This window comes from Gemmatimonadaceae bacterium (assembly GCA_016720905.1).
Lineage (GTDB): Bacteria > Gemmatimonadota > Gemmatimonadetes > Gemmatimonadales > Gemmatimonadaceae > Gemmatimonas.
Window position 1 is genome coordinate 115,344 of sequence record JADKJT010000001.1, and the last position, 57,671, is coordinate 173,014.

Below are 57,671 nucleotides of genomic sequence, written 5' to 3' on the forward strand. Positions count from 1 at the left end.
CCGCGTTCACATTATTGATGCGGTAGATCTCTTCCATCCAGTTCGTCGTCTGCGAGCACGGGGCATTCACACCCGAGCCGGCGACGCAGAACCGCTGCCCCGTTTCATTGAGCTGTAGATGGTGATTGATCGAGGCACCGTAATCGAAGCTGCTCAGGTCGCTAACGCCGTACTCGGACCGGAAATTGAATTTCACGCCGTCGCGCGAAGCCCCACGCTTCGTTTTGATTACGATGACGCCATTCGCGGCCGACGATCCGTAGAGTGATGCGCCGGCAGCGCCCTTCACCACTTCCACCGACTCGATGTCGAGCCCACCGATTTCGTTGAGGCTCTGGTTGCGCAGAATGACACCATCAACGATTAAGAGCGGTCCGGTGGAACGGCCGCTGGCGTTGATCGACGTCGGGCCTCTCAGCATGATGGTCTGATCGCTTCCGGGTTGACCGCTCGTGGCACCAACGCGCATGCCGGCAATCTTGCCCTGCAGCGCCGTCACCGGGTTGAGCGCCGGCACCGGAATGTCTTCCGCCGTCAAACGCCCCACCGAGAACGGCACCTTGGCGCGTTCCGTCCCTTCGATGGATCCGGTCACGACCACTTCGCTCAGACGGTTGATGTCTTTCTTGAGCGAGAAGTCCTGCGTCTGGTTTCCCGCTGTGATGCGAATCGCAATCGCACCCGGCACGTAGCCGACCGCCCGAACCCGCAGATTCACCGCCTGACCAAGCACCCGAGCCGCCGGGATGTTGATCGTGTACACGCCCTGATTGTTCGTCGGAACCGAAATCGTCAGTTCGTTGATGTACACGTTGGCGAACTCAAGCGCCTGCCCGGACTCACTCAGCACCTTACCGGTGATGACTGCGTTCTGGGCTTGCGCGCTGCCCGCCGAAGCGGTGAGCATGGCGCCAACCAACGCGGCGACTGCTCGAGCACGATGCGAAAAGGTCATGAACATCTGTCTCCCTTGGTGGTGAAGAAGGGGGTAACGCACTACACCCGCAACGCGGACGCAATTGTCCGCGTCGGGACAAGCCCGTCGGAGGGTACGGCCAGAAACTCTATGGGAAGCGAGCGAACCTTTTCACGGTGGTCGGGTTCTTACTGGAGGCGCTGACCCAGCGCGGCACAGCGAACCATCGACTCCGGAAGGGCGCCCCGCACTGCGGTGGGGATGAAACGGCGGGTACGGTACAACAAATACTGACGCGCACTGCCTGAGGGCGGCAGTAATCGTTTACCGTGCAACTTGGCTATGGTACGGACCGACCGGCGCAATCGCAAGAGGGACTGGGCGATTTCACCGGGACCGATTGATTGCCGGCGCCGCCCACCGCGTCGATTTGCGGGACCAGCGCCACTATTGACAACAGATCAATCCGAATTGCGTCACTATGGATGAGCTCGCCTTGGGTTCCGTGTTCCGGAAAACACGGCGGCAGCGCACGCCCTTACGGCACTCGCGTTCTCACCAGGGGTTTCGGCGTCCAGTTCAACCCCACCCCGAACGTATCTTCAGTCCCCAGCAGGTCGGAGCCGCTGAACGATCCCGCCACCCGCACGGCGAACTCTCGATTCACCTGAAGGTTCACACCCAGGTCGAAATTCAGGCTCACCTCCGATCGGTTGCCGCCGCGACTGCCGCAGCTGCTGCACAGATCCAGCGAGGCGCGCGGATGCACATAAGGCGTCAGCGACATTCCCTGATCCAGCTCGAATGAATGGCCGATGCTGACTCCCACCGGGACCCGGATCAGCGTGACGCCACTGCCAAACGCCGCGCCCGCACCCACCGTCATCAGCAGATCCAGCGGCTGTTCTCCCGTCGCCCGCACCAGTTCGCGACCCAGCGATTCACCCACCAGCAACAGCAGCGCCTCACTCCCCTTGCGATCGGCCAGCCCCAGATCGAGTTGCAGATGCTGCTGGGGTCCCCACCCCTCGCGCCACTGAAAGACCACCGTCGTCCCCGCGCCACCGCTCAGAGCCGCCGTGTAATCACGCGTTGAAGCCGTTGGCAACTGCAGCGATGGATAGTTGAATGCCTGCGCATGGGCCGTCGCGACAAAACCCAGCGCCGCCAGCGCGCCACACAGGCGCAGGGAAGCGCGCGACGGCCCGCGGTTGGACACGATAGTGAACATCAAAGCACTCCTGAAGGGACGGAAAGGCGGCGGGCGCCAGGTGGCGAAACGTGTGGCAACATCTCTTCGACACACCACGTGGGACGAAGCGAAACACGAGGGATATCGGCATTCTACGTGCACGCTGGCGAACAGTTCCATCCCCGCACGATGTAACGCACATTTCGTCATGCGTCACGTCGCCGTAACCTATCGCGCGCTCCGCGCGGCCGTGGCTGCGTTCGGAGTGATATGCGTCGCCACGCTGGCCGGCGCCGCGCCGCTCGTGGCGCAATCCCCGCGCCTCCGGGCACCCACCGATTCGCTGGTGCGGGAAGCCCTCGACAAGGCGGCCAACGGTGACACCAGCACCGCGCTGGATCTGTTGGAACGCGCGACCGACCAGTCGCCTCGGGATGTGAACGCATTGTACTGGCGGGGACTCATGCTGTCGCGCACCACCGCGCTGTCGATGGTGGACTCGCCCCGCCGGTTCCTCGCCGGCCGCCTGCTGGACCGCGCCAACGACATCGATCCGCGCAATCCGCGCTACCTCATTGAAATCGGGCGCATTCGCCTCAAGACGCCTATGCGGCGCATTGAAGCCGAGCGGTTGTTCCGCAAGGCGCTGTCGATAGCCGAATCGAATGGGGATCCGGTACAACTGGCCGATGTCGCCTACGAGTTGGGCACCATCAAGGAACGGCGCTATCTCACCGGTCGCGACCGGTGGATCTACACCACCACCAACGTCATCTTCGATCCGATCGCCGCACGGGCGCGTCTGCATTACACCCGCGAATTCCTGCAGAGTCTCTCACAGCCGATCGAGAATTCCGGCCAGGTGGATCGGCAGGACGCCGAGGAATACTTCCGGCGCGCGCTGACGTCGCTGCCCACGCACGCGCCCAGTGCGGTGTCGTTGATGGGCCTCCTGTACGATCAGCATCGCTACGATGAAATGCGCCACATCGCGGCGGCATTCACCGCGATAGACAGCGCCCCGCCGCGCGTGCTCTTCGCCGGTGGCCTCGCCGCCTACAAACTCGGTCAACTGACGCAAGCGGACACGCTGTTCGGGCGCGCGCTCGCGCGATTCACCCCTTCCGAACGGGCCGAACTCACGCACCTCGGTCGCATTACCCGCAAGGGAGACTCCGTACGCATCGACGGACTCAATGCCGAGGATCGCGCGCGCACGGACAGCGCCTTCTGGGAAGCGGCCGATCCCATGCTCTCCACCCCGGAGAACGAGGCGCGCCTGGAGTTTCTCGCGCGCATGGCCTTCGCCGATCTGCGCTTCACCGACGCCGACACGCGCCAGGTAGGATGGCGGACCGATCGCGGATTGATCATCGCGCGCTACGGCGAACCTCCGGTCGTGGCGACCTTTGCGCCAACCTCCGACGCGGATGCCAAGGACGCCGTCGGGCGCGTGATCACGGTCTGGTACTATCCGCGCACGGAAGTCGAATTTGTCTTCACAGGTCCGCCGGCCATGAACGTGGCCATCTTCGCCGGCAATCATCGCGGGTTCGCCGAGGAGCAGCGACAGGAAGCACCGTTCCTGCTGGACAATCTGGCAATGGCGATGGCCGTCGATACCGTTCCCATTCAGGTGGCGCGATTTCGCGGCGAGACGCCGGCCAAGGCGCAGTTGATGATCGCAGCGAGCATTCCTACCGAGAGGTTGTACGCCGCCGCCGAGATTGACCGCGGCGCGCTGGAGTCATCGGTGCGCATCGGACCATTGGCCGCGCTCAAAGTCGCGCGCCTCGATACCACGGCCGTTTCGTTGCCCACCTCGAAACGTCTGTCGAGACTGTGGGTCGACACCGTCGCTGCCGGCGCGAATCTCCGCCTGCGGGTGGAAGTGCGTGACGCCGCGCTGACCGGCGCCATGGGTCGCGCGCAGGCGGACCTGACGATGTTCTCGGCAGATACCACCAAACTGTCCAGCAGTGACATGGTGTTCGCCAATCGCCTGCCCTCGCCGGGTTCGACCGTTGGCCGGTGGACCACCATCGGACTCGTGCCACGTGGTGACCTCAACCTCGTTCAGCGCGATACATTCTCGGTGTACTGGGAAAACTATGGACTGCGCCCCGATGCGGATGGACGCGTCAAGTACGAAGTCCGCATGATCGTCACGCTGGAACAGATTGACCGCGGTCCCAGTGGCGTTCGGCGATTCTTTGGTGGCATTTCGGACGTGGTGGGACTGAGCACTGAGGGTGACGAGCAACTTGGGTTGCGGTTTGAACGGAACGAGGCGTTGGGCGCGCGCGATCGCGTCCCCGAACTGGTCACGCTGGGCATGGGCAGTGCGCCCGCCGGTCGCTATCACCTGGAATTGATCATCACCGACCGCACGTCCAAACAGGTCACACGAACGCAACGGCAGTTTCACATTCGAGGTCAGTAGCCATGCGCACAGCGGAATGCCCATCGGATCAACGTCACGGTGTCGCGGTACACGCGCTGCGTGTGATCGGCGCGTTGTGTTTCGCCGTGCCGCTCATGGCGCAGTCCCCCGCGCCCCGTCCGGGGGCCATGGGGGTGACGCCGCCTGGTACCACGCGTCGACCCGATGGCGGCACGCTCGCTCGCACCAGTGCCTTTGGTGCCCTGAGCGGCACGGTCCTCGCCATGGGGTACTACTTCCTGAGTGAGAAGGGCACGCGCTCCAGCGGCTGCCAGCCGCTGGACTGTGCGTTGCCATTCCTTGCCGGCAGCGGGGCCATCGCGGGCCTGTTCATCGGTCGTGAGTTGGACGCGCAACGGCGCGCCTTTGCCCCTCGTGCCGGCGAGGTCATCGAGTTCGGATTTGGCGAGGGCAAACTGCTGGCGCCGCCCTCATTCATCGACGTGCGCGATTCGTTGATTGCCGTGGTCAGTGACAGCGGTGTGCAATTGTTGTCCGCCACGCCGGCACCCAAGGCGCTGCGCCGCCGAGCCAATGGACTGAGTGCGCTCCGCCAGGTGGCCATCGTACCGGCGCGCGGCTCGCTGGTGCTGGGCACCGGCACCGCCCTCTGGGAAGCCAGTCTGCTGGCCGGCCCCGCCACGCGACTGGCCGACGGACCCGTCGACGCACTGGCCGCCAACGGTGACGTGGTGGTCAGCGCCAGCGGCAAGCGACTGCGCGTGCGATTCGGCAGCGGCGACATGGCTCGTGGCGACAGCCTTGAACTTCCGCTGCCGATTTCGTCGGTGGCCTACGATTCCATTTCGCGCGCGTGGTGGGTCGCCACCGATTCGCAGTTGGTGCAGGTAACGACGAATGACCAGAAGCTCGCGCTCACGGCGGTTCGACTGACGTTGCCGGCCTCGGCGCGCGCTATCGCGACCAGTGCCGAGTGGATTGCCGTGGCCATGGGCGATGAAGGCGTGATGGGTTGGCGTCGCGATTCACTGGCCAGCGCGCTCGTGCCGTCGGTGCGCGTGACGCAGGAGCCGCGCTTCGCCTACGACCTCGCATTTCTGGGCCCGACGTTGTTCGTCGCTGGCGGCGTGGACGGATTGTTTCAGCTCTCGCTGTCGCCGGTTCCGCGCGTGGTGGGCTCGTCGCGACAGTTGCAATTCGCCACCACCGTCCGGGCGGGCAACGGCGTGCTCTGGGTTGGCGATCGGAACCGGGTGAGTGTGGTGCGGGTCACGCCGTAAACGCGTGAGGGCAGAGGTTGGAGAGACTTGAGGGGTGAGCAACGGAAGGGTTGAGCGCTAGAGGGGTGAGCCAGCGAGGGCAGGACTGAGTTCTACCCTCGCCGGCTGGCCCCTCTAGCGCTCAACGCTTCCGTTGCTCACCCCTCAAGTCTCTCACCGCTCAACCCGCTCACCCCTCCAAAGCAAAACCGCCCGCCCGGATCATCCGGGCGGGCGGTTCACATACCTCCATCCTGTCACCTCGGGCCTATCGACCGCGCACCGACTTGGGCAGCGTGGCCTCAAGCACCGTATTCGGCCCCATCCGCCCTTCGGTGGAGTACTTGGACTGAAGGTTCACGCGCACCAGTCCGAAGTTGTACCACGGCGGCGTGCTGTTCGCCTTGGGAATCGTGTCCGTCGAAACGCGCGAGGCCATAGCGTAGATCACCCGCGGCGTATCGAACACGGCGTTTGGCGCCGGATTGGTCTTGTCCACCTCGTAGAGCGAGATGGTCCGGTCCGGATACGGTGCGGTGCGACGACCCACATACACCGTGTCATTGAACCGACCGGTGGTATCGAACTTGACCGCGTAGGCGTTGTAGTAGTAGCCCACCGGCGGACGGAAGTAGTTCGAGTCGTTGGCAATCATGATCTTGCCACGCACTTCCACCCGTCCGCGCGGCACAATGGTCATGGTCGCCACGCCGGCCGTGCTGCTGGTGGCAATCGTATACTCCTGATTGGCCGCCGGCGCGCCCGCTGACACCGGTATCGCGCGTCCAAAGGTGCCGAAACGGAGGCCCGCCACCCGAGCGGCGCTCGCCTGACTGCGCCGCGCCCACAGCGGACGCACTTCGCCGGGCGACGCCCCCGGCGTGGCCGCCGTTTCGATACTGACCACCACCACGTTCAGCGAGTCAGTGGCCGCAATTCCCGTCGCCGCATCACGCGCCGTGGCCACACGGAGCGCATAGTTCGATCCACCAAGCTTGAATCCGCTCACACCAACTCGCGGAGACACCGTCGGCGTAAACTGCGGATCTCCCGCCGCGTTGATCGTGGAATCCAGGCGCGTGATGGTGAGGTTCATGTTCGTCACACGGACAAACTTCGTGGCCGAATCGTTGGCCAACCACACGGTGTACGTGCCGCTGGACAACGAGTCGAGTCCGGCCAGTGTGACAATCACCGAGTCGGTATTGGGCGTCGCCGAGGCCACAATGGCCACCGGGAACGTGACGGTACCGCGCGGCAGGTTGGTGGCGGTCTTGGCGAAGTTCGTGCCAAAGCCCAGGGCGCCGACCGGCTCCGCCTTGGTGGAGCGATTGTCGTCGCATGCTGACGTGACAACCAAGGCAGCGCTCAAGGCGCTACAGATGATAAGACGCATGGATAACATCGGTTAGTTGCCCCCCGAAACGCCGCCCGGGATGTAGCGGAATCCCAGAGTCAGCATGGTGTTCAGCGCCGTCTTCTTGGCCGCCGGCGGAACCGGGAAATCTTCCGGGAATGGTGTCTTGAGTTCCGCACGACCAGCCGCCGGATTCAGGAAGTTCCGGTCGTACTTCTGGAACTGCAGGGCGCGGGCGTCAAACTGCACACCCACCTTCTCGCCCAGCTTGAGCCATACGCCGCCACCGAACGTGTACGACAGCTCGTTCTTGCGCGTGGCTTTACCGTTCACCTGCGTGTTGGCAATCATCGTGTAGGTCCCGACGCCGGCCATCACGAAGGGACTCAACTTCTTGCCCACCGGAATACGCGCCAGGCCGAACGCGCTGATGTTGATCGTGTTGATCGGCTGGCCAACATACTGATAGAAAATCGAATCGCCGCCACCGGCGCCGGCGTTCCCGTAACGCAACCGCGTCAGGAAGTCCTCGCGGTGCGTGTTGGTGCGCGTGACGTCCAGGCTGGTGCCAATACCGAAATACTTGTTGAGCGAGTACTCGGTATCGAGCCCGATCAGCGGGCCCGCGTTCAGGCTGGCCGCGCGTTCGGGCGTAATGGACCCGACACGAGTGACCACCGAAAACTGCTTGTTCTGCACCTGCGCCGACAGCGCGCTGGCGGAAACCAGCAGAAGAGTGAGGGCGCGAAGCACGCGGCTCATTTGCCCACCTCGAAGGAAAAGATCTGAATGTTCTGAAGAGCGCCGGCCGCCTCGTACGAGTAGTCGAAGCGGATGCTGCGGCCCTTCACGGGAAGCCGCAATCCGAATCCGCCGGCAAGGCCCGTCTGGCCGGCATCGCCACGCTCGCGACCGTCATTGTACATGCGCTTGCCACCGCGCACGAACAACATGTTGCGGTAACCGTATTCCGCACCCAGCGCGTACTGCGTGCTGTAATCGGTGGCGTCGGTTACGGACAGTTCCGCTGTGAGCGTGTTCTTGCCGCCGGCGCCACCCATCAGGGAGTTGGCTCCACCCAGCAGGTCGGCGCCCAACGACAGCCTGAACTCCACCGGCAACTCGGTGTTATTCGTGAACACCTGCACACGACGCGATTCAGACAGGACCGAACCGTCGGAGGTCTGAATGACGCGTTGGATGAGCGCGCCATTGGCACGGGCCGTGCCGCCGATGTTCTGGATGGCTCCACCAATCGTCAGCCCGTACAGCCCGGTATTGAACTGAGTGCCGATGTCCAACGCCATCCAGTGCGTGTTGGCATCGGGGATGCCTTCCGTGATGTACTTGACCTGACCACCAACCGACAATCGATCGGTGAGACGTTTGGCATAGCCAAGACCCACCACCGTCGAGTTCCACTCAAACACGTTGCCACCCAGACGCTCGCCGAACGGGTTCAGTTCGGTGGTGCGCCGAATGGGGCCTGAGGCCAACGTGTTCAGGTGCAGACCAACCACACCGCCAAGCAACGGAATGGATCCTGCCGCATAGGTCTGACTGATATCGAGGTCGTCATACAGGTTCTGTCGACCCGCGGCCATGGAGAATGACTCCGAGGTGGCCGCGCCGGCCGGATTCCAGAACCAGCCCGTTGGACCAGAGACGGAACTGCCGACCGCGCCGGCCATGGCGCCGCCGCGCGCGCCGATCCCGATGTGAAGGAAGTTCGCGCCGCGCGTACCCTGTCGGTTCGGGGTGTCCTGCGGCGTGGGAAGAATTCCCCCCGGCCCCTGAGCGCGAACCGAAGCGCTCAGCAGGACGGTGGCAGCGCCAGCGGCGCCGATAGTGCGAAGGATGTTCATCGCCACTCCGTTAACGGATGATCACGAACTTACCGCGCTGAATCTGGCCGTTGCCGCTGGAGCCAGTTGCGGTGAGTACGTAGAGATAGAGTCCGGAACCCATGTCCAACCCTTCACGTGTGCGCAAGTTGAACGGCAGATCACCAGTCGGGGCGTTGTTTCCCTGATAGGTGAGGTCGCTCTTGGTCCACGTGAGCTCCTGCAGGAACTGCCCGGAGACCGAGTAGATCCGCAGGATGCCTTCCTCGGGCACACCAGTAAAGTAGATGCGGGAGGTTGGCGTTCGTCCATTCAATTGATCGATGTCCGATCGCGCGATGTACGGATTGGGCACCACGGAGACGTTGGCCAGATCCTTCTTGGTGATGGTCGCGTTGGTGGAGAACGGTGTGGCCACCAACTGCACCACGGATCGCTGGTCGAACGGGCGGGAAAATTCGAAGAACTGTGTCCAGCCCGTCTGCACCGGCAAGTAACCACCGCTTGCCGAACCTGCCGACGCTGGAAGCGTGCCTCGGCTGTTGATCACCAGAGGATTGCACGTCACCGCGTCCGCGGCAGGCCGCGTACCCGAACCCGTGACACCACCGGTGCAGGCCACGAGGAACTTGTTGATGCCGATGGAATCAGGCACCAGCACCGGGATGGGGCGGAAGCCATTCGTGCCATCCGCCTGCACCACCACATAACGTGCCGCACCGGTACCGACCGAGCTGTCTCGCTCAACTTTCTGCAGCACGATCAGCGTATCACCCGGCAGCCAGACGCTGTCGGCAATCGTCACGCGAACCGTGTCGTTGCCGGAACCAAGCAGTCGCGTGTTGCTGGCTCGCTTGAGCATGGCAAACTTGACGTCTTCTGTCCGTCCGTCCACGTCGCGGAACGTCATCTTGAACGGCAGCCGCACTCGCTGCAACGGCCGCGCTGTGGTGGCACCAACCAGCGCGCCGACGGCTGCCGACGTTTCCGTAACTGTGGTGGACTTGGCCGACGCGTCAGCCAGCGAGGCGTTCACCACCCCTTGCAGATCGGCCACCGGGTCCAGCTTGAACGGGGCCTTTGAGCCAAAGGGATCGGTCAACCAGCTGAGCGAGTATTGACCACCCTTGATGCGCTTGTTACCGGCGCCAATGATCGGCTGTACCTGCGGTACGAACACGCGCGCCGCGTTGGACAGCGTGTCGTTCGGGCCGCGCAACACGAAATTCCGGTCGCGAACAGCGCCAAACGGCGTCAACTCCTGTACCAGTCCATTCGCCGTATTCGCGGTGTCTCGCGGCACAACCGTGTAACCGGGATACAACGGCGACGTCTGCTCGAAGAACTCGCGGTTGGCCGCGTATTGATCGTTGGTTATGAAGATGGGCTTGTTGTCACCCGTGACCCACACGAACCCATGGTTCACACCCGACGCCGGTGACGAAATGGTATCGACGTAGACCTTGGCGGAACCACTCGTGCCGCGCTGGGTGCCCGTTATCAGGATGGCGGTGCCAACTTTGACCGGGACGTTCTGGTTTACCGAGAACGCTTGATCGCGTGCCACAAAGTTGGCAACGCCAGGACCCGCAGCCGAATTGGCCGCGCTCGGCAAGATCCATCGCACATTGACGGTCGTGGTGGTCGCACTGGTGAGCGTGTCAACCGTCTTGCGGACGATGAACTGATTGCCCCAGATGACGCGCGACGTGCCCGAGACATCGTTGGAGACCGACCCATACACCAGCGACTGCGTGGCGTTACCGGACACCGTCGACGTGTCGACCTTGGCGAAGGAACGCCCCGCTACGTTGGTGATGGGCGCGTACACCTGGATGGTGGACGGCCCGGCCGTTGCCAGACTGGAGTTGATCGTGTCGATCGGGAATCCCAGCGTCTGCTGGACATCCGTCACGATGAATCCGGCCGCCGTGGAATCGACAATCTTGAAATCCGAGAACCCGCGGGAACGCGTTACGTAGGAATACAAATAGCTCTTGCCGGCTTGGACCGTTTCCGTCACGCTACCCGTAGCCGGCGTGCCTGCCAGATAGCCCACGGTGGACAGCGGCCGCCAGGCGAACGCGTTCACACCCAGATCGACAGCGCGGGTTGGCGCGTCGGTGCAGGTGGCCGAGTTGCCACTGGTGGTCGTGAACGACAGGCCGGCGTTGCACGACTTGAACAGCAGCACGGCGGCCAGGTTGTCGTTGGCGCGAGTTGCCAGTCGAGCCAACAGCCCGGGATTGAGTCGGAGCACGCGACGGACGTTGGCATCACCGGCAATGGAGTCGTTCCGCACCTTGTTCACCAGTCGAACCATGTACGGGTCGACCGGATTGATGTTCGGGAAACGAATGGTGATTTGCGCGCCGATGGTGGCGCTGGCCGAACCGAATGTGGTGGAGTCGATCAACTCGGCGGACGATATCGTATACGACTTACCCGACACCACGGTGGGGAAGCTGAACGGCGCCGGCCCCTCATAGTTGGTCAGGTAGCTGTTGACGACACCCTCAATGGTCTGACGGATGGTCGTCGAGTCGGAGTTCCACGAGAACGCCCACAGGAACTGCGTCGTGTCATTGGCTTTCAACTTGAACGGACCGGCCGACACGGTATTCAGGATGTTGCCCATGCGGGTCAGCGTACCGTTCGCGATGGTATCGCTCCACAGCGCCGCACAGCCTCTCTCGCCGCAGCCAGTGACGGAGATGGTGTCCTGCACGCCATCGTTGTTGTAGTCCCACTTCCCGAACGGCTGGCCGTTCAACGAATTGATCGTGTTGCCCGGGACGAACTTGGGAAACTTGACATCCTCAAGCGTCGGGAACGAACCGCTCCAGTCCGGCGGGCCGATGAGCTGGGTGAAGTTGGCGATCGTGAAATCGGATGGATTGCGGCCATCCATGTAATTCAGTTCCGTTGAAGACATCATTCCGAAACCTGACCGCATGGAGCGGTTGATATTCTGCGACGTCTGTCCGAACGAATTTCGCTTGGCGTGATTGAACGTGATGGTGTCGTCAGCCAGCGGGCTGGACGGATTGTAGTATGGACTGTTGGGATTGCTGAACAGCTTGTTGCGCAGGTCACCCAACGGCGACTTGAGCAATGTCATCGTGTACACACCGAAGGCACCAAACCCACCGCCTAGACACGCGTCGTTGGCACCATTCGCATAGCGCTTGGGGTAGGTGGTAGAGCAGTTGCCGCTCGTCCCGCCGCCCGTCGCAAAGATGGTGTTCGAACTGAAGTCGTAGTACACCGCTACCGCCTGGCCATTCTGCAGGAAGCCGGGGCCAAGGCCGTAGTACAACGAGTCGTAATCGATCCCGGTGCCGTACACATCGGCCGATTTGTTCACCAACTGGATCTGATAGAACTGCGTGTTGCGCGTGGACGGTGCGGCCAGCTGCCAGCTGTCAATGCGCATCTCGATGCCCAGGGGATACCCCGGGTCGGACGGCGCGCCGGAACCACCCGGCACCACGGTGCCGTAGCGAAGCTTCTGCTCGCGGTAATAGTCGCTCATGAAACCGTAGACGCTCTGCGTGCCCAGCGTTTGCGTCGCATCCAGCCGCGCGCGGGACAGCTTCCAATCGTCCCAGCGGAAATTGGCCTTGTTCTCGTTGAACGTGTTCAGCCACACCGAGTCAGGCACCACCAGCTTGGCGGCAAAACCCTGTGAACCCCACGTTTCCGGGCAGTCCTTCATCGCCATCAGCGAGAAGCCCTGGTTCAGGAACGTCGGGTCGTCGCGGCATGAACTGTTGAAGATGGACGTCACGCCGGAAAAGGCCTTGCCGAACTGTCCGTCTGCCGACCCGATCTTCTTGATTTGGGGCGGCACCAGCACCTGCCAGTACTGCGACGAGTATCCGAGCGAGCCGGCCATGTTGTTGATGCCGGGGTGCACCGCGCGAATCTTGCGGAACTCGCTCGGCGGCGCCGCCATGGTGACGCCCATCTCGAAGAACATGTAGCCCGCGTTGTTGTTCACGCGGCCCATCTGAATGAAGTTGTTGCCCTGATTTTCCGAGACCGGGCCACCCTGATTGGTGACACCTGATCGGAACCCGCCAGACATGCGAAGCGCGCCGGCGGCGAGATCTTCCGCCGCAAACAGGCTGAAGGGATTGGGGCGCGGAATGGCCACCGCCTTGATGGAGCCGTCGGCTCGCACGCTGTCGATGGTCCACTGCACGGTAGGTTGAACGCGCTGCGCGTGGAGACACAACGGGGTGATCGCGAGGGCCAATCCGCTCAACGCCACCCGCACGTTCATGAGACGCCGCAACGTGCGCGCGGGGGAAGGACCCCCGGACGGTCGCGCGGCAGCATCGAAGGTGTTCTGTTCGAAAGTCATGAGGTAACTGGTGCCTGGGTTCCCGATCATCCTCATCCGGCCTTCAGTGCCGGACGAGGACGATCAGTCGTGATTAGAAGTTGACCGTGATGCCCGTCGCGAGGCTGCGCCGCGCGCCGATGTACTCGGGCTGGTCGAACGCGGTCGACGTGGTGGCGTCGCCCGTGTTGCCGACACGCCGGTTGCTGAAGTCGCGCAGACCGTTGTCACACGTGCCGGTGTTCACGAACACCTGCACGCAGTTGGCCCGGTTGAACAGATTGGCCACCCGCAGGAAGCCGGAGTATCGCACCGCGCCAATTCGGAAGCCCTTGTCCAGCAGCAGGTCAAACTGCGACGTGGCCGGCTGGCGTCCCGCGTTGATATCCGCCGACGCGGCCGCGTTGTTCACGTTGCCAAACGACGTCGCGCGCACCGGCGTGTACGGAATACCCGCCGTGCGGTTGAACGTGATGGTAGCGCGCGCATTGCGCAGCAACTTGCCGGCATTGAGCGGCAGCGTGGGAATGTCCTCGCGCACCTGCAGGAAGAACGACGTGTTGACGCGATACGTCTGGTCGATGTCGGCCACCGTTTCGATCAACTGCTGGTTGTTCGCCACCTCAGTGCGCTGCACTTCGTTGGCGCGATCGGGCGGACGCGAGTTGGTCGTCGCACGCGACAGGCCGAAGTTCACATCGTAGCCCCACCGATCGGCGAGACGGCGGCGGAACTGCACTTCCATGCCGCGCGAGGTGAGGAAGTCGCCGTTCACCAGGACGGTGTACTGCGGCAGCGAGCCGTCGTACGTCGAACCGATGTCCTGCGTGGCCCGGCTGGGACGAAGGCCAGACAAGCCGGTCTCGGACCGGTTGTACACGGCCACCTGCACCGAGTAGTTACGGCCGAGTTCCGTCTGGTAGCCCACTTCGTACTGCTTGGCCTGCTCCAGCAACAAGCCGGGATTGCCCACGAATGCCGGATTGTTGGTGGAGATATTCGGCACGCACTCGTTGGTGCCCGGCTTGACCGCCCCGGCGCTGCAGTAATCGTCACCCGCACCCGCCACCGTGCCAATGCCGGTGTTGCGATAGCCGTTGCCGTACAGCGGCACCATGGTGTAGCGCCCGGCGTTGAAGAATACCTGCGACTTTTCAGTGAGCGGGAACGCCACGGCGACGCGCGGGCTGAACGCGGTGCGCGCCTTCGCCTCGGTGAAGTCGTCCAGCTGCGCAATCGCCGACGCGCTGTCCAGCAGAATGGAACGCTGTGACTTCGGGTTGATCGCGCCCGCCGCGCATCCGGCCACGCCGTAGGGCTGGCCCTGCGCGTTCAGCAACTTCTTGCCATTGACCGCCTGCCCTTCGCACACTTCACGCGCTGAGGTGTTGTTGGAGGGATTGAAGGGGTCGGTGAAGCCCAGACCCTTCGCTCGTCCATAGTCGAAGCGACCACCCAGCTTGATGGTGATGAAGTCGTACTCGATGATGCTCTGCACGTAGCCGGCCGCTTCGATGGGCTTCGCGCGATACACCTGCGAGGTGAGCGGCTGAATGCCCGAGTTCGTGCCGAAGGCGCCGACGTCCTTGTACTCGAGGTCGTGCTGCACGAACTGTGCGCCGAACTGCAGGTTGTTATGGTCGGTCACCTGCGACTGCACATCGGCCTTGAACGTGCGCGTGGTGAAGTTCTCGCCACCGTACACACCGTCCACGATGCCCGCGTCGGGAATGCGGTCGCCACCGGCCACGCCCGGGGACGGGCTCAGGAAGTTCTGGTCGAAATTGGGGCGGAAGAAGGGCCCCGGAATGCACGTGCCCAGGAAGTACGGGCAGGTGATACGCTCGAACGTGGTCTGCCCGAACCGCACTTGCACGTTGCTCCGTCCGAAGCGCTGCTCCAGCGAGGCGATAAGAACCTGCCCCTTGTCGCTGACCGACGGCTGCATCAGGTCCTGCGAAAAGCTGTTGCCGCCATCCGTCAGGATGTTCAACGAGTCGGCGCGATTGTTCACCAGCTTGAGCGGATCACCACGATAGTTGTAGTACAGGCGACGATCGTAGTTGCGGGTCGCACGCTCGGCACCGACACCGGTGAGCTTGATGGTGGTGTTGTTGAACGGCAGGAACGTCAGCTTGCCCACCACCTGGGAGTTCTGATTGCCGCCGTACCCCTGCCAGCCGCCATTCAAGTCGCGAGCGCTGGGTGGCAAGTCATCCGCGCGGCCAAGCACCGACTGCGAACCGTTGGCCGTGAACACGTCGTTGTCGAAGCGCAGGACACGGGCCGCCTGACTCTGCACCTGGCCCGACACCGCGTAACGGATCTTTGCATTCGTGCCCGGTACCGGACCGGAGAGGTAACCGTTCAGCAGGTTCAGACCGAGCAACTTGTCTTGCTGATTGCCGAAGATCGCGCCGGGCAGCGTGGAGTTCTGGAAGTTGATCGACCCCGACACTTCCGAACCACCCTCGCGCACGGCCTGGTTGATCACGCCCGAGAGCGCGTTGCCGTACTGCGGGTCCATGCCGCCGCGCTGGAAGTTCACCTGCTGCACGGCCAGCGAGTTCAAGCTCACCACATCGCTGCCGAACAGCGGGTTGTTGATCGGCACGCCGTCAATCATGGACAGCGTGGAGCCGCCTCGCCCACCGCGCACGCGAATGGGCTGCGTGGTGCTGCGCTGTTCTTCCGCCAGCGAAATCACGGAGGTGTTGTTGGGCACTTCCGTGAACCCCTGCTGCAGCGCGAGCACGCCGGCAATACTGGTCACCGGAAGTGACTGAATCTGCTCCGCGGTCACCACCGACGCCGAGCCCACCTGATTCCGCTCGATGAGCGGCGTCTGGTCGGCCTGCACCGTGATCGCCGCCAGCGTCTGGTTGGACGCCTTCAGCTTGAAGTTCTGCTCACGCGTGCCGTCAATCGTGATCTGCACGTTTGTGGCCTGCACGCTCTGGAAGCCCAGTCGGCGCGCCGCCACCGTGTAGGTGCCCGGTGGCACCTGAATGATGAAATATCGGCCGGCGCTGTTGGTAATAGCGCCAAGGGTCGTGCCCGTGATGACCACGGCCGCCGCCTCGACGGGCTTGCCGGTTTCAGCGTCGGTCACCAGTCCGGTCAACTTGCCGGTTTGGGCGTGTGCAACGGTAATCGGCGCCGCCAAAGCTGCGCCCAGGACCGTCGCAAACAGCCAACGACGTCCGAGAAACTTCATCTGCTCCTCCGGGAGGGTAGTGCCACGGGACGGACGTTCGACGAGAGGTCCTCATCGCCACACCGAACGCTTGCAACGCCGCATCAGCTCCCATTCCCGGGTGGACGGCAGGAAACCGTTGGCACCCGACGGGGTACTGATACGACACTGAGAAACCGATCGCGTGGAACGCGTCGGCAGGAACTCAAGAAGTGAACACCAGTGTTCGCGCTGCAGAAAAGCGCAAACGCCAGTCACAGACTACGCCGAACGGTCAAAGTGACCGCATGCGTGCGAAACCGATTGCAGCGACTTATACGTTGGGCGGCAAGCTAGCGTCGGCAACAGTCGTGTCAATGATTTCGCGCCTTGTAGGTGACACTGCGTCAACAAGTACAATGTTCACCACGTCACCGATTCGTGCCAGTACTGAGATTTCGGACAAAGTGGGAGTGCACTACCCGACTCGATAACAAACGTATTGTCGAGCTCGCCATGTTATTTGACCCGCGCGCGATAGGTCCGCGACAGCCGCAGCGTCGACCCGTCGCCCAACGTCAGCATCCCGTCCCCGCCGGGCAGGGGTGTCATTTCCCGCACCCGATCCATGTTCACCACCATGCGTCGATGGATGCGGGCGAACTGCCGCCCGTCCAGCACCGTTTCAAGCGCGGTAATCGTGCCGCGCGTGCGGAACGTCTCCCGTCCGGCATGCACCACGATGTAATTGCCGTCGGCCTCAAACCAATCGACGGTCTGGATCGGCACAAAGTGCGTTCGCCGACCCTCGCGCACGAGCACGCGCGAGGGTCGCTCTGCGTGCATCGGCGGGTCGCCCCTTCGATCGGCCGACACCGATGCCAGGTCGAGAACGGATTCAGCGCTCGACGAGTCCCCTGACGCCACCGGCCCGCGGGCCACCTGGCCCGCGGTCACGTCCATAATGGCGGTATCGCCCAGCAGTCGCTGGAGCTCATCGGCGGTGCGAAGCACGGCGGCTTGCACCACTTGATGTCGCACCCGGATCATCGCATCGCGCAGACGCATCGGACGCACCGGGGTCGGCACGAAATCGGTTGCCTGAAGCTCGAACGCGCGCACCGCGTCCTGCTCGCGCGCGGAGAAGAACACAATCGCCGTCGGTCGCGTTGCCGGCGCCATCGCCGCGACAACGGCAAAGCCGGAGCCGTCGTGAAAGTGCGACGACACTAGCGCCGCATCCGGACAATCGTCCCGCAGCGCCCGTTCCGCCGCCAGTCGGTTGGCATGTACGCCAATCACCTGGACGTCCAGACCCGGCGCCTGCGACGCGATCATCGTGTGGAGCGTCGCCGCGTGATCGCCGAGCAGGACGAGACGAATGGGCATGATGGCGGTGAGAGGACACGCGGCGGATGACACGGCGGGCGCGTAGGGTGCATACGCACCGGCAACGCGGGACGTTGGTCATCAATGCGCTGGTGACCCGCAAAAGAATGCGGGATCCGCGTCCCGCCCGGATCCCGCGTCGTGTGGTACATCCCTCGGTCCCCGCGGCGGTTCGCCGAACACCGTTCCTGCTCGACGAACCCCGCGACGACACTGGCAACCGAGCGTTACCCGCTCAGGTCACCGCTCCCACAGCCTGTGCGCGCTCAGTCACCACGCGCACCTGATTGTCCACCACTTGCAAAAAGCCCCCGTCCACCGTGAAGCGACGTTCACCGTCCACCGTGTCCACGCGCAGCGTGCCGCGTCCCAACAACGTCATCAGCGGCGCGTGCATCGGCAGAATCCCCATTTCCCCGTCGAATGCCGGCGCCACGACGCCGCGCGCCGTCCCTTCAAACAGCACCCGCTCGGGCGAGATCACCGAAACCTGCATCGCGTCACTCACGATCAGCCCTGAAGCTTCTTCGCGTTGGCGACCACGTCATCCACGCCACCGGCCATGAAGAACGCCTGCTCGGGCAGATGATCGAACTCGCCCGCACAGATGCGCTCGAACGACGAGATGGTTTCCTCGAGCTTCACGTACTTGCCGGGAATACCCGTGAACTGCTCGGCCACCGCGAACGGCTGCGACATGAACCGCTGCAGACGACGCGCCCGGCCGACGATCTTCTTGTCGTCTTCCGACAGTTCGTCCATGCCGAGAATCGCGATGATGTCCTGCAGTTCCTTGTAGCGCTGCAGAATGCGCTGCGTGGTGGTGGCCGCGTTGTAGTGACGCTCCCCGATGTACTGCGCGTCGAGAATGCGCGACGTGGAGTCGAGCGGATCGACGGCCGGATAGATGCCGAGTTCGGTGATCTTCCGGTTGAGCACGACCGTGGCGTCGAGGTGTGCAAACGCCGCCGCCGGCGCCGGATCCGTCAAGTCGTCGGCCGGCACGTAAATGGCCTGCACCGACGTGATCGAGCCGTTGCGCGTGGACGTGATGCGTTCCTGCAGGTCGCCCATCTCCGACGCCAGCGTGGGCTGGTATCCCACGGCGCTGGGCATGCGCCCCAGCAACGCGGACACTTCCGAACCGGCCTGCGTGAACCGGAAGATGTTGTCGACGAACACCAGCACGTCGGCATTCTCCATGTCGCGGAAATACTCGGCCACCGTGAGACCCGACAGGGCCACGCGCAACCGCGCTCCCGGCGGCTCGTTCATCTGTCCGTAGATGAGCGCCACCTTGTCCAGAATGCCCGCTTCCTGGAATTCCAGATACAGGTCGTTCCCTTCGCGCGTGCGCTCGCCCACACCACAGAACACCGACTTGCCGCCGTGTCCCTTGGCGACGTTGTTGATGAGTTCCTGAATGATGACCGTCTTGCCCACACCGGCGCCGCCAAACAATCCGATCTTGCCGCCCTTCACGAACGGGGCCACGAGATCGACCACCTTGATGCCCGTCTCGAACACTTCCGTCTTCGGCTCGAGATTGACGAAGTCGGGGCGCTTGCGATGGATCGGCCAGCGCAGCGCATCGGCCGGGATCGGCGCCCCGTCATCGACGGGCTCGCCCAGCACGTTCAGGATGCGACCCAGCGCCGGCGCGCCCACCGGCACCGAAATGGCCGCGCCGGTATCGGTCACGTCCATGCCGCGCGTCACGCCGTCCGTGCTGGACATGGCCACCGCGCGCACCTGATTGCGGCCGATGTGCTGCTGCACCTCGACGACGACTGAGATGGTCTGGCCACTGGGCGCCACCGCGTCGATGCGCAGGGCGTTGTACAACTCCGGCAGGTGATCCGACTCGAACTCGACGTCGAGAACCGGTCCGATAACCTGAATGATCTTGCCGATGGCGCTGGGCGCGGCGGTAGTTGCCATGAGACGAATGCGTTTAAGGAGTGTGGTACGTCAGAACTGCTACAGTGCGGCCGCACCGCCGACGATCTCGGCGATTTCCTGCGTGATCTGCGCCTGACGGGCGGTGTTGTACGTCCGCTTGTACACCTGCAGCAAATCGGTGGCGTTGTCGGTGGCGTTCTTCATCGCCGTGCGCTGCGCGCTCTGGAAGCCCGCCTCGCCTTCGGCCAGCGAACGATAGACGGCGTTGCGCACATAGGCCGGCAACAGCGCCTCGAGAATCTCGCCGCCCGAGGGCGCCAGCAGGAAATCCCGCATCGCGCCCGAGCCGCTGGGCGGCGTGACCGGCAACACCGCTTCCGTGCCCGGCGGGGCGGTCAGCGCCGACTTGTAGCGCGTGGCCGTCACGTACACGGCATCCAGTTCGCCAATTTCAAACCGGTGCATGAGGCCATCCACCAGCCGCGCGGCATCAGCGGCCGACGGCTTGTCGGTGATGTCGGTGTGCTGCGAGGCGATGTTCTTGCCCAGGTACTTGAAGAATCCGATGCCCTTCTTGCCCACGATGTGCATCTCGACCGTGATGCCCTTCGCTTCCCACTCGGCGATGCGCGCGCGCGCCTCTTTGATGAGGTTCGCGTTGAATCCGCCGCACAGCCCGCGATTGGCCGTGATCAGCAACAGCGCCACCGTCTTTGTCTGCGCGGGACGGCGCAGCAACGGGAACTGCTGCGCCAGGTCGGGCGAATACAGGTGGCCCAGCATGTCACCCAACGCCAGCGCATACGGACGCGCCGCCGCGACGCGATCGGTGGCGCGCTTCATCTTGGACGTCGCGACCATCTCCATCGTGCGCGTGATCTTGCGCGTGTTCTCGACGGACTTGATGCGACCTTTGAGTTCTCGGCCTTTGGCCATGGAACAGAGTAGAAGGGAGTGGAGAGAACCAAGTACCAAGTACTAAGTACTAAGTACTAAGTACTAAGTACCAAGTACTAAGTACTGAGTACTAAGTTCTGCTGTACTGTTCTATGGCCCGCTTCAGGTCGGCTTCGGTGTCTTTCCCCAAAGCCTTCGTGGTGCGAATCGCGTCGGGCACCTGTGGGAACTGGGCCTTTACGAACTCCAGGAAACCCTTCTCCCAGGCACGGATCTGCGACACGGGCAGCGTATCGAGCAATCCGTTGGACACGGCGTAAATCACCATCACCTGTTCTTCGACGGTGAACGGCGCGTACTGGCCTTGCTTGAGGATTTCCACCGTGCGCGCACCGCGATCAAGCTGACGCTTGGTGGCGGCGTCGAGATCGGACGCAAAGGCAGCAAAGGCTTCCAGTTCGCGGTATTGCGCGAGGTCCAGACGCAACCGGCCGGCCACGCCCTTCATGGCCTTGATCTGCGCCGACCCACCTACGCGTGACACCGAGATACCGACGTTCACGGCGGGACGCACACCGGCGTTGAACAAGTCGGTCTCAAGGAAGATCTGGCCGTCGGTGATCGAGATGACGTTGGTCGGGATGTATGCCGACACGTCACCGGCCTGCGTTTCAATGATCGGCAGCGCGGTGAGTGAGCCGCCCGGCTTGAGGATGTTTTTGCCATCCACCACGCCCTCGTCTTCGCGCAGCTTGGCCGCGCGCTCCAGCAGGCGGCTATGCAGATAGAACACGTCACCAGGATACGCTTCACGGCCCGGCGGACGACGCAGCACCAGCGACAGCTGCCGATAGGCGGCGGCCTGCTTGGACAAGTCGTCATACACGCACAACGTGGGCTTCCCCTCGTTGTACATGAAGTACTCGGCCATTGAGCAGCCCGAATACGGTGCGATGTACAGCATGGGTGCCGGATCGGACGCCGAGGCGGCGACGATGATGGTGTACTCCAGCGCGCCCGTCTGGCGCAGCCGCTCCACCACCGATGCAATCGTGGACGCCTTCTGCCCGATGGCGACGTACACGCAGATCACGCCCGTGCCCTTCTGATTGATGATCGTGTCCACGGCCACGGCCGTCTTGCCCGTGCCACGGTCGCCGATGATCAACTCACGCTGGCCGCGACCGATCGGGATCATGGCGTCGATCGACTTGATGCCGGTCTGCAGCGGCTCCTTCACGGGCTGCCGCACGATGATGCCGGGCGCCGGTGATTCGACCTTGCGGGTGTGCGTGGTGTGGATGTCACCCAGTCCATCGATGGGACGACCCAGCGCGTCGACCACGCGCCCGATCATCTCCGGACCGACCGGCACTTCCAGCACGCGGCTCGTGCGACGCACTTCGTCGCCTTCCTTGAGCTGCAGATAGTCGCCCAACACCACGGCGCCGATGTTGTCTTCTTCGAGGTTGAGCGCCAGGCCGGTGATGACCTGCTTCGTCTCGGAAGCCGTGAACTCGAGCATTTCGCCGGCCATGGCTTTGCCGAGTCCGTAGATGCGGGCAATGCCGTCCTTCACTTCCAGGACCGTACCGACTTCCTCGACGTTCAGGTCGGCAAGGTCGGCAGCGGCAATCTCGCGGAGGAGAATGTCCTTGATTTCGCCGGGGCGAAGGGCGGTCTGTGTAGCCATGAGACGAGGGCGATGGAAGCGGTAGAAAACGAGTCAGAAACGGCTTTGCGGGCCGATTCGGCTATAGCTTGTGAAAATTATCACAAGACGCGGGGGTACGGCAACTGGGACTGCGGTACTGCTACTGCGGGTGGGGTACTGCTACTGCGGGTGGGGTACTGCTACTGCGGGTGGGGCACTGCTACTGCGGGTGGGGTACTGCAACGGCGGGTGGGGTACTGCTGCTGCGGGTGGGAGGTACGGCGATTTGGGTTCACTGGGCAAGGAATCGGTGATGGTCCCAGGTCGCTTAGTGTGTAAAGTGGTGCTATGGCTACCCATCGAGAACTGGCGGTTTGGCGGCGCGCCCATGAGCTCAGCATTCGTGCGTATCGAGACACTGAATCTGATGCCCGCCGACGAGCACCGAAGACAGTGGACCAGCTTCGACGCGCCGTCTCCTCAATCGCCGCCAATATCGCCGAGGGACGTGGACAATCCACGACGCCCCAGTATCGGCGATACCTGAGCATCGCGGTCGGGTCGGCGAACGAAGCAGACAATCACATCACGCTCCTGCTCGACCTCGGGATTCTGGATCCGCAAACAGCGCTCGATTTCCGCGATGAGCTGTCGGTGATCCGTCGCATGACGCTCGCCCTGCATAAATCGGTGGAATGAGGCGCCCCCCACCCGCAGTAGCAGTCCCCCACCCGCAGTAGCAGTCCCCCACCCGCAGTAGCAGTCCCCCACCCGCAGTTGCAGTCCCGCAGTTCCTCAATCCCGATGATTATTGAACCGCTCCAGCAGGTCGACCGCCCGGAGCCTGGTGAGCGAACTGGCCCGGGCCCCCACCAACCGTTGGGTGGTGCTGGACAGGTGCGACGAGCTGGCAAAGCCCAATACCTGTGCCACGTCCCGCACATCATAACCGGCGTTCTTGGCCAGCTCGGCCGCGGCCAGGACCCGCACCAGATCGATCACCCGCTTGAGTGTGGGGGCTTCGCCCACCGCGAAGCTGCGGGAGAGGTGTTCACGCGAGACTCCCAGTTCCCTGGCCAGCTGATCGGTGCGAACCGGCCGTCCGGCCCGGTGCACCACGCTGCGCCAGACCGCCAGTTGGAGCGGTGTATCCAGATGCAGGATGGCAGGCGGATCGGTGAGCGCTCGCTCGAAGCGTGTGGAGAAGGCGTGTCGCAGCACGATCTCGCGCGCCACCGAGTCGTCCACGCCGTCGATGAGGACATCGGTCACGCCGTGCTCGGCGGCTTTCGCCACCATGGGGGCGTCGGCCGGCAGCAGCGACGTGAGCAGTACGAACGGGACGCTTTGGAAGTCGTCGGCACGCGCCACCATGCGAGCCGCATCCTCGCCGGCGCCGGCATCCACCAACACGGCATCGACCAATTGCTTCGTCAGCTGTTCATCAAGCTCCGCCGGCGACTTGATCAGCAGCACATGGGCCCGGCGTCGCGGAAATGCCGTTCGGATGAGCGCTTTCGTGCGTTCACGCTTGAGCAGGGCGACCAGACACAGGACGGTGCCAGCGCTTTCGGCGCCGGCGCGGGACGCAGGCGTCATGATCTGCGCAACTCCGGAACAAGCGGCAACTCCTGACGCAGCACCATGGCATTGGCGCGCACCAGCACATCGCGCGCGTTGGCGTACGAGACCAACCGCGCGGCGTCGTCGTAGGTCGCCCACCGGCAGGCGGTGATGCCTTCCGCCCGTTGCGGCTTGGTCTGTGCGCTGTCGCTTCGCATCAGGAAGAAATGGCAGACTTTGTGCACCAGTCGACCGCGAAAGCGGAAGAACCAATCGATGGTGTCGATTTCGCCATCGAGTTCGAGCGCTTCAAGCCCGGTCTCCTCGCGCACTTCGCGCACCGCAGCCGCATCCGGCTGTTCATCCACTTCAAGGTGTCCTTTCGGAAAACCCCAATTGCGATAGCTGTCGCGAATGAGCAGGAAAAGGGGCTGCCCGTCCTGTACGCGGTAGACCACGCCGCCGGCGGACGTCTCCAGTTTGGCGCGACCGGATCGCTTGCGCGGCGGCGCGAGTTGCGCCTCGGCGCTAGCGGGTTGCGCATCAGCCGGCGGCGGCGCGCCGCCGGACACGTCCCCCGCCTCGTGGCCCGCATCGGATGCGCTGCTCACGTGCCGATCAACGGGGCCGACCCTTCCAGCGTCGGACGTCCTTCGATGAATTGACGCACGATGGGATCGGTGCTGTGCTGGATCTCGTCGATGGTGCCGACGGCGCGCACGCGTCCCTCGTACAACATGGCAATGCGGGTGCCCACCGTGTACGCGCTGCGCATGTCGTGCGTAATGACAATGCCCGTCACGTGCAGCTGCTCGCGCATGCGCACCATCAGTGCGTCGATGGTGGCCGCCGTGACCGGGTCAAGGCCGGTGGTGGGTTCGTCGTACAGGATGTACTTGGGGCGCAAGGCAATGGCACGCGCGATGCCAACGCGCTTGCGCATGCCACCGGAAAGCTCGGCGGGCATGCGGGCGTTGTTGTCGGGGAGATCGACCAGATCGAGTGCCTCATCCACCCGCACCGCGATCTCCTTTTCGGTCAGCTCACCCTGCTTGCGCAGCCCCATGGCGACGTTTTCGCCGACATTCATGGAATCGAACAGGGCGGCAAACTGAAACACGTAGCCGATCTGGCGGCGCAACTGGTAGAGCGCCTTGCGGGAGAGTTGATCGACGCGCTGCCCATCCACCCAGACTTCGCCGGAATCCGGCTCGAGGAGTCCGACGATGTGTTTGATGGCCACCGACTTTCCGGTGCCGGAATAGCCGATGATGACCACCGTCTCGCCTTCGGGGACGACAAGCGAGAAGCCTTCGAGCACTTTCTTGTGCCCGAAGGCTTTATGGACATCCTTGAGTTCGATCATGACATCACGAATATGATGTAATGCAAGGAGCGTGGAAAGGTGGGGCGGCCGCTGGCAGCGAAAGAGGAGCGAGACGCTTTTGGCATCCCGCTCCTCTCCGACAGACGACCTTCATGTGACCGCCAGGTCCCGAAGGACCGACCTCTGCTGTGTCGTAATCAGGCCGCGAAGCTGGACAGTGCCCGTCCCACATCGCCCTCGCGGAGCCGCTTGAGGGCCCGGTCGCGCAGTTGGCGGACCCGTTCACGGGTGACGCCCAGCATGCTGCCGATTTCCTCCAGCGTATGCTCGCGTCCGCCTTCCAGGCCGAAGTACAGTCGGAGCACCTTGGCGTCGCGCGGCGGCAGCGTGGAGAGCGCCTGCTCGATCTCGTCGGTGAGGAAGCGATTCATCGCTTCTTCTTCCGTGTCGGGCATTTCGTCGGCGACGAACCGCTCGATGAGCGACCGATCGCCATCGGGGTCCATGGGGGCATCGAGCCGCACGTCGCCGGTGTTGAGCGCGGCGAGCGACTGCACGACGTCCACCGACAGGCCGGTCACCTGCGCCAGCTCCTCCGGCGACGGTTCGCGACGCAACTTCTGTCGGAGGATTTCCGAGGCCTTGATGATGCGCGACAGATCGGCGGTGCGATTGAGCGGCACGCGCACCGTGCGGCCCTGACGGGCCAGCGACGACAGGATGGCCTGACGAATCCACCAGACGGCGTACGAAATGAACTTGACGCCCTGGTCGGGATCGAACTTTCGCGCGGCCGTGAGCAGACCCACGTTGCCTTCACCGATCAGGTCGATGAGTGGCAAACCCCGATTCTGATATTTCTTGGCGACCGAAATGACGAAACGCAGGTTGCGCTTGACCAGCTCCTGCAGCGCGTCCTGATCGCCGGCGCGAATCTTTTTGGCGAGTTCAATTTCCTCAGCACCCTTGAGCAGCGGGTACGTGCTGACCTCATAGAGGTACTGGTCGAGGATGTCGCGTTCCGGCTCGGAGGGCGCGATGCCCGCGGGGGCCGCGCGACGGCGCTTCCGCTTGACGTCGGTCATGAGATTCTATGGTCCTCGGGACGGGACATCGTCCTCGAACAAGTAACGGGGAAGCTTCAGCACTTGGTGGTGCACAGGTCCCCGGAATCGGGGAGCCATGCAAGATTACGCCTTCTGACGAAAACCGCTAGGTCGGCGCGGCGCCTTCTGCTTGACGAGGGACATACACCCGACTAGACTGCGCGGTTCCTGACGCCCTCGCTGGCGGGCCCCTTTGGGGTCTCCCTGGCGGGGGCGTTGCGCCCGGGGGCGTAGCTCAGTTGGGAGAGCGCTTGAATGGCATTCAAGAGGTCAGGGGTTCGATTCCCCTCGCCTCCATCCCGGTGCGGTTTGTTTGACGTGGTGCAGGTGTAACGCGTCTTCGGACGGTCCGGTTCCGGCTGCTTTGGCAGCCGGGCAGGTCTGCGGGAATAGCTCAGTTGGTAGAGCACAACCTTGCCAAGGTTGGGGTCGCGGGTTCGAGTCCCGTTTCCCGCTCTGTTGCAGTTTGAGGGTGTCAGGCAGCAAGCGATGTCGCCACCGTGTGCAGTGCTCCGTCTGCGGGCTCCGTCTGCGGTGGGTGCAGTTCGGGTCGTTAGCTCAGTTGGTTAGAGCGCCACGTTGACATCGTGGAGGTCACAAGTTCGAGTCTTGTACGACCCATCGAACACCGTGGGACCGTAGCGTCGGCGGTGCCGACTCACTACGTTGCGGGTCCGCAGTGGCAGGGCTGCCGGGAACGGCAGAGAGGTGCGCAGTGCGCCTGTAGCTCAATTGGATAGAGCATCTGACTACGGATCAGAAGGTTGGAGGTTCGAGTCCTTCCAGGCGCGTTTTTCCACTGCGGTCGTCACACGGGGCGTAGCTTAGCCCGGTAGAGCGCCTGCTTCGGGAGCAGGAGGTCGCTGGTTCGAATCCAGTCGCCCCGATTTGACGAAAAATTCAGGCCCGGCAACGAGTCACCTCGTTGTCGGGCTTTTCGTTTGCACCCGAATCTCCGTGACGTACTCCGTATCGACCACCGTCGGTGCGGGCTTCCGTCGGTGATTCCCTGACAACGTCCAGACTTTTGTAGTGCGATTTTGGCCCTGGAAACCCGGTGCGCGATGTGGCACCGCTCCTCCCGTTTTCGTTTGACAGCCCCATCCCTCAGGGCTAACGTTGCGCCCTGTTGTGCGCCCACGGTCGCTGGGTCGATGTGGGGCGACCAATGCCGCATGCTTGTCGCTCGAACCTGACTTGCTGCTTACCACACTCCGGTACAGTGCATGATGAAGAAACGAATACTCACGGTGCTGATGGGCACCTTCCTCTTTGCCACGCAGGCATGGGCGCAAGAGAAGACGGTGACCGGCAGAGTCACGCGCGATGCCAGCGTCCCCCTCTCCGGCGTCTCGGTCGTCGTCAAAGGCGCGGGCCGCGGTACCCAGACCAACACCAATGGTGACTACACCATTCGCGTCACGGTCGGCCAGGTGCTGCAGTTCCGCATCATCGGGTACGCCCCGGTGGAGCGCACCGTGGGCGCCGACAACGTCATCAGCGTGCAACTCCAGAAGAATGCCGCCAATCTCGACGCCGTGGTCGTGACCGCGCTCGGCGAGACCGCGGTCAAGCGCAGTCTGGGCACGTCGCAACAGACCGTCATGGGTGCCGACGTCGCGCAAACGGGCCGACAGAACTTCATCAACTCGCTGCAGGGCCGCGTGGCCGGTGTCGAAGTGGTGAGCACGTCCGGCGTCCCCGGCGCCTCATCGTCGATCACCATTCGCGGCGTCAGTTCCATCAGCAGCAGCAATCAGCCGCTCATGATCATCGACGGCCTGCCGATGGACAACAAGACGCTCAACACGGGCGTGCTGGCCTCCGATGCGCCCGGATCGTTGACGGCCTTCAGCAATCGCGGGGTCGACTTCACCAACCGCGCTGCCGACGTCAACCCGGAAGACATCGAAAGCATGGTGGTGCTGAAAGGCCCGGAAGCTTCGGCCCTGTACGGTATTGACGCGGCCAACGGCGCAATCGTCATCACCACCAAGCGCGGTCAAGCGGGCACGGGCGGGCTGGAATACAACAACCGATTCCGGCTCGAGAACACGAGAACCCAGCCGGAGATGCAACGGACGTATGGTCCGACGTCGATCTCCGGCAATGCGCAGGGATCGTTCTCGTACTTCGGCAGTCCGTATGCCTCCGGCACCCAGTTCTACGACAACATCGCGGGCTTCTTCCAGACCGCGTTCACGCAGACGCATAATCTCGCGTTCAGCGGTGGGTCGGCCGACAACAAGGTCAACTATCGGTTGGCCGTCGCCGCCGACAATCAGGAGGGCGTGGTTCCCACCTCGTTGTACAGCCGCATCAACCTGACCGGCCGCTCGGGCGCGCAGATCACGAAGTGGCTCAAGACCGACCTGTCCATGCAGTACACCATCGCCGATAACGACCAGGCCTACAAAGGCGACAATGGTCCGCTGATCGGCTTGTTGCTGTGGCCACAGACGGACAATGCCTCGGATTACCTCACGCCCGCCGGTAACCGGCGCCGCGTGACCCTGCTGGCGGCCTCGGGCGAAACCGATAACCCGTACTTCAATGTCCAGAAGAACCGGATCAACTCCCGAAACAACCGGTTGATCTCGAACATCGGCCTCGTGCTGACGCCGTTCTCGTGGGGCAACCTGCGCACCAACATCGGTTCGGACAGCTACACCAACGAAAACACGATCCTGCGGCATCCCGAGAGCGTGTACGGCAACACCTACAACGGCATTCTCGACATTGCGGCCGACGTCACGCGTAACCTCAATGCGCAGACGCTGCTCAATTTCAACGGCCACCAGTTCACGAAGAGCTTCGGCATCCGCGGCCTGATCGGCAACGCCATTTCCGACGCGCGCTCGCAGACGAACGCGCTGAAAGGTCAGGACTTCCTCGATCCGAACTTCGTCTCCATCAACAACACCAACGTTCGCACCAATCGCACCTTCCTGTCGCAGCGCCGGCTGGTGAGTGCGTTCGGACAGCTCACGGCGAATTACCAGGACTACCTGTACCTGAACATCACCGGCCGGAATGACTGGACGTCCACCATTCCCGTCGAACGCAACTCGTTCTTCTATCCCTCCATCACCGGCAGCTTCGTCTTCTCCGACGCGTTCCCGGCTGTCGGCCGCTTCATGACGGGCAAGCTGCGCGGTGGGTACGCGGAAGTGGGTAAAGACGCGCGGCCATATGCGTACCGGCCGTCGCTCGAGTACAAGACCACGTCCAACGGTGGATACGGATACGGCTTCACCGGCCCCAACCTGGACCTCAAACCGGAGTTTGCCCGGTCGTATGAGGTGGGCACGGAGTTGAGCTTCCTGGACAACCGGCTCGGCCTTGATATCACCACGTACCGCAAGCAGACCAAGGATCAGATTGTCAACGACATCCGCGGCAGCTACGCCACCGGCTTCATCCTGTTCAACCTGAACGGCGCGGTCACCAGAAATACGGGCGTGGAAATCTCGTTGCGCGGCCAGCCCATGCTGACGCGTGACTTCTCGTGGGACGTGCTGGCCAACTTCGAGCAAGCGCGGGGCAAGGTGCTCGCGTTGCCCAATGCCCTGCCGGAGTCGTACGTGTCCGACACCTGGCTGTTCGGCAATGTGCGCAACGGCACGGCGCCGGGGCTGTCCACGCGCTCCATGACGGGGCTGTTCTATCTGCGGAATACCGCGGGCAAGCTGCTGATCGATCCCACCACGGGACTTCCGCTGCGGTCCACCAGCTTCATCGATGCCGGGTACGACCGCCAGCCCGACTACACCATCGGCCTGACCAACACGTTCCGGTACAAGAACCTGTCCGTGAACTTCCTGATCGATATCCGGAAGGGCGGCGATGTCTTCAACGCCACGGAGCAGTTCCTGACCGCGCGCGGCCTCAGCACCCGTACGCTGGATCGCGACAAGCCGCGCGTCATTGACGGCGTGCTGCGTGACGGCAAGGAAAACTCGGCCACGCCGACCGTGAACAGCATCGTGGTCATTCCGGCGGTGCAGACCTCGTACTACACCAACATCAGTGAAGAGCTGTTCATCGAGAAAGACATCAACTGGGTCCGGCTCCGTGACGTGACGGTGCGCTATGTCCTTCCCGGGAAGTACCTGAAGGCCCGGGACGCCAGCGTGTTCCTCACCGGCACCGACCTGCTCCTGTTCACCAACTACTCCGGCCTCGACCCCATCGTGAACGGCAACACGGCAGCTGTGGGCGGCTCAGGCGCCGCTGGTATCGATTACGGCAACTTCCCAATGCCGCGCGGGTTCGCGTTCGGCGTCAAGGTGGGGTACTGACCATGAAGAAGATTTCCAACGTCCTGCTGGCCGCGACGCTCGCGTTGTCCACCACCAGCTGCAAGGATTTCCTCGACGTCAACACCAATCCCAACGGGCCACAGACCGTCTCGGCCAATCTGTATCTGGCACCGATGCTGCATTGGATGGTGACGGCGCCGCAGTACGATGCGCGGTTCGTGGGCCGGTACAACCAGGAATGGACGCTGCCCGGTACCAGTCTCGGTACCTGGGACCGCATGGGCTACGACCCGTCCAGCGACAACGGCGCGCAGCAGTGGCGCGACGTGTACTGGACGCTGGGGCAGAATCTGGTGGACATGACCAAACTGGCTGAAGCCGAACAACGCTGGGACCTGTTGGGCGTGGCCAAACTGCTCAAGGCGTGGGGCTGGCAGGTGACCACCGACCTGCACGGTGAGATCATCGTGAAGGAGGCCATCGATCAGTCCAAGTTCAGCTTCAACTACGACAGCCAGGAATACGCCTACACGGAAATCCAGAAGCTGCTGAACGAAGCCATCGTCCTGCTGAAACGCACCGACGGTGCCGTCGACCAGACGTACCTGGCGCGCACCGACAAGATTTACGGCGGGGATCGCACCAAGTGGTTGAAGCTGGCGTACGGCATGCTGGCGCTGAATCTCAATCATTTCTCCAACAAGTCCACCTACAAGCCGGCCGATGTGATTGCGGCGGTCAACCTGTCGTTCCTCAGCAACGCGGATGATCCGCTGCTCACGTATCCGAACACGCAAAACGATGACATCAATTTCTTCGGACGCACACGCGGCAATTTGCCGTCGTACCGACCGACGCAGTTTGTGGTGGGCCTGCTGAATGGCACGCAGTTTGGCGGCGTGGTCGATCCCCGACTCAGCCGGATGATCGCGCCGGCACCTGATGGCGTGTTCCGGGGTCTCGACATCAATGTCGTGGGCTTTGGGGCGCTGAGTACGGCGCAGCAGCCCAACAATTTCTACGGCTACGCGGGCACGGGCGGACTGCAATTGCCCGGTCGCTACCTGTTCGACGACAAGGCCAAGATGCCGTTGATGACGTTTGCGCAGTTGCAGTTCATCAAGGCGGAAGCGTCGTACAAGCTGGGCGATCTCGCTGGCGCGTTGCAGGCGTACACCACGGGTATCTCGGCACACATCGACTTCGTGAACGCGCGCAACGTCGATAACGGTCAGACGCCCACGCCAATCACGGCGTCGGAAAAGTCGGCGTTCCTGGCCAACACCGCCATCGTACCGGCTACACCCGCCGGTCTGACGCTGACGCACATCATGTCGCAGAAGTACATCGCGCAGTGGGGCTGGGGACACAACGAAATCTGGATGGATCTCCGTCGTTACCACTACACCGACATCGATCCGGTGGGCGGCCGACAGGTATTCCCCGGCTTTGCCCCGCCCACCACGCTGTATCCGGACAATGGCGGGAAGATCGTCCAGCGTATCCGGCCGCGATTTAACTCGGAGTATGTGTGGAACCGTGCGGGCCTGGACGCCGTTGGCGGACTCGCACTGGATTACCACACCAAGCCGCTCTGGATCACTCAACCGTAACCCAGCGATGAAGACTTTCAGATCGATTGCGATCCTGCTCGGCGCCTTCGCGCTGGCCTCGTGCGACACAGAAGGCGGCGGCATTCAGGATATCACCGGTGCCCTTCCGGGCGCACGCGTCAAGTTCTTCAACTTTGGCGTGAACGCCCCGTCGGTAAACTTTTACGCCAATACGGCGAAGGTCACGGCCACGACATCTGCTACGGGTGTTGAGGCATTGACCGGCGTTTCGTACGGCAGTGTGGGGTCGGGTGGTTTCTATTCGGCGCTCACGCCGGGGCAGTACAGCTTTATCGGCAAGATTGCGGCTACGGTCGATAAAGACCTGACGGTCGCGACGGTTCCAGGCACTCTGGCGGACGGCAAGGCCTACTCGGTTTACGTGAGCGGGTTCTACGACGCCACCGCGAAGACTGTCGAGGGATTCGTGGTAGAAGATCCGTTCGACGCGGCCATCGATTACACGGTGGCGTATGTCCGGTTCGTCAACGCGATTTCCAACTCCCAACCGATGACGATGTACGCCAAGAACACCACCACGCTCACCGAAGTTGCGGTGGGCGCCGCGGTGGCCTACAAGGCGGCCGGCGCGTTCACGTCGGTGCCCAATGGCGTGTACGACCTGAGCACCCGTACGGCGGGCTCAACCACCAACGCCATCGCCCGAACCGCTGTGTCGTTGTCGGCCGGCAAGGTGTACACCATCAGCGCGCGCGGCGACATCACGGTTACCTCAACCACGGCCACCAACCGACCGTTTCTCGACAATACGGCAAATCGGTAAGTGCTGTTCAGAACGCACCCTGGCGCCTGCCGGGGTGCGTTCGTTTTTCCTAGATGTCCACTCGAGGCATGATGTGAGCACGCGAAAACGCCGGTCTCCCGCAGTACTTGCGCGTTTGGTGGTCGCGCTGGTGTGCGCCGCGCCGGTCGCGCTCGCGCAGCCGACGCAGAATCCCGGCACTCCCGCCGGCGTGTCGCGCGCCACCGTTAGTGGCGGTGTGCGCGACAGTATCGCGGGGCGACCGCTGGTGGGCGCTCTGGTGCAGCTCGTTGGCGCTGACAGCGCGCAGACGTTTGGTCAAACGGTGCTGTCGGATTCCCTGGGTGAGTTTGTATTCCCCAACGTTCCGGACGGCCGCTACACGCTGGGGTTCTTCCACGCGATACTCGACTCGCTTGGACTCGAACCCGTGCTGCGGGCAGTGACAGTAGCCGGCCAGCGCAGCGCGCGCGTCGACCTCGCCACGCCGTCCCCCACACGGCTTCGCGCCGCGATATGCGGACTCCCGTCGCCGCAAGGACCTGTTGCAGTTGCTATGGGATTCGTTCGCGATGCGCAGAGTCTTGCGCCCCTGTCGGGCGTCAAAGTTGTGGCAGAGTGGATTGAGTTGTCCATCGGTCGAGAGGGTGTCGTAAGACGCAGCCCGCGACGGGTCACCACCACCAAGGAAAGCGGATGGTTCGCCATCTGCGACGTGCCCAGCCCGGGTGCCATGGTGCTGATGGCCAGTCGCGGTGCCGACAGCACGGACTTCATCGACGTGCAGGTTCCGGCCGACGGATTCCTCCGACGGGAGTTGTATCTGGGTGCCGCGCAGACAGTCATTGCCGAGGCAAAGCCGACAGACTCGCTGGCTGTGCGTCGCGTGAATACCGGGAATGGCCTGTTGCGCGGCACCGTAACAGCAGAACGCAGCGGTCAGCCGCTGGCTGGTGCCCAGGTGTCCATTGTGAATGGCCCGCAGACGCGCACCAATGAGCGCGGCGAGTGGGCGATGGTGAACGCACCGGCTGGCACTCGCACGCTGGAAGTACGCGCCGTTGGCTACTATCCGGAGCGCAGCGCGGTGGATGTGATCGATAGCGCGCCTCCGCTGCGCGTGGCACTGGCCACGTTCAAGTCGGTGCTGGATACCATGAAGGTGATTGCCAACTACGATCGGTTCAGCAACCTCGCAGGCTTTCGCGAACGCAGCCGGTCGGGACTTGGCCGCTTCGTGACCGCAGCGGACCTCGTGCGGCGACAGGTTTTCGCCACCTCCGACCTCTTCCGCAACATGCCCGGCGTCTATCTCGACGGCGGAAGCGATCTCGATCAGAAGATCTACATGCGCGGCATCTTCTCCGACCGGTGTGAGCCGGCGGTGTATCTGAACGGGACGTTGATGACCGGGCTCAACGCCTCGGAGATCGACGCGTTTGCGCGACCGAGCGACATCCTCGGCATCGAAGTCTATTCGCAGAGTCAGGCACCGGCGCAGTTCCAGCCAGGATTGGGCGACTGCGGCAGCATCGTATTCTGGACGAAGTAACGCGTGGCCGCGACATCACCTCAACAACCGCGCCAGCAACTCGGGCATCGCGTGTAACTGGTCCACGTGATCGGGCGCTGAGTTCCCGGCGTAACCGCGAACTTCGAAGCGACCAGCGCGTGCTTCACTGAGCTGTTGCAGGCCGCGGGGGCCCCAGCGGAGCACCGGGGTGCGATGCAATCCCAATGCGCCCAGCATCCAGTCGGACGTTTCGGTGGTGCTGGCAAACGTCCCCGGGAAAATCTCCGAGTGCGTGACCAGAAAGCGCTTCTCGCCCCGCATGGCGGCACGGGCGAACTCGGTGAAGGCCACCAGATTCGTGGTGTCCAGCGCGCCACCAACTGCCAACACCCGTCCCTCGGGCACGTACGACGTGTGCATGCCATCGATGAGCAGCACTGCGGTGACGGCGGTGAAGTGGCGCGGTTGGCGAAGGATGGCGCGCACGGCGCCGTGACCGGCGGAGAACCCGACCAGCGTAATGCTGCCAACGCGGGCCGGCTTTGTCGTGGTAGCGATCACCTCCCGAGTAACGCCCGCGACCAGCGAATCGAACACCGCGGGATCCGAGAACGAACGGTCATATATGCCTGAACCCGTGCCGACATTCACGACGGCGGCCACGGGATGATTGCCGAGCGCGGCAACTGCCTGTTGCGGAAGCCACGCGTCCCCATGGAAATGCACCACCAGATCGAACGGCTCGCGCGTTCGCACCTGGCGAGGGATGAACACCTCGATGGGCTTGCCCGCCGGGCCGGCGAAGGCGCGTGTGGTGCCGTCGAGTGCCCGGCGCGTGAGACGCTGGTGGGCGCGCGTGAACTCCGCCATCGGCGACGGGTTCTGGGCGGCGGCCGGTGGTGTGGCAACCTGCGCGGCGGATGGCGTCGGCATCAACACGCTCGCCGTCAGCGCGCTCACGGCCGCAGCGGGTCTCAAGAACGAAATCAGTCGCAGTCGCATACCACAGCATGCGACAGGCGCAGGCGGTCAGCAAGGGTATGCGTTACCCCCCGCAACGACTCACGTCATTGCGGGGGGAGACCTACGCTCAGCGACGACCGTTGGCGTCAGCGATTGCGTTGCCGACGACGTGACACCAGTCCCAATGAACCCAGGCCAAACACCATCAAGGCCCACGTGGAAGGTTCCGGCACCACGGACTGGATCTGCTGAACCTGTTGGACCTGGAGCATGAGATCGTTGTAGTCGTTGTCTCCGCCCGATGGCGTGTCGCCAAATCCAACCCAGAATCGGCCGAACTCACTCACGTTCCCGACGGCGCGCTCGCTGAACAGCGCATAATGCGTCGCCACGGAGTTGCTGTACATCCACGGATGCCCGACTTCCGCCGTGCGCGCGCCCAGATACCACTCGGTGTTGAACGTCACGTTGAAGACGCTGGTCACGGCGTCCGGATACGACCCCACCGCGTAGAGCTGCTGCACCTGCAGTGGTGCGCTGGAGGGTCCCGAGTACGCCCACAGTTCCTGACCGGACGGCCCGAAGCCTGAGATGTTGGCGAGGAACTCCAGTCGATAGGTGCCCGCCTTGAAGGCGAAACCCGCCGAGGTGTTCACATTCGAGCCACTGAGGAATGAACCGTTCGGATTGTTTCCCGTGTAGCCGAGTCGGCCCGCGTTGGCGTTTACAAACGCGTCGGTGGGATGCTCGTTGATGCATGGCCCGAAACCGGCGCCCGACTGGTTCAGCAGGAAATACCCGACATTGCAGTTCGATCCGTTCACATTGTCCGACGATGCGCCGTCCCAGAAGGGCGTGCCGTCCTTGGTGGGAGCAACCATGGTGTTCCACTGGCCAGTCGTCACGACCTGCGCATGAAGCATCGCCGGAGCGACGAAAGTGGAAGCGACAAAGGCAATGGCAAACGCAAATGGCTTTCGGTTCAATTGGTCTCCGGGATCACGAGGACGGCCCCAATGGACGTTCTCATCGCGATTGGAGTGCACAAACCTCGCCACGCCCCTCAGTCGCGATTCCCCATTCCTGTGTCGGACTTTTTCTACCCCTTTCGACGGAGTAACAGCGGTCCTGACTGCTGTCGCCTGCGGTGGCGTCGCCTCAGGTGTAGAGCACCCGCGCACACGTCAAATTGAGTGGATTCCACCGCGAAGCGCGCAAAGTTCGCGAAGTTCGCGAAGTTCGCGAAGTTGACCCTTCCAGTCCTTGGCGATCTTCGCGACCTTCGCGGTTCAAAGTTTGGTGGCGCGTCGCGGAAAAGTGCCGGTGGCATTCCCTTGCGTCCTCTGCGCACCCGGCGGTTCACAGCCGTTCGGCCACCCACGACAGAAAACGGCCCGCAGCGCAAACGCCGCGGGCCGTCGACAATCGCCAACGCGAACTTCGTTCAGGCCTTGGCTGGCTGCATCAGGTTCCGCGCAAACAAGCCAACGATGATCGCCACGCACAGCACGTTTCCGATGGGTCCCATGACATAGATCGCCTTGAACACCAGCGAAATCAGGAACAGTGGCAGCTTGATGAGCGGCAGCAGCCAGTCGGCGTTGGCGGAATAGCTGAAAAACGGCATGGAATGGCCTCACAAATTGGATGGGGCGAACGGCGCGCCCTCCAAGTGTAGCGGAGCCCCGTCAACCCCGGAAGCGCTGGAGATACTGCAGGTCGTCCTCGTCGCTGCGAACGGTGTAGATCGCCCCGGCTACACCAAAGCCAATGAGACGGGTCTTGCGGGGAAGTACCACCTGGCCCGTTTGCTTTCCGACAGCCGAGAATACGTCGTATCGCGGGGTCTCATCTTTGGCCGCCCGCGACCGCAGCACCCAGATTTCACCGGCGGGCGTGACAAAGACCCCGTTCTGGGTAAATGCCGGCTTTGTCGTCGGCCACTCCTTGGGTTCCTCGGCCGGCGGCGCCGGGGCGGCACCAGTGGTCACCTTGCCATTCTCAACCGAGCGGGTGATGCCAAGTGCGGCCGACCCCTTCTGCGAATCGCGGAATTCCTGTTTTTCTGCCTCACCCACTTTGACCGGCGTGAACACCACGGCGGGGCCTCGCACCACCTGCCTGGTCGGCGCAATCACCTCCACGTGATAGTCCTTGACGCGCACCACAACCACGCTGCCATTGGGGAGCACGGTCCACGCGTCGCGGGCGGGGAAGGGCGTCCTGGCGCCAATGCGCACCTGCACGTTGCGAGACCCGCCCGAGTTGGAGCTTTGCACCGAGGCGCTGTTCTTGGGGAGCTGGACGAAGGTCACCGTGTCATAGCGCCAGGTCTTTCGGTCGTACCGCATGACCGGCGCGGAGTCGGATGCCACTGGTCCATCGGGGCCGAAGGTGAGGGGAGATCCTTCGAAGTAGAGTCGCCCCTGCGCATCGGAGGCCCGGGGGGCGTTGATGGTTACGACTCCCCGACCGCCCCCCGGCCCGTCACCAGCACTGGGTTTTGGCGGCGGGGCGCCGTCCTCAAGGCGGAAGGTCGATCCCGGCTTTCCATTGGGAAGGATGGTCAGGTACCGGGAATTGAGCGGGTCGAAAATGATGCTCGAGTCGCCGGGCACGCCGACCAACTGCATGGGAAGGCCGTACTCGCCTGGTCCGGACCCTTCACGGCCCACCTTGGTGGCCTTTCCGGCCTTGAGGTCCACCAGTTGGACGGTCTTGTCCTTCGTGTCGGCCACCAGCACCCGGCCATCGCGCAATTCACGAACAGCGACAATCGCCGAGAACGGTTCCGCGTACTCGGCCTCGGGCTTGCTGAGCGTGCGGGTCGTACCCTGTCCCTGCAGGCTGGGTATGGCGATGAACAGCGCGGAAATCGCGCTGGCGGATAGTCGGTGAGTGCAGGACATGGCTGGATGCAGTGAGGGGGACGCTGGCCCGGGACGAATGGTTAGTCACCGACGCCAGGCAGATCGTTTCCGCTTTGTCACGCGCCGCCCCACCAGCAGCAGCGGTACCACGAACATGGCGCCCACCGTGCCGGCAACGGTGCCGCCGGCCGTAGCCAACGCAATGGCCCCGAACATGCTGTCCGCGTCGGTGCCCACCGACAGCGGGATGAGCGACGCCAGCGACGCCAGTGTAATCAGCATGATCATGCCACCACGATCGACGGCCGCGCGCAGCACCATGCCCGCATCCAAGCGCACATCGTGGCCCGCATCCCGATGCGCACGCCGTCGTGCCAGGGCAGCATCCACCAGCAGAATGGACTGATGCACCGCGAGGCCCACCACGAGTATCACGCCCACTGCGGCTTCGCGCGTGAACGCCACCTTGAACACCCAGAACGCCGCTGCCACACCCGACAATGCCAGCGGCAAACTCAAGAACACCATGGCCGCGCCCCACACCGAGTCGAACACCAGTGCCACGGTGAGCACTACCAGCGTGATCCCCACCGCGAACACCAACCACAGCCCCTTTTCGCTGTTGTCGCGCTCGAATGGAGATCCGTCGGTGATGTCGACAATGCTGTACCCGGCCGGCGCCGCCAGTGTCTTCATGAACGCGGTGTGCGTGCGTCGAGCCAGCTTGGCGGGGCCACGGAAATCGTAGGCCACCTGTCGCACGTATTGTTGATCTTCGCGCACAATGGTGCTGAGCGCTTCGCGCGCATCCACGAACGCCACGTCACTGATGCGCACCGGCGCCCCGGTGGTGGTGGGGATCAGCGCATCCTGCAGTTCGTCCAGTGAACGCTCAAGCGCTCCCGCAGATTTCACCGTAACCGGCAGCTCGTCTCCGCCAATTTCCAATAGCTGGCGGCCTACCGGTCCGCGCACTTCGCGCCCCACCGCTTGCGCCAGTTGCGACGCGGTAATCCCGTATCTCGCCAGCGACTTGCGATCGGGTTCGAGCGTGACTTGCGACCCATGATCGCCACCAAAGTAGCCACCCGATGTGATGCGCACCTCACGTACACGCGTGATGCGCTCCAGTCGACTCTTGAGATCGTCGGCAATGGTGGCCACCCCTTCGTAGGAATAGCCCAGCACGCGAATGCGGAACGAGGCGAAACTGCCACCGCCACCGCCCGACGAAAAACCTGGACCATCTCCGAATACACCCACCTGAGCCCCACCAATTAATACGGCGCGCTGCGTGAGCGCTTCCTGCATTTCCAGCGGCACCGCCGTCAGTCCACCGGCACGTGTGAACAGCACCTGCATTTGCGCCTGCGTGCTGCCACCGGCAAAGGTGCGCACCTGCTCCACTTCGGGGCGGCGCACCACAATGCGCTCGAACTCGCGCATGGCCTTGTCGACACTCGTTGGCTCCGAGCCGCGCGGAAACGACAGGCTCACCGTCAGCGTGGTGCGTCGCTCACCAAAACCGGAGAACGAAGAGCGCGGCACCTTTTTGATGAACCCCCAGGTGAGCACGCCCAGCACGCCCACCGTGACCAGCAGCGTGGCCGCCCGCCAGCGCATCATGCGCCCCAGCACTTTCACATAGATGTGCTGCGTGCGCGACCACCGTTCGCGCCCATGCATGGAACGCGCGCCCAATGCCGGCACCATCAGCAACGCCGTGAACAAGCTCCACCCCAGCGCGAAGACAAACGCCGAGGCAAATGGCGCGAAGGCGCTGCGCGCGTTGCCCTGCAGGTAGAGAAACGGAAACAGCACCACTGCGGTAGTCAACGTGCTCCCCACCACCGCGGGCATGATGCGACGCGTCGCCGAGGCTCGGCCATCGGCGGTGTCGGGTGCCGTGCTCAATCGGTTCACGACAATGAGCGCGTCCTGCACCAGAATGCCCACGCCCATTCCCAATCCGGCTAGTGTGAGCAGGTTGGCCGGCACGTTGAACATGTACAACGAGAGTGCCGTGGCCGAAATCGCCACGGCGGTGCTGCCCATCACCAGCGCCACCGCCCGCCAGCGCCGCAACGTCACCGCCAGCACCAGCATCACCGCGGCAAAGGCAATCGCACCGCGCTTGGTGAGATCGCCCAACTCCTTGGCCAAGTCCTCGCTGGCATCGTTGCTTACGCGCAGTCGCACACCCAGCGGCAAACTCGGCTTCATGACGTCAATCGCGGCGCGCAACGCAGCAGCAGTCTTGATGGCATCGGCACCCGCGTGCCGCGAAATCTCGATAGCCACCGCCGGCTCCCCATCAATGCGAAAGAAGCGCCCGCGTGAATCTTCCTCGGCGCGGATGGTGGCCAGTTCGCCCAATCGGAACACGCGACCGCCGGGGCCGCGTACTGGCAAGCGCTCCAAATCGTCCAGCGCCGACGGTTGATCACGCAGCACCACATTGCGCACCGTGGTGCCCTGCTGCTGTACGCCCAGTGATTGCACCATGCGCGCGCCGCTCAACGCCTCGCTGAGTAGTTGCGGCGACACACCAATACGCCGCAACAACACCGCGTCGTAGGTGACCGACACGCCCAAATCGGTACCGCCGCGCACCGACACCCCGGACACGCCCGGCACGGCGGTGAGTCGTGGTTGCACGCGCTCGTTCAGCAGCTTCTGCAGCGTGCCCGGCGTGTACGGGCCAAACACTGTGAGTGACATCAGCGGCGGGTCTTCCAGCCCTTGCGGCACATAGTTCTGCACCGACGGTTGCGACACCCCGGGCGGCAGCTCCGAACGCAACAGTTCCAGCCGTTCCAGAATGGCCAGTCGCGTCATCTGCACATCGGCCTTGGCGTCCAGGTCAATGCGCAGACTCGCGTAGTCGTCGTTGGAGGTGCTGTTCACTCGCCGCACCCCGCGCACCCCCTGCACCGCCGCTTCAATGGGCGAGGTGAGGTAGGTCTCGATGACCTCAGGCGCCGACCCTGGCCAACTGGCCGATACAAACAGTTGCGGCAGTTCCACGGTAGTGCGCGTGGCCAAAGGCAAGCGCGAAAACGCAATGCCCCCCGCAATGAGTAGCGCAATACACGCCGCCCACACAACGGCCGGTCGATGCGCCGCAAATCGTATCACAAGTCGCCCATCTCCCGTCTCCCGTCTCCCGTCTCCCGTCTCCCACCCGTCTCCCGTCTCCCATCTCCCGTCTCCCGTCTCCCCTCCATCACCGCATACGCCGTCGGCAGCAAAAAGAACGTCACCAGCAACGCACTGATAGACCCGCCAATAATTCCCGCCGCCAACGGCTGGTACAGCGCACCACCACTGCCCCACCCAAACACCAGCGGCAACACGCCCGTGACCGTGGTAATGGACGTCATGGCAATCGCCCGAAGCCGCTGATGTCCACCCAGCAGAATCGCGTCGTGAATGGAATGCCCCGCCTCGCGGAATTTGCGAATAGCATCGAGCTTCACCACCGCTTCGTTATCGGCCATGCCAATCATCACCACAATACCAATCAGCGACACCGCGTTCAGCGACTGCCCCGTGATCCACAAAAAGATCACCGCGCCGGCACCGGCCAGTGGCACCGTGAGCATCACTACCAAGGGAATGGTGAAGCTGGCAAACTCACCGGCCAGCACCAAGAACATCAACAACGCCGCCAACACCAGCACCAGCAGCAGTTCATCGCTGGTGCGTTGACGCTCGGCGTCGGCACCCGCTACCTGCCACGTCACGCCACTGGGCAATGCCATGGCCGTCATGCGCGACAGCACATCGGTGGTGGCCTTGGCCGTGCCACCGGTTTCCACCAGCCCCTCAATAATGGTGACCGGACGTTGCCCAATGCGAATGACTTCCAACGGCGCGCGTGTTTCCCGCACCTGCACCAGTTGCCCCAGCGGCACACCGCGAATGGGTGTTTGCAGCGCCGTTTCCAACTGTTCGTTGCGCACGCCCGCATAGCGCACCGTGATGGGTGTGCGCTTGTCGGTTTCGCGCAGGTCGTTGGCATTCACACCGCCCAGCGCGCCAGCCAATGCGCTGGCCACCTGCTGCGGCACAATACCGCGTTCAGCCAATCGGGTGCGCTCCAACGTGACTTCCACAATAGGTTGCGTTTCCGCATAGGCGTCGCGCACATCACTCAGCGATGGCAACGTGCGCAGCGTGCGCCGCACGGTGTCGGCCCAGCGCTGCGACTCGGTGATACTGGCCGCCGAAAGCTCCACGCGTACCAAACGTCCCTCGCGCCCAATCAGCGAGCCAAACTCCGACTGGCCCGCCAGGTCCAGCGCCAACGCACCATTGGCCAGGTCGGGCAACGACGCGCGCAATCGTTGCGCAAACTCTGCCGCATCGGCCTTTGACGGCACAGGCACAATAAGCTGCGCTGTGGAACTCGAACCAGGGTCGGCACCACCAAGAATTTCTTCGTCGGTGGCTTTGCCAACCCGCGCATACGTGCCCCTGGCACCCAGCGTGCGCGCCGCCTGCTCCACTCGGCCCACTTGCAACGCCGTGGCTTCAATACTGGTGCCCTCCGGCAGCTGCAACTGCGCCACCAGCACCCCTTCGTCCACCCGCGGCAAGATTTCCTTGGGCAGCGTGTAGATAAGCACCCCGGTAATCACCAGCAGCACAAACGACAGCCCAAACACCGACTTCACGTGACCAAGTGACCACACCATGCCATGCTCGTACCACGCGCTCAGGGTGACACCCCACCTATCGAGTGTCTCGTTCAGCGCACTGGTACGCACTGGCGGCGGTGCCACGTGCAACGCGCGTGCGCTGCGCCGACGGCCGACAATCATGACCGGCATGAGCGTGAGCGCCAGCAACAGCGACGCGGCCACGGTCGTCACCACACTCAGCGACAGGTCGCGGAACAGTGCCGCGGCCAGGCCACGCACAAAAATGATGGGGCCGAATACCAGCACCGTGGTAAGGGTGCCGGCAAACAGCGGTGCGGCCACTTCGTCGGTGCCGGCAATGGCGGCGTCCATCAACGACATCCCTTCGTCGCGTCGTCGGCCTACGGCTTCGGCCACCACAATGGCGGTATCCACCAACAGGCCCGTGCCCAGCGCCAGTCCACCCAACGACAGCACGTTGATGGACACATTCATGGCTTGCAGTCCAACCAGTGCCACCAGCACCGACAGCGGCACCACCAATCCAATGGCCAGCGACACGCGCCAATCGCGCAGGAACACCAGAATCACCAGCAGCGACAAAATGCCACCAGCGACAATCTCCTGACCAAGGTTGGACAGGGCGTCTTCCACGAAATCGGCCTGCGCGGCAACCACGTTGATTTCAATGCCGCCAAACTCCGTTTGCAACTGTGCAATGGCCTCGCGCATGCGCCCCGTCACGGCCACCGTGTTGGAGCCGGCGTCTTTGTAAATCACCAGGCCAATGGCCGGCGCGCCGTCCAAACGCGTCATGGTTTCCGGGTCGGCCAATCCCAGTGTCACGGTGCCCACGTCGCGCAGCGTAATGCCCGACCCTACCGGACCCACGGGCGTATCGAGTATCTCGGCCGGCGTGCGAAACTCGGTAAGGGCGCGCACCGAAAATCGAAATTGTCCTTTGCGAATGGTGCCGCCGGCGCCCGTGGCGTTCTGCGCACGAATGGCGGCGGCCACGTCTTCGGGCGTGAGATTGAGTGCGCGCAAACGTTCAGGATCGAGATCGACACGAATCTGGTCTTCCGGTGCGCCCACCACCGCCACACTGGCAATGCCTTCAATCTGTTCCAATCGGCGCGCGTGCACGTCAGACGCAGTACGCGCCAAACTGCGCAGGTCTCCGCCGCCCTTGGACTGATTGCTCTTGAGCGCCAGCACCGCAATTGGGCGCTCGCCCGGATCACTGGTAAGCAGCGTCGGGCGTTCGGCGCGTTCGGGAAGTTGGCCACGCGCCGCATCGAGATGTTCGCGCACCGTGAGCACCGTGCCGCGCATGTCGGTGCCCCAGGCAAATCGCGCGGTGGTGGTGACTTCGCCATTGCGGCTGACAGAACGCAGTTCAACGAGTCCCGGTGTGGCGGCAATCGCCTCTTCAATGGGCTCGGCCACAAAGCGTGATACTTCTGGTGCCGCTGAGCCGGCGTAGACGGTGCGAATGGTCAGCACGGGCAGCGACACGTCGGGCAGCAGGGATACCGGCAGTCGACTGAGCGACACCGACCCCATGAGCACAACGGCCAGTACCGCGGCAACCGTCGCCACCGGGCGACGGACAGCAAATGCGGCGATGGACACCGGGCGGTTTCCTTACGCCTTGGGTCGACGACGAGCCGTCGAATCGGCCGGCGTCTGCTCGCGCGGTGCAGTGATGCGCACCGGTGCGTCGTGCGTGAGCGTGAGGTGCCCTTCCACGATGACCTGATCGCCCGCGTTCACGGGAATCTGCCCCGTAACAGAATCGGGGAGTACTTCGGTATCTACGCCGTTGCTGCGTCCCGGCAGAATGTACGTCCACTGGGCGCGGCCATCTTTCACCACGAACACCAGCGGACGACCATCGCGCTCGATCACGGCGCGAGCCGGCACCAGACGTCGATTGGTGAGTCGGGTGGCCTCCAGTTGCACGTCGGCGTACATGCCCGGGCGCAGTGCGCCGTCGCCAACCACACGCACAATGGCGCGACCGGCGCGGGTAACCGAGTCCACCATTGGCAGCACCGCATCAATGCGGCCGCGAATGGCACGGCCCGGTGCGCCAGCCGAGGTGATCATCGCTTCACCGCCTACGCGAATGAGCGGAAGGTCGTGTTCAAGCACCTGGGCTTCAATGCGGAGATTGCGGGTGTCGACGGCGGTGAGCAGTTGCTGTCCTCCGGTCAATCGCTCACCGACGGCAATGTCGATGCCGTCAATCATGCCATCGACCGGACTGGTGATGATGGCGCGCGATTGCTCCCACTTGGCTCGTTCAAGCTTGAGCCGAGCGCCGGGGAGGCCCGTCTTGTTCATCAGCGCGGTGCGCTGTGCCGCGGTGGGGCTGCGGCCGGTCACCAACGAGTCGGGCAGGTAGAGTTCGAGATACGCTCTGCTCGGCCTGATCGGTGGATGCCTGTGCTTCGCGCACGGCCAGGTCAAACGGATACGGGTCGAGCTTAACCAGCACCTGACCTTTGGTGACGCGCGCGCCGGGGCGAACCAGTACCTGGGCGACCGTGCCGGCCACTTCGGCGCGGAGTTTGACGGCGGCGTCGGAGCGGATCTGGCCGGTAGTGTTCACGCGCAAAATCAGGTCGCCTTCGCGCGCCGCGTCGGCAGTGACGGGGAGGGCAAGTTGGGACTGTGGCGCTCCGTCGGCGTTGGCCGAGGCGGCTGCGGAGGCGTCGCCGGTGGCCGGCTTGGTGGAATCGCCGGCGGTGGCGTCGCCTCTCTTACAGGCGCTAGCGGCGGCGAGCATGGCGACCAACAGCAGCGGTCGCACAACGCACCGCGCGCCGGACTTTCGAAAGGGAAAAGCGATCATAATTGACGACGCAATGGAGGCCCGGGGACGGCGGGGACGCAGGAACCACGTCGGTATTCGCTGACCAGTTGGCCAGACAGGGATTGGATGTCGCGCCCGGAGCAAAGGGTTGCCGGATCTTCTCAATGTGTGGTTCGGGCAGCGGGTTGGCGAGAGCGAAATCGTCCTAACGGGGGGCTAAATCCCGCAAGATCGACGTCGAGAACCGTCCTTTGCCACAGCGCCATTCTAGCGAGTCTCCACCCGATAGAAGCTCAGCTGCGCTGCGCCCGACTCATCAAAGTGGCGAATTACCACGACGTCTTCAGCAAAGCTGACCAATTGGGGTCGCTGAGCCTCCGGCAGCGGAAGGCTCACCAGCGAAATCCTGGCCCCACCATTGTCGATAACGTACCAATGCAGGTGATCAAAGTACGGATTGATCCAGATGCGTCCGCGCGGGTCACCACGAACCTGCCAAAAAGCGGGATACGCGGCCGGTTTCACAAATTGCTTCATTCGTGAAATGTGCTTTTTGCGCTGCTGAGGTGTCGCATCGGAAGGGAAGCCAGTCGTCATCAAGGTATCCCAGACCGCATCAGTCAGCTCACGCAGTGCGCCCTGCACTCGCCACATTTTGGTCACGCGCCCGGTGGCGAGCGATTGCGTGCGAACTTCAAACCTTTGCGGTTCACCGATCAGTAGTTCGCCAGCAAGAATCCCGAAACGCGGCTCAAAGAAGATTGGGCCGAAATACTCGGGCGCCGCGAGACGTCCGAGAGGCTGAAGCAACGTGCCGTCAGTTCGATACAACGCATATGGAAGCATGCGCCGTCTCGTCGCGTCGTATGAATCCCCCATTGAAAAGTCGCGAACGATGACCGAACCATCGCTGGAGCAACCGTTGTACGGCACGAGCCCCAGCCGGGCTTGCGCGTGACGGAGATTTCCAGACCGATCCCACACGGTCCAACGTCCGTCGGCGTCGAGCACGACCAACGAGCTGTCACGCTGAGGGCAGAGATCTCGAACGTCCGAGAACTCCCCGGGACCATTTCCGCCTCTGCCGACGATCCTGACGAGCCGTCCGCGTCCGTCGAAATACTTAAGTCGCTGATGGTCGCCGACAACGATCTGGCCGTCCGCCAAGAACGTACCGCTGAGAAAGATGCCACGCGCATCAAACTCCAGGCTGTCGTCTTCTTGTATGCCACCGAGCGTGAGATACGGTCGCGATGACAGTCGCACCGCGCCTGGGCCGGTCGGCAAGCGTGCGAAGCTGACCAGGCGAACGCCGGCACTGTCCGTCACCGTCGTTTCTACGCTGCCGCCACCTGGGGAGGCTTTGCAGGCAACCGCGATCATCGTGATCGCCAGTATAACGCCTGATGCGACTCTACGACGTGTCGGCGCGCCAAGAGTGGTGAAACAGGACGCGCGCATTCGCGACCGCGCTTTGCGCACGGGTGGCTGCGACCACCGGCCATCGCTTGAACGACCTCTCCATCGCACAATCATCAAGCAGAATGTGTACGTTTTCGTTTCAAACTCTCAAGACCCGCATTCAGCGATCCGGTCGAAATCGGACTCGGAGCACTGCCTCCTCACCACTCTCCAGCTCAATTCGAATAAGTGTCGCACTATTCCCTGCCGTAATTCCAGCACTCTTCACCACTACATTCGGAAGTGCCACATGATGCTGCGTTCCGCGGCGAGTATCAACAATATGCAGCCCAAACCACGGACGAATGCGGCTTTCCCCGACGTCGCCGGATGGGGTACGAAACTAGACGGAGTCAATCGTGAGCAGGACGATCCGATCGACGTCCATTCGCGCCAGAAAACGCCACGAAGGAATGCGTTCAGGGACATCGATATCTGCCGTTTGCAGTTTCGGGATATCCGGCCGGAACCGTCTTAGTGCTTCTTCGAGCAGCACGTCTCGAACCACACTCGGAATCGCGGGCCGGTCTCGCTCAAGCCTGGCGACAAGCGTCGGGTGGTCAGGCGATTCCAGAGCATAGCGCCATATTGAGTCCGATTGCGTGCACCCCCCAATGACGGATCCATCAGTCCCACCGACATACTGAAATGATGCGGCATACTGCGTGGAAATCCCAAGCTCAAGGGCGGACTCCTCTGGCACTCTCCAGCAACCGGCGGCGACGGCGTAACGGTCAACATGGAATCACCAGACAGTGAATGGACTACAATTCGCTCACGAGCGCGAACAGAGACCTTCGCTCGATTGGGAGTGGGGATCGTCTCTGAAGACAGCAGTGCCGAATGTGATGCAACCAGTGGGTGCTCTCCCGAAGGCTCCCCCGACAATCCAAGTACCAGATTGCGATCGAATGATCCGTCTTCCTTGAAGATCACCAACCCTCGTCGGCCGAGGTCGCCAACGGCGATCCGTCCGTCCGCAAGTACAGTCATTCCATAGGACGAAATCAGTTCGCCGGGTCCTCCCCCCGCGCGCCCGATCGTGGTACAACGACCCTGTGAATCGGAGGTTACTATTCGGTTCGCACGCCGATCCAAAACCAATAGCCGAGACAACGAATCAAGGCCTAGCTCGTCCGCAACGCCGACAAGTGGCCGCCCCTTCGCATCGGAACAGGCAAGCGCAATTGTGTCAAATTGGACATGAAGTCGCTCCGCTGACATGGCGCCGGGCTGCTTGACGACTCTACCTTCGCACCCGATAGCAAGGAGAGGCAGGAGGCCTCGCGCAATCAAGCGAAGCAGACGCTGGTGCTGGATTCTCAATGACGGAACCTGAAAGTGACGACTGGCAGCCTGAGTGCACTGGCGAGGGCGCGTCCAGCAAACATGATCCGAAAGTCTACTTCGCAAGCGCCTCCATAGCACGATCGTGACCGAATGCTCAGTGGCATCGCTACGGTCGGAACGGCGCGTGACACCATCCGAGCGGCCGAGCTTCGCCCATTCCCGTGGTGTCGAGGTGGCTAAACTCAACAACGGCATCGGTACTATCCCTTCCCGGCATGACCATGGGAATTCGATCTCGGTTGATCTGGAATGGAAATCCTGCGTGCGCTAGCTGCACCACTGACTGGACCCGCCCGTCAAGACTCGTTCGCGCAACGTTCGCCGACGGTTCGGCACTGGAAACCAGAGGCCGCCCGCTGCATCGATCATTGGCGCCGAGAATGCTGACCGTATTCCATTAGCATCGCTCTCCAGCATTCGCCGAGTCAGCGCTCGCTGACCGGCATCTCGGATACCGCCGACGGCGCGATCGAGCACGTCGTTCCGCTCCTTGTCAGAGATGGGCCGACGCGAGAACGGCAGTGGGTACGTTTGATTGATACGCCCCTTGAGATCCATCACTTTCACACCCGACGAGTCGACGACGATGATGCCTCATCGCACACGGCTCCAACCACCGTCGCAATCTCGTCGAGGGATATTCGGTATCGTGCCGGACCTTCTCCGACGGCGACATAGCGACGAATCGGAAGCCGAACAAACTCCTCCGGGCGATAGCTTGGCATGCCGACGACCACGACTGGAGTGTCGGCTGCGATCCGTGCGGTAGCGGTTCGATTTACCACGCGTCGGCGGCGAATCCCCACCAACCGGCCATCGCGAAAACGTCCTGCCACGGTGGTCTGGATGTTGTCCTTTGCGACCCACTCTGACAAGACCTGATCAATGGCATTGCCCAAGGCACCATCATAGACCAGGAGACGATTGGAGGTTGGGTCAAATGCCATGATGCTATCGCCAGGCAGCGAGAAGATTCCACCGACGCTCTGGAACTCGCCAGGCCCGCTGCCGCGGCGGCCGATCGACTTCACGAGAGTCACCGCGGAATCGAACACGGCAATTCTCTGCTCGTACGAATCCGCGAGCGCAAACATGCCAATTCGCAGGTGGATCCCAACCGTTGTAGAAGGGACAAAGTTCGAACGATCAGGTCCGAGAAGCGAGTCGACTCGCGTGATTCGCGTCAGCGACGTGGCGTTCGCCTCCGACCAACCATCTCGATCGGCTTGGCATCCCCACGCGACAAGAGTCGTGAGGACAAGAAGCGCCATTCTGTTCACTTGAGAGTATTCGATGAGTCGAGGGTTTCGACGAGAGCACGATGTGCTTTGGCAAAGCGACGCTTACACGATTTCGAAATGCAGGTGATTCACCGGTGCCTGGCCTGGTGGAATCGTCGACTGAACGTCGTCATTCTTACAGGCAGTGTCCGCAGCGAGCGTTATGGGGAGCAACAGAGAACCGAACCTACGTGAGAGTGCAGGGTCTTGAATGACGATGCGATTGAGAACTGGGGACGGCGGGGAGGCGCAACTTCTAGTGGGGCTTTGTGGACCTCGTGGCCGGAAGGGTTTGGATGTCTTGTCCGACAAGATCGGTCACCGGGTACGCGAAATGAGGGGGGGGGCGAGCACGATGACGAAAGCAGGCTCGCGCACCGAGTCGCGGATGCGCGCTCATGCCACATTCTTTCCAGCCGACGATTCCCGGTCCAAAAGTCCAGTCAAGGTGAGTGTTCACGCCTCGCAGGCTCGGCGGGATTGACTCAGATTGACTGGACTTCCGGACAGGGGATTTCGAAGGGCACGCCGATGCGCGGCGCGAGACAGTTCACGTAACGGTCAGCTTGCTCCGCCGACACAATTGAGAGGCGTTCCGAAGCAGTAATAGATACCGTCAGTCTGATCGTAGACGAGATGGTGGATATTGTCTTCGTCCGCCCGAGCCGTTGACGCGGCTCCCACGACGACAGCTGCGATGACCACGCACGCGAATTTTAGAGCGTTTCTTTTCATGATGACACCTCCGGGAAGTTGAGTGGTTTGATCCAAGGTTCACACCAATGGCCGCTACTCCTCGCCGAAATCGCAATCGACTGGAGTGCCAAGGCAATAGAACAGCTTGTCGATTCCATCGTATACAAGATGATGTTTGGGCGCGTCTGCCGCATGAGCAGCGTTGATCGCAATCGCGCAGATTGCGGCAGCGATCGCAACGCGAATTGATGCTCTCGTCCGTTCCTTTCTCATGTTCGATCTCTCCTCAAAGGTTTGTGTGGCCATCTTGGCCACCGATCTAACACCCAACGCCGGCTGCGCTGAGTGAGCGTCGGCGCGTCTGGCGTCGACAATTTCCGAACGTCGATCAGGGAAGGCGGACGGAGGTGCTTGGACTTCCCCCGAGTTCATCGCGGAGTCGGGTGCCGAGCTTTTTGGCAGCCGCGTCCCAGAATTCACTCTCACCCCATTTTCCCGAGTTCATCAACACGACAGATCGACCACGCATAATGACGCGGATAGGCGGTCGGGAGGTCTTCATCACCCACCTCTCCCTTGTTTGCGAGAGCACCCTGAACTTGACATCAATGCCGGAATGTTCAGCAATCTCGCGCTGTAAGAGCGAATCTGAATCTGTGCCAATGAGAATCACAAACGGCGCTGCCAACTTATGTGCGGCCGCGCGCTCTGCGAACCTTGATATCTCTGCGATACAGGACAGGCACCGCGATGCTTGGATAAGGAGCACACTACTGAATTCGCCCTTCACGCCACGTGACGCGCTGTCGCTCATGGGAACTATGGTCGACACGTAGCTTGCGGCGATGAGCGTGCGTATGGGCTCAACGATCGACGACTGCAGGTGAGTGCTCGCAAGGATCGCAAGTCCACCGACAAGGATTGCGGCCGCTTGACGCGCCCATCCCGAGCCCAAGGCGTTCTTCACGGCTTCGCAAGGCTCGGGAACAATTGAACTCGGCGAATGATTGCCCTCCCGTCCTCAGTCGCGCCAGTTATCCAAGCAGTGTCGTTGAAGACGCGCAAGAGCCGTCCGGGTACGTTGCGAATGCGTTTTGTCGCAGCGAGACGAGTGTCAAAAATGTGCCATTCATTCTGGACTTCGCCGTTCGGAGCGGTCCGTTCTGTAGATAGCAACAGATCCCCATTGCTCAACGAATGGGCAGACTGGACGTGCGATGCGCGGTCGATCCAGTCCCGTGTCGGCCCGAGGCCTCCACCTGCCGGGCGCAGGCGAGGGTCCAACTGCACCCAGTATTGCCGCGGGATGTTTGATCTGCAGACTTCATGCCCGTCCTTAAGGTCAACACGGACAATGGTGGGCGAGATGCTCAGTCCGAGAACGGCGGTTCCACCACGAGTCAGTGCTCCCCACACTCCGTCCACTACAAGGTTCGTTGCCTGAAGAATCGGTTCGGCTGGTACACCTTGCCATTTCACTTGTCCGTCCCGTTCGACAAGCGTTGCAAGGTGGATGTAGTTGGCCTTCGGCACGGCGCCGAGCAGTAGAAACGAACTTGCACCCGTTCCAACGACCTGCCTTATGTTGGATGGAATGCGCGGGACCGAACTAATAAGCACCCCGTTCGGCTGGAAGATCGACATGCGACTAAGGGCCATGTCGATCACGACAATGTCTCCGTTCGCATCGAACATTCCGGCAGAGGGTAGCCTGAACTCTCCTGGTCCTTCACCCTCACGCCCGATCGACCTGCTGCTTCGCAGATTGGCATCTCTGATTGTGATCCGTCGACTTCTTGAGTCGATGATGAGTACTTGCCCACTAGCATTTCTATCTAGAACACGGATCCCGAGAGCCGCATCGGGACCGGCGTCAGGAATTGTATCCAGGCGCCCCGCTGGAAATATTCGGTCGAACAGGAACTCGCGCGCGACGGCGACTGGTTGAGCCACGCAGGCGCCGCCCTGCGCTAGGTCGTTGGGCACGTGTTTGTTGGGCGTTTGCCCGTCAACGATCAGCGGTATTGCGCTGGTCAGGAGAGCCGAAGCGACAATTCCTAGCCCATGCACCATGGAGTCAACCCTTTGGACGGACACTTGGCCTGCGCGGCTCGCGCCATCTGACGGAGCGGCTGTTCGTACTGCTGCTGACGGACCTACGGCAACACGAAATGTTGTGGCTCGGGATTGGACCTAAGACGTCCTGACGATGACGCATTGAGTACGCTGCGCACACTGACCTTGGACATGCCTCAAACTTGCACGAGATCAACCGCTTCTGCGAATCGAAGTCACTGTACGCAGCATCCTGAACCGGCGCTATGACGCTAAACGACCATACTCGACGACGCTTACAGATGCGGCGCCCAAACCTGCAGCGCCATCCGACGCACCCACTCCGGACCAGACTCTTTCACTTCGCTCCACGAGTGACCAGTCGTTTCGCGCACGAGTTTGTAGTACGACGCCGGATCCCCTCCGCGGCGCAACGCCCACGCTGAAAGAGCGCCTTCATTCTCGAATCGCTCGGTGAGGTGCACCACATAGCACCAGTTTCTCAGCGACTGAAATGGTGGGAGTCTGTGCGCCACGAGCAGTCGTCGAAGCGCCGTCTTGTTCGGCAGGCCGAGCAATGCTGCGGCCTGGGACACACGCAGACTCAGGTGACACTCCTCGAAGAGGCTGGTCACCTCGGGACATTTGGATAGTGTCGCCGACCAGATGCTGGTGGCGCGTGCCACTGTATCCGACAGACCTGTCATTGTGGATTTCACTGTGCGTAAGGAATGGCGCGTCTCGCGAGATTTGTTCAACTCGCGGGCCTCAACCAGCGTGTTGGCCCAACGGCACGCCGTTCGGCACACTGACAATCCCCCCCCCGGACGAAACGCAATCCCCAATCCATCGATTTCCAAAACTCGTTGCCCATGGTGACCGGTAGTTGCCCATGGTGACCGGTTGATTTCGCCAGCACGGGTGCAAACTACCGATATGCTTGCGTCGAAACTCCTCAACGCGATCGACCGCGTGCTCGAATCCGCCGAGGTCTGCGGTCCCGCGGCGCAGGTCGATGACATGGTTCGTGCACTGAAAGCCGTGCGACTGGATCTCTATGCCGCGATGGAAGACATCGATCGCGCCAGCGACGACGTGAGGCGACTGCGGGCCATGCAACACTGGAACGAACGCGCGGAGTGGGCCGAGCAATTGGTGTCCACGATGTACAGCATGCTCAAACAGCCGATGCCCATATGACATTCTCCTCTTTCCTCAGGGTGCGCCAATGATGAAATTCATTGGAATGGCAGTATTGCCCCGCCACTCCTACGCCCATGCGTAAGCCCCTCACTCCCCTGCAGGCGTTTGCCGAGGATGCGCGCCATGCCGCCGAACGCGCGTCGGACCTTGGGGACGCGCTTATTCCCTGGCTATCGGTCGCCCAATCGGCCGACCAGCTGAGTGCGTCGTCTGGCGTGCGACGCACCGTCGCCCTCGATGCCGCGCGTGCGCTGCTAGTCGCGTTCGCGAACGAACGGCCGACCATGCGTCACGACGTGCAGCCCGCTCCATCAGATCAATTGGAGCGGGTCGCGGAGCAATTCCGCGCGGCGGCCGAAGCCATGGAGCGCGCGGGCTGCTTCGAACTCGCCTATACCACGGTATCGGCGATCTGTCGGCTCACCGCGCGCGCCGACTACGTGAGCGCCGCACTGGCCACGGTCCATCTGGGGCGCATCGCGCGACAGATGAATGACCTGTCAACCGCAGAAGACTGTTACGTCACCATGCTGAATACCAGCATGCGCGAGCGTGATGGCCCCCTCGCGGCGCGAGGGCACATTGGACTCGCACTCCTGCATGACACGCGCGGCAATATGCCAGCAGCTGAGGCAGAGTACCTCAAGGCGCTGGAATTGGCCGTGCCGTCAGGTATGGCGTTCGCATCCGCCTGCCAGGGCCTCATGACGATTTCGCTTGACGGCGGACGAGTGGCCGACGCCCTCATCTACGGCTGGCAACTGTATGACGCGACCGAACACGACCTCGACGCGCGCACCGCCGCGCTCGCTGATCTTTCGGTCGTGGCGCTTCGTGCTGGCTTCTTTCAGGCCGCGATGTCCGGGTTCGAGCACGCGCTCACGCTGTCGCAGGTTGCACGCGTCCATATGGTCACTTTGAGTGGCGCCGTACGGGCGGCCGCGCGACTTGGCGACCTTGAACGAGTGCGCCAGTTCGACCAGGAGCTCCTCCGCGACATCGCACGAGCGAACCTCCCTCACGTTGCCGCGATGGTGTTGTTGTACTCCGCCGAGTCGTGGGCCGTTGTCGGCCAACGCGGGACGGCCAACGCCCGGCTTCAAGAGAGCCGGGGCTTGGCCAATCGCTTTGGTTTTCACGAGTACGAGTTCAAAGCCGACACGCTTGCCGCCGGGTGGGCGCGCGCCGAGCAGCACAACGCCCCGGTGGCGAACGTGGTGCTGGATCCGGTCCTCACGTTTGACCGTCAGGACCCGCACATTGGCGTCGGTATTCATCGACTGGAAGCGCTGTCGGTCTGACAATGCCACAGATCGACTCAACCCCAGGGACGGTTGTCAAAGTGCGTCGAGTCGGCCGGCGGCGGCGGCGGTGGCGGATCGTCGTTACCAGTAATGGAACCACAGGCCGCAACGGCGGGCGCAATGGCGAGCAAGGCAACAAGCAGCAGGCGACGGGACTCGATCATGTGTCACTCCAGTTGAAGGGGTGACCATTGATTGCACCTGGTTGGCACACGTACCGCGTCACAGTGGGCAACTACCGGTCACCATGGGCAACGAGTTTTTGGCGACCTCTACCGTGGGCCCAGTGTGCTTCCTGAATTAGGAATCGCCTGGGTGCCGGCGTCCTCGTCGACAGTTGTGCGGCTGCGCGCCATTGCGCCGCCGCGCAGTACGGTCATGCCGTTTCACAATGAGATGGAGTTGCTGGAGGCGCTCTCCCGCGGCGGGATTGCTCTCACAGTCGTTGAGGCCGGCGGGACCACCCACGATCTGGCAGTGCGTGCGCTGCGACGCGTCCACGAAGCCTTTCCGCAGCATCCGCTCATTGCGTGGTGTGACTTCGACAAGATCGAATCTCACCAGTTGCTGGATGTCGCCCGCGCCGGTGTCCAGGACATCATTCGCCGCGAATTTGATGAACTGCGGTACGCCTTCGCGCGGATTATCGCCTCGGCCACTCAGCGCGCCGTCAGTTTCCAGATTGCCGCCGCGCTACAGGACACCGTGCCCAAGTCGCTTTGCCCGGTTTTCGAGTACGCCTTGGAGCACGCCGACGAACGACTCGAGCGCGAGGCAATTGCCGCCGTGTTCGGGGTCTCGCGCCGAACACTGCATGACCGCTTGATTGCCCACGGCTTTCCCCCGACACGCGGATTTCTTACCTGGTGCCGATTGCTCGTAGCCAGCGCCCTGCTGGACCAGCCCGGCCATACCCTGGACTCCGTAGCGGGTCAGCTGGACTACCCAGACGGCGGCGTACTCGGGAACTCCCTTCGTCGCTACGCTGGGGCAGGCATCAACCGATTGCGCCACGGCGGCGCCCTTGAGGCGACCGTCGCCGCATTCCGCGAATCTGTCGCTGCCGCCAGCGCCAATCTGCACCGGGATTCCTTGCCCGCCCCATCCTCAGCCGATTAGCTTGCGCAGGCTGAACCGTACGACATCGCCTTCTATAGGACTGTCGTACCCACAGCCTCAGTAGGCAGACGCCACCCGCGGTCTGCCGTTGCGCGTGTAGCTCAGTTGGATAGAGCGTCTGCCTCCGGAGCAGAAGGTCGCAGGTTCGAGTCCTGCCATGCGCGTTGAACCTGCCGCTCCACCCCTGACCCAGCCTCGTGCACGTCGCCGAGCTTAAGCGGAAATCCGTTCCGGAACTGCTGGCCCTGGCCTTGTCGCTGCAGGTGACCAGCACGTCGGGGCTGCGGAAGCAGGATCTGATCTTTCGTATCGAGCAGGCCCTGCTCGATGCCGAAGAGACGCTGTACGGCGAAGGCGTCCTGGAAGTGCTCCCGGAAGGCTACGGCTTTCTCAGGTCCCAGGACTTCAATTACCTGCACGGCCCGGACGACATTTACGTCTCGCCCTCCCAGGTGAAGCGGTTCGATCTCCGCACCGGTGATACGGTGATGGGAGAGGTCCGCCCACCCAAGGAATGGGAACGGTATCTCGCACTCCTCAAGGTGGAGCGCATCAACGGTGGTGACCCCGACCAGTCGAAATTGCGAAGCGCCTTCGACAACCTGACGCCGAAATACCCCGACGAGCGCATCCGACTCGAACGGGCCAATGGCGAGATCGCCACCCGCGTCTGCGATCTCATCGCGCCACTCGGCAAGGGCCAACGCGCCCTCATTGTCGCGCCGCCCAAGGCCGGCAAGACCATCCTCATGCAGCAGCTCGCCAACGCGATCATCGAGAATCATCCCGAGATCACGCTGATCGTGCTGCTCATTGACGAGCGCCCCGAAGAAGTGACCGACATGCAGGCCAGTTGCCCGCAGGCCGAGGTCATTTGCTCCACGTTTGACGAATCGGCCGAACGGCATGTGCAAGTGGCCGACATGGTCATCGAAAAGGCCAAGCGTTTGGTGGAAACGGGCAAGGATGTGGTGATTTTGCTGGACTCCATCACCCGCCTTGCGCGAGCCCACAATGCCGTCGCCCCGCAGGGCGGTCGCATCATGTCGGGGGGCATGGAAGTGAGCGCCATGCAGAAACCCAAGGCGTTCTTTGGCGCGGCCCGCAAACTGGCCGAGGGTGGCTCACTCACCATTGTGGCCACGGCGCTCATTGAAACCAACTCGCGCATGGACGAGCTGATTTTCGAAGAGTTCAAGGGCACCGGCAACATGGAGCTGGTGCTTGATCGCAAGCTGGCCGATCGTCGCATCTTCCCCGCCATCGACATCCAGAAGTCGGGCACGCGACGGGAAGAACTGTTGCTCACGCCGTTCGAACAGCAGCGCGTGTATCTCATGCGCGCGTTCCTCGCCGACATGCCGTCGGATGAGGCGCTTGTATTCCTGCTCAAGCGCATGGAGCGCGCGAAGAACAACA

General features: G+C 62.7%; 42 protein-coding genes, 6 tRNA genes and 1 pseudogene (3 of these 49 running past the window's edge). 18 read left to right on the top strand and 31 right to left on the bottom strand.

The window, feature by feature from the left end; genetic code table 11:
- On the bottom strand, positions 1 to 955 hold the beginning of the coding sequence (locus tag IPP90_00440) for a SusC/RagA family TonB-linked outer membrane protein (GenBank protein ID MBL0169185.1). Its footprint begins 2,432 nt before the window's first position; the window shows 955 of its 3,387 coding nt (coding positions 1–955); the start codon lies at positions 953 to 955; its stop codon lies beyond the left edge, outside the window.
- Between the two features lie 499 nt (positions 956 to 1,454).
- Complete coding sequence (locus IPP90_00445; GenBank protein MBL0169186.1) at positions 1,455 to 2,147, bottom strand: hypothetical protein; 693 nt, start codon at positions 2,145 to 2,147, stop codon at positions 1,455 to 1,457.
- Between the two features lie 169 nt (positions 2,148 to 2,316).
- On the opposite strand from IPP90_00445, the gene IPP90_00450 reads away from it, so the two are divergent.
- Positions 2,317 to 4,551, top strand: coding sequence for a GWxTD domain-containing protein (locus IPP90_00450; GenBank protein MBL0169187.1), 2,235 nt, complete (start codon positions 2,317 to 2,319; stop codon positions 4,549 to 4,551).
- A gap of 2 nt (positions 4,552 to 4,553) precedes the next feature.
- On the top strand, positions 4,554 to 5,792 hold the full coding sequence (locus IPP90_00455; GenBank protein MBL0169188.1) for a hypothetical protein: 1,239 nt from the start codon (positions 4,554 to 4,556) through the stop codon (positions 5,790 to 5,792).
- A gap of 247 nt (positions 5,793 to 6,039) precedes the next feature.
- Here IPP90_00455 and IPP90_00460 read toward each other — a convergent pair whose 3' ends face one another.
- The 10 genes from IPP90_00460 to IPP90_00505 all read right to left on the bottom strand — a co-directional run bounded on the left by IPP90_00460 (position 6,040) and on the right by IPP90_00505 (position 22,376).
- Entirely contained in the window at positions 6,040 to 7,167 is a 1,128-nt protein-coding gene (locus IPP90_00460; protein MBL0169189.1) for a hypothetical protein, read from the bottom strand.
- A gap of 12 nt (positions 7,168 to 7,179) precedes the next feature.
- Complete coding sequence (locus tag IPP90_00465) at positions 7,180 to 7,890, bottom strand: outer membrane beta-barrel protein (GenBank protein MBL0169190.1); 711 nt, start codon at positions 7,888 to 7,890, stop codon at positions 7,180 to 7,182.
- On the bottom strand, positions 7,887 to 8,993 hold the full coding sequence (locus IPP90_00470) for a PorV/PorQ family protein (protein MBL0169191.1): 1,107 nt from the start codon (positions 8,991 to 8,993) through the stop codon (positions 7,887 to 7,889). The genes IPP90_00465 and IPP90_00470 overlap by 4 nt, the downstream gene beginning before the upstream one ends.
- 10 nt (positions 8,994 to 9,003) lie before the next feature.
- The gene (locus IPP90_00475) at positions 9,004 to 13,341 is read right to left on the bottom strand and encodes a hypothetical protein (GenBank protein MBL0169192.1); all 4,338 of its coding nucleotides are present in this window, start codon (positions 13,339 to 13,341) and stop codon (positions 9,004 to 9,006) included.
- 73 nt (positions 13,342 to 13,414) lie between these two features.
- Positions 13,415 to 16,537, bottom strand: a complete 3,123-nt coding sequence (locus IPP90_00480) for a TonB-dependent receptor (protein MBL0169193.1) — start codon at positions 16,535 to 16,537, stop codon at positions 13,415 to 13,417.
- A gap of 477 nt (positions 16,538 to 17,014) precedes the next feature.
- Entirely contained in the window at positions 17,015 to 17,884 is an 870-nt protein-coding gene (locus tag IPP90_00485; GenBank protein MBL0169194.1) for a response regulator transcription factor, read from the bottom strand.
- Positions 17,885 to 18,119: 235 nt separating this feature from the next.
- Positions 18,120 to 18,392, bottom strand: coding sequence for a F0F1 ATP synthase subunit epsilon (locus IPP90_00490; GenBank protein MBL0169195.1), 273 nt, complete (start codon positions 18,390 to 18,392; stop codon positions 18,120 to 18,122).
- Positions 18,393 to 18,394: 2 nt separating this feature from the next.
- Positions 18,395 to 19,825 (bottom strand): F0F1 ATP synthase subunit beta, encoded by a 1,431-nt coding sequence (gene atpD / locus IPP90_00495; GenBank protein ID MBL0169196.1) that lies wholly within the window; start codon positions 19,823 to 19,825, stop codon positions 18,395 to 18,397.
- A gap of 39 nt (positions 19,826 to 19,864) precedes the next feature.
- Positions 19,865 to 20,722: an ATP synthase F1 subunit gamma gene (atpG, locus tag IPP90_00500; protein ID MBL0169197.1), complete on the bottom strand. Its 858-nt coding sequence runs from the start codon at positions 20,720 to 20,722 to the stop codon at positions 19,865 to 19,867.
- Positions 20,723 to 20,813: 91 nt separating this feature from the next.
- A complete protein-coding gene (locus IPP90_00505) occupies positions 20,814 to 22,376 on the bottom strand; it encodes a F0F1 ATP synthase subunit alpha (protein MBL0169198.1) in 1,563 nt (520 codons plus the stop codon).
- Positions 22,377 to 22,685: 309 nt separating this feature from the next.
- On the opposite strand from IPP90_00505, the gene IPP90_00510 reads away from it, so the two are divergent.
- Positions 22,686 to 23,036 carry a four helix bundle protein gene (locus tag IPP90_00510; GenBank protein ID MBL0169199.1) on the top strand — a complete coding sequence of 117 codons (351 nt, stop codon included), beginning with the start codon at positions 22,686 to 22,688 and terminating at the stop codon, positions 23,034 to 23,036.
- 96 nt (positions 23,037 to 23,132) lie between these two features.
- Here the strand turns inward: IPP90_00510 and IPP90_00515 are convergent, their stop codons facing one another.
- The 4 genes from IPP90_00515 to IPP90_00530 form a co-directional block, all read right to left on the bottom strand.
- Positions 23,133 to 23,936, bottom strand: coding sequence for a helix-turn-helix domain-containing protein (locus IPP90_00515; protein MBL0169200.1), 804 nt, complete (start codon positions 23,934 to 23,936; stop codon positions 23,133 to 23,135).
- The gene (locus tag IPP90_00520; GenBank protein ID MBL0169201.1) at positions 23,933 to 24,511 is read right to left on the bottom strand and encodes an NUDIX hydrolase; all 579 of its coding nucleotides are present in this window, start codon (positions 24,509 to 24,511) and stop codon (positions 23,933 to 23,935) included. Before IPP90_00520 ends, IPP90_00515 begins: the two co-directional genes overlap by 4 nt.
- Positions 24,508 to 25,266, bottom strand: a complete 759-nt coding sequence (locus tag IPP90_00525) for an ABC transporter ATP-binding protein (GenBank protein MBL0169202.1) — start codon at positions 25,264 to 25,266, stop codon at positions 24,508 to 24,510. The genes IPP90_00520 and IPP90_00525 overlap by 4 nt, the downstream gene beginning before the upstream one ends.
- 158 nt (positions 25,267 to 25,424) lie before the next feature.
- Positions 25,425 to 26,312, bottom strand: coding sequence for an RNA polymerase sigma factor RpoD/SigA (locus tag IPP90_00530; protein MBL0169203.1), 888 nt, complete (start codon positions 26,310 to 26,312; stop codon positions 25,425 to 25,427).
- Positions 26,313 to 26,557: 245 nt separating this feature from the next.
- Here IPP90_00530 and IPP90_00535 point away from each other — a divergent pair.
- From IPP90_00535 to IPP90_00575, 9 genes are all read left to right on the top strand, one after another.
- Positions 26,558 to 26,630 (top strand) — tRNA-Ala (locus IPP90_00535).
- 86 nt (positions 26,631 to 26,716) lie between these two features.
- Positions 26,717 to 26,789: transfer RNA gene (locus tag IPP90_00540), tRNA-Gly, on the top strand.
- Positions 26,790 to 26,880: 91 nt separating this feature from the next.
- Positions 26,881 to 26,954: transfer RNA gene (locus IPP90_00545), tRNA-Val, on the top strand.
- A 96-nt stretch (positions 26,955 to 27,050) separates the two neighbouring features.
- Positions 27,051 to 27,124, top strand: a tRNA-Arg gene (locus IPP90_00550).
- A 22-nt stretch (positions 27,125 to 27,146) separates the two neighbouring features.
- A tRNA-Pro gene (locus tag IPP90_00555) sits at positions 27,147 to 27,220 on the top strand.
- A gap of 342 nt (positions 27,221 to 27,562) precedes the next feature.
- A complete protein-coding gene (locus IPP90_00560; GenBank protein ID MBL0169204.1) occupies positions 27,563 to 30,634 on the top strand; it encodes a SusC/RagA family TonB-linked outer membrane protein in 3,072 nt (1,023 codons plus the stop codon).
- 2 nt (positions 30,635 to 30,636) lie between these two features.
- The gene (locus IPP90_00565; protein MBL0169205.1) at positions 30,637 to 32,208 is read left to right on the top strand and encodes a RagB/SusD family nutrient uptake outer membrane protein; all 1,572 of its coding nucleotides are present in this window, start codon (positions 30,637 to 30,639) and stop codon (positions 32,206 to 32,208) included.
- Between the two features lie 7 nt (positions 32,209 to 32,215).
- Entirely contained in the window at positions 32,216 to 32,992 is a 777-nt protein-coding gene (locus IPP90_00570) for a DUF4397 domain-containing protein (protein ID MBL0169206.1), read from the top strand.
- A gap of 73 nt (positions 32,993 to 33,065) precedes the next feature.
- Positions 33,066 to 34,523, top strand: a complete 1,458-nt coding sequence (locus IPP90_00575; protein ID MBL0169207.1) for a carboxypeptidase regulatory-like domain-containing protein — start codon at positions 33,066 to 33,068, stop codon at positions 34,521 to 34,523.
- Between the two features lie 15 nt (positions 34,524 to 34,538).
- Here the strand turns inward: IPP90_00575 and IPP90_00580 are convergent, their stop codons facing one another.
- From IPP90_00580 to IPP90_00645, 14 genes are all read right to left on the bottom strand, one after another.
- Positions 34,539 to 35,462: a hypothetical protein gene (locus tag IPP90_00580; GenBank protein ID MBL0169208.1), complete on the bottom strand. Its 924-nt coding sequence runs from the start codon at positions 35,460 to 35,462 to the stop codon at positions 34,539 to 34,541.
- 131 nt (positions 35,463 to 35,593) lie between these two features.
- A complete protein-coding gene (locus tag IPP90_00585; GenBank protein ID MBL0169209.1) occupies positions 35,594 to 36,433 on the bottom strand; it encodes a PEP-CTERM sorting domain-containing protein in 840 nt (279 codons plus the stop codon).
- Between the two features lie 458 nt (positions 36,434 to 36,891).
- Positions 36,892 to 37,074 carry a hypothetical protein gene (locus tag IPP90_00590; GenBank protein MBL0169210.1) on the bottom strand — a complete coding sequence of 61 codons (183 nt, stop codon included), beginning with the start codon at positions 37,072 to 37,074 and terminating at the stop codon, positions 36,892 to 36,894.
- 61 nt (positions 37,075 to 37,135) lie between these two features.
- Positions 37,136 to 38,356, bottom strand: a complete 1,221-nt coding sequence (locus IPP90_00595; protein MBL0169211.1) for a hypothetical protein — start codon at positions 38,354 to 38,356, stop codon at positions 37,136 to 37,138.
- A gap of 45 nt (positions 38,357 to 38,401) precedes the next feature.
- A complete protein-coding gene (locus IPP90_00600; GenBank protein MBL0169212.1) occupies positions 38,402 to 41,455 on the bottom strand; it encodes an efflux RND transporter permease subunit in 3,054 nt (1,017 codons plus the stop codon).
- A complete protein-coding gene (locus IPP90_00605) occupies positions 41,452 to 44,598 on the bottom strand; it encodes an efflux RND transporter permease subunit (GenBank protein MBL0169213.1) in 3,147 nt (1,048 codons plus the stop codon). Before IPP90_00605 ends, IPP90_00600 begins: the two co-directional genes overlap by 4 nt.
- Positions 44,599 to 44,610: 12 nt before the next feature.
- A complete protein-coding gene (locus tag IPP90_00610; GenBank protein MBL0169214.1) occupies positions 44,611 to 45,354 on the bottom strand; it encodes an efflux RND transporter periplasmic adaptor subunit in 744 nt (247 codons plus the stop codon).
- Positions 45,272 to 45,757 (bottom strand): biotin/lipoyl-binding protein, encoded by a 486-nt coding sequence (locus tag IPP90_00615; GenBank protein MBL0169215.1) that lies wholly within the window; start codon positions 45,755 to 45,757, stop codon positions 45,272 to 45,274. The genes IPP90_00610 and IPP90_00615 overlap by 83 nt, the downstream gene beginning before the upstream one ends.
- Positions 45,758 to 46,051: 294 nt before the next feature.
- Positions 46,052 to 47,167 carry a hypothetical protein gene (locus tag IPP90_00620; protein ID MBL0169216.1) on the bottom strand — a complete coding sequence of 372 codons (1,116 nt, stop codon included), beginning with the start codon at positions 47,165 to 47,167 and terminating at the stop codon, positions 46,052 to 46,054.
- Positions 47,168 to 47,588: 421 nt separating this feature from the next.
- Positions 47,589 to 47,753, bottom strand: coding sequence for a hypothetical protein (locus IPP90_00625; GenBank protein ID MBL0169217.1), 165 nt, complete (start codon positions 47,751 to 47,753; stop codon positions 47,589 to 47,591).
- A 1,405-nt stretch (positions 47,754 to 49,158) separates the two neighbouring features.
- Positions 49,159 to 49,635, bottom strand: a complete 477-nt coding sequence (locus IPP90_00630) for a hypothetical protein (protein MBL0169218.1) — start codon at positions 49,633 to 49,635, stop codon at positions 49,159 to 49,161.
- 1,029 nt (positions 49,636 to 50,664) lie between these two features.
- Positions 50,665 to 50,844, bottom strand: a complete 180-nt coding sequence (locus IPP90_00635; protein MBL0169219.1) for a hypothetical protein — start codon at positions 50,842 to 50,844, stop codon at positions 50,665 to 50,667.
- A 690-nt stretch (positions 50,845 to 51,534) separates the two neighbouring features.
- A complete protein-coding gene (locus IPP90_00640) occupies positions 51,535 to 52,266 on the bottom strand; it encodes a hypothetical protein (GenBank protein MBL0169220.1) in 732 nt (243 codons plus the stop codon).
- Between the two features lie 656 nt (positions 52,267 to 52,922).
- Positions 52,923 to 53,333 carry a hypothetical protein gene (locus tag IPP90_00645; GenBank protein ID MBL0169221.1) on the bottom strand — a complete coding sequence of 137 codons (411 nt, stop codon included), beginning with the start codon at positions 53,331 to 53,333 and terminating at the stop codon, positions 52,923 to 52,925.
- A gap of 229 nt (positions 53,334 to 53,562) precedes the next feature.
- Here IPP90_00645 and IPP90_00650 point away from each other — a divergent pair, with 229 nt between their 5' ends.
- Positions 53,563 to 53,826 carry a hypothetical protein gene (locus IPP90_00650; GenBank protein MBL0169222.1) on the top strand — a complete coding sequence of 88 codons (264 nt, stop codon included), beginning with the start codon at positions 53,563 to 53,565 and terminating at the stop codon, positions 53,824 to 53,826.
- Positions 53,827 to 53,903: 77 nt separating this feature from the next.
- Positions 53,904 to 55,130: a hypothetical protein gene (locus tag IPP90_00655; GenBank protein ID MBL0169223.1), complete on the top strand. Its 1,227-nt coding sequence runs from the start codon at positions 53,904 to 53,906 to the stop codon at positions 55,128 to 55,130.
- A gap of 17 nt (positions 55,131 to 55,147) precedes the next feature.
- On the opposite strand, the gene IPP90_00660 is transcribed toward IPP90_00655, so the two are convergent.
- Positions 55,148 to 55,297 carry a hypothetical protein gene (locus IPP90_00660; GenBank protein MBL0169224.1) on the bottom strand — a complete coding sequence of 50 codons (150 nt, stop codon included), beginning with the start codon at positions 55,295 to 55,297 and terminating at the stop codon, positions 55,148 to 55,150.
- Between the two features lie 124 nt (positions 55,298 to 55,421).
- Here IPP90_00660 and IPP90_00665 point away from each other — a divergent pair, with 124 nt between their 5' ends.
- The gene (locus tag IPP90_00665) at positions 55,422 to 56,252 is read left to right on the top strand and encodes a helix-turn-helix transcriptional regulator (protein MBL0169225.1); all 831 of its coding nucleotides are present in this window, start codon (positions 55,422 to 55,424) and stop codon (positions 56,250 to 56,252) included.
- 90 nt (positions 56,253 to 56,342) lie between these two features.
- Positions 56,343 to 56,416, top strand: a tRNA-Arg gene (locus IPP90_00670).
- A gap of 33 nt (positions 56,417 to 56,449) precedes the next feature.
- Positions 56,450 to 57,671, top strand: partial view of a transcription termination factor Rho gene (rho, locus tag IPP90_00675; GenBank protein MBL0169226.1) — the 5' portion only. 32 nt of this gene lie beyond the right edge of the window; only the first 1,222 of its 1,254 coding nucleotides appear in the window; it begins with the start codon at positions 56,450 to 56,452; the stop codon falls past the right edge of the window.
- Positions 57,634 to 57,671 (top strand): annotated as a pseudogene (locus IPP90_00680) (RuvX/YqgF family protein) (it continues 229 nt past the right edge of the window). The gene rho and the pseudogene IPP90_00680 overlap by 70 nt, the downstream one beginning before the upstream one ends.

Bases quoted from the DNA above. Each gene is read 5' to 3' on its own strand.
- IPP90_00445 (MBL0169186.1), bottom strand. From the start codon at position 2,147: ATGTTCACTATCGTGTCCAACCGCGGGCCGTCGCGCGCTTCCCTGCGC.
- IPP90_00450 (MBL0169187.1), top strand. From the start codon at position 2,317: ATGCGTCACGTCGCCGTAACCTATCGCGCGCTCCGCGCGGCCGTGGCT.
- IPP90_00455 (MBL0169188.1), top strand. From the start codon at position 4,554: ATGCGCACAGCGGAATGCCCATCGGATCAACGTCACGGTGTCGCGGTA.
- IPP90_00460 (MBL0169189.1), bottom strand. From the start codon at position 7,167: ATGCGTCTTATCATCTGTAGCGCCTTGAGCGCTGCCTTGGTTGTCACG.
- IPP90_00465 (MBL0169190.1), bottom strand. From the start codon at position 7,890: ATGAGCCGCGTGCTTCGCGCCCTCACTCTTCTGCTGGTTTCCGCCAGC.
- IPP90_00470 (MBL0169191.1), bottom strand. From the start codon at position 8,993: ATGAACATCCTTCGCACTATCGGCGCCGCTGGCGCTGCCACCGTCCTG.
- IPP90_00475 (MBL0169192.1), bottom strand. From the start codon at position 13,341: ATGACTTTCGAACAGAACACCTTCGATGCTGCCGCGCGACCGTCCGGG.
- IPP90_00480 (MBL0169193.1), bottom strand. From the start codon at position 16,537: ATGAAGTTTCTCGGACGTCGTTGGCTGTTTGCGACGGTCCTGGGCGCA.
- IPP90_00485 (MBL0169194.1), bottom strand. From the start codon at position 17,884: ATGCCCATTCGTCTCGTCCTGCTCGGCGATCACGCGGCGACGCTCCAC.
- atpD (MBL0169196.1), bottom strand. From the start codon at position 19,825: ATGGCAACTACCGCCGCGCCCAGCGCCATCGGCAAGATCATTCAGGTT.
- atpG (MBL0169197.1), bottom strand. From the start codon at position 20,722: ATGGCCAAAGGCCGAGAACTCAAAGGTCGCATCAAGTCCGTCGAGAAC.
- IPP90_00505 (MBL0169198.1), bottom strand. From the start codon at position 22,376: ATGGCTACACAGACCGCCCTTCGCCCCGGCGAAATCAAGGACATTCTC.
- IPP90_00510 (MBL0169199.1), top strand. From the start codon at position 22,686: ATGGCTACCCATCGAGAACTGGCGGTTTGGCGGCGCGCCCATGAGCTC.
- IPP90_00515 (MBL0169200.1), bottom strand. From the start codon at position 23,936: ATGACGCCTGCGTCCCGCGCCGGCGCCGAAAGCGCTGGCACCGTCCTG.
- IPP90_00525 (MBL0169202.1), bottom strand. From the start codon at position 25,266: ATGATCGAACTCAAGGATGTCCATAAAGCCTTCGGGCACAAGAAAGTG.
- IPP90_00530 (MBL0169203.1), bottom strand. From the start codon at position 26,312: ATGACCGACGTCAAGCGGAAGCGCCGTCGCGCGGCCCCCGCGGGCATC.
- IPP90_00560 (MBL0169204.1), top strand. From the start codon at position 27,563: ATGAAGAAACGAATACTCACGGTGCTGATGGGCACCTTCCTCTTTGCC.
- IPP90_00565 (MBL0169205.1), top strand. From the start codon at position 30,637: ATGAAGAAGATTTCCAACGTCCTGCTGGCCGCGACGCTCGCGTTGTCC.
- IPP90_00570 (MBL0169206.1), top strand. From the start codon at position 32,216: ATGAAGACTTTCAGATCGATTGCGATCCTGCTCGGCGCCTTCGCGCTG.
- IPP90_00590 (MBL0169210.1), bottom strand. From the start codon at position 37,074: ATGCCGTTTTTCAGCTATTCCGCCAACGCCGACTGGCTGCTGCCGCTC.
- IPP90_00595 (MBL0169211.1), bottom strand. From the start codon at position 38,356: ATGTCCTGCACTCACCGACTATCCGCCAGCGCGATTTCCGCGCTGTTC.
- IPP90_00615 (MBL0169215.1), bottom strand. From the start codon at position 45,757: ATGCTCGCCGCCGCTAGCGCCTGTAAGAGAGGCGACGCCACCGCCGGC.
- IPP90_00620 (MBL0169216.1), bottom strand. From the start codon at position 47,167: ATGATCGCGGTTGCCTGCAAAGCCTCCCCAGGTGGCGGCAGCGTAGAA.
- IPP90_00635 (MBL0169219.1), bottom strand. From the start codon at position 50,844: ATGAGAAAGGAACGGACGAGAGCATCAATTCGCGTTGCGATCGCTGCC.
- IPP90_00640 (MBL0169220.1), bottom strand. From the start codon at position 52,266: ATGTTCGATGCGAACGGAGACATTGTCGTGATCGACATGGCCCTTAGT.
- IPP90_00645 (MBL0169221.1), bottom strand. From the start codon at position 53,333: ATGACAGGTCTGTCGGATACAGTGGCACGCGCCACCAGCATCTGGTCG.
- IPP90_00650 (MBL0169222.1), top strand. From the start codon at position 53,563: ATGCTTGCGTCGAAACTCCTCAACGCGATCGACCGCGTGCTCGAATCC.
- IPP90_00655 (MBL0169223.1), top strand. From the start codon at position 53,904: ATGCGTAAGCCCCTCACTCCCCTGCAGGCGTTTGCCGAGGATGCGCGC.
- IPP90_00660 (MBL0169224.1), bottom strand. From the start codon at position 55,297: ATGATCGAGTCCCGTCGCCTGCTGCTTGTTGCCTTGCTCGCCATTGCG.